This is a genomic window from Kribbella sp. ALI-6-A (genome assembly GCF_001984195.1).
GTDB lineage: Bacteria > Actinomycetota > Actinomycetes > Propionibacteriales > Kribbellaceae > Kribbella.
In genome coordinates this window covers 452,772-507,615 of the sequence record NZ_MTQN01000012.1, presented here as the reverse complement: position 1 = coordinate 507,615, position 54,844 = coordinate 452,772, and the positions used below count along the sequence as shown (strand labels likewise).

Genomic DNA, 54,844 nt, shown 5'->3' with positions numbered 1-54,844 from the left:
AAACCCCGGACGGCCGACCCCGCGGACCTCGCCGCGATCTTCGACCTCTACCTACGCAACACCGAGCACGTGAACAACTGGGACCTGGTCGACTGCAGCGCACCCCAGATCGTCGGCGGCCACCTGCTCGACCGCCCCGGCGACGTGCTGCACACGCTGATCCGCTCACCCTTGATCTGGGACCGCCGGATCGCGCTGGTCGCCACCCACCGCTTCATCCGCGCCGGCGACAGCACCGACATCTACGCGCTCGCGCCGCAGGTCCTGGACGACCCGGAAGACCTGATCCACAAGGCCGCCGGCTGGATGCTCCGCGAGGCGGGCAAACGCGTTTCGCCGGACGAGTTGCTGGCTTTCCTCGACCAGTACGCGGCGAAGATGCCGCGCACGATGCTGCGCTACGCGCTCGAGCACTTCCCACCGGAGACGCGCAAGCACTACCTGATTTTGTGAAGGGTCTCGGCCGGAGAACTCCGGTGGTGACGCCAGTTTCGTGACAGCTTGAAGATGATTGCTGTCAGCAACAAATAGCCAGGGACAGCAGTGCGGCGTCCGGGGTGGTACGAGCGTACAGCACGAGTGTGTTAAACGGGATATGTCGACATGTCGGCTGTCCGGGCCGCGGTGGGGTCAGCGGCGCTTCGGCGCGGACGGGCTGTTCGAGAGCGGTGGCGATTCCAGGGGGCAATACCGGTGAGTGGTCACCGCGTCCGGCGTCGTCCGGCGGGAGCCCCGGTCGGCCAGGGTCGCAAACGCCAGTACGGCGCCCGCCACGGCCAGCACGGCTGAGATCACCATCGCCGTCATGAAGCTGTCCTGGAAGGCGGCGGGATCCCGGTAGGAGTCGCCGGTGATGCCGGCCGCCAGCGGGATCGCCGCGACCGCCATCAACTGGGCCGAGCGGGCGACAGCGTTGTTGACGCCGGAGGCGATGCCCGCGTGGTGGTCCTCGACCGAGTTGAGCACGGTCGAGGTCAGGGGAGCCACCGTGCAGACCAGGCCGATGCCCAGGACGACCACCGACGGCAGGATCACGGTGAAGTACCCGACGCCCGGCTCGATCTGCCGCATCAGCAGGAAGCCGCCGGCCATGAACAGCGGCCCGACGGTCATCGGGATGCGCGCGCCGATCCGCTCGGACAGGCTGCCCGCGTAGCCCGACAGGAACAGCATCAGCAGCGTCATCGGCAGCAGGGCGGCGCCGGCCGTCAGGGCGTCGTACCCGAGAACGGTCTGCAGATAGACGACGACCAAGAACGTGGCGGTACCGAGTGCGCCGTACACGACGACGGTGACCAGGTTGGCGCCGGTGAAGCGCACGTTGGCGAAGATCCCGGGCGGCAGCATCGGGTGCGAGCTGCGGCGCTCGACCTCGACGAACACGGCCAGGGCGACCACGCCGATCGCCAGCGCGGTGATCACCATCGAGTCGTCGAACCCTCGATCTCCGGCGCTGATCAGGCCGAAGGTCAGACCGGCCAGACCGACTGTCGCCAGGGTCGCGCCGGTGAGGTCGAGCTTGCCGGTCGCCTGCTCGTCGCGGCTCTCCGGAATGTGGCGAAGGGTGACCAGCACGGTGGCGGCGGCGAGCGGAAGGTTGAGCAGGAAGATCAGTCGCCACGAGCCGCTGTCGACCAGGGCGCCGCCGACGAACGGGCCGATGGCCGCCGCGACCGACGTGAGTCCCGACCAGGCGCCGACCGCTTTGCCGCGGTCGGAGGGCTGGAAGCTGGTCTGCAGGATGGCCAGGCTGCCCGGCGTGAGCAGAGCGCCGCCGATTCCCTGCAGCACGCGGCCGGCGATCATCACCTCGAGGTTCGGCGCCACCGCGCAGACGGCCGAGGCCACGGCGAACCAGACCACCCCGACCACGAACAGGCGGCGCCTGCCGAGCCGGTCACCCAGCGAGCCGCTCAGCAGGATCAGTGAGGCCAGCATCAGCATGTAGCCGTTGACGATCCACTGCAGTCCGGAGACTTCCGCGTTCAGGTCCTCGCCCATCGCCGGCAAAGCGACGTTCACAACCGTGCCGTCGAGGAAGGCCATGCTCGAGCCCAGGGCCGTGGCGGCGAGCACCCAGCGGGCCCGCGCCGTACCGAAGGCGATCCGGTCAGATGAGCCAGCCTGCGCGTCGACCATACGGAACAGGGTAGGCCCGGGGCCGTCGGTTCAGAGTGTCGTCACGGCTGCATCGGCAGGTCGAGCTGGAGTACGGCGAGGGCGCGCGCGGCTGGAAGGCCCGGCTGGATTCCGAGCCGTGGTGGCTGGCCGACAGCGCAGCGGGTCTCGGCCATCAGCGGGCAGGCCGCGTTCAGCAGGCCACCGCCCGAGACGGCCAGATGGGTGGGCAGTGTCCCGTCGGTCGCGGCGGTGAGCGGGCTGATCGCGGCCAGCGCGCGGCCGACGCGCGACGGCACGCTGCGCGCGGACGAACCGCTGAGCCGGTAGGTCAGCTCCAGCCGGGTGGCCGCCGGCTCCAGCGACAGTGTCCGGGACGGCTTCACCTCGGTGTCCGCCCCCAGCACCGGGCTGCCGTCGGCAACGATCCGCAGACCGGTCGCCTCGGGATCGGTGCGGGCCAGCATGCCCTGCAGGCGTTCTCCCGACTGCGGCACCCGCAACCGCAGCGTTCTGGTCGCACTGCGCAGCACGACTTCCTCGGTCACGTCGAAGCTGCCGTCACCCCGCGGTACGGCGGTCAGCCGGATCCCCGCCGCGGTCAGGCCCGTCCCCTGGATGGTCGGGGGCTGCACCCGCTCGCTGTCAGAGCCGGCCGCCAAGTGGCCAGGACTCGGCGGAGTCGGTCCGGCGAACTCGTCCGAGCACGCGGTGACCAGCCCCGCGATCAGCAGGGCCGCCGCGAGTCGTCGAATTCCGGACATCTGAATCGCCCCCACGGACCCGGCCACTTCCTCTGGTGGCCGGATCGACTTGCGCATACGATACGCCGGAATTGGACCGGTCAGGCAATTCCAGGGGTGGCGAATTCCGAGGGGGAGAAATGCGGAAGCGGAAAGTGGTCGGGCAATTCCGAACAGTTGCGGCGCCGCCTGAAAAGGCGGCGGGCAGAATTCCGAGAATTCGGGGTCCGCTGTCGAGGCCGATGTTTTCGCTGGTGCTCGCGCTGCTGGTCGCCGCGGTTCCGGCGGTGTTCGCCGCGCCGGCCGGTGCGGCCGCGGGCGGGGTCGTGTACGTCGTCCAGGGTCTGCCCGGACAGACCGTCGACGTCCGGGTGGACGGCAAGGTGGTGGCGCGTGGGGTCGCCGCGACGAAGGTCGTCGGGCCGTTCTCGGTGGCGGCCGGGCAGCGCCGGATCACCGCGGTGGCGGGCGGGAAGACGCTGGTCGACCGGCAGATCGCGGTCAAGGCCGGCAGTAACCAGGACGTGGTGATCCACCGGCCCGCCGCGCCGACGGCTCCGCCGGTGATCACCAGTTACCCGAACAAGCTGACCGCCGTACCGAAGGACAAGGCGGCGGTCCGGGTCGCGCACACGGCCGCGGTCGGACCGGCCGACATCCGGGTGAACGGGAAAGTGCTGTTCGCCAACGTGGCGAACGGAGAATCACTCGACGTAGTCGTTCCGGCCGGAACTTACACCGTCGACATCGTGCCGGCCGGAGCCAACGGACCGGTTGTTCTGGGCCCGGCGCAGTTGCCCGTCGAGGCCGGATATCTGACCCGGGTATTCGCGGTCGGGGAACCGAACTCGAAAACCATGGCCGTCGCGGTCGCGACCCTGCGGCTGCCGGGCACGGGAACGGACAAACCGGGAGTCGTCGACACCGGGACCGGCGGTCAGGCGGCGGCGATGACGCGGCAGGAGCCGTCGGTGGCGCCGCTGCTCGCCCTGGTCCTGCTGGGCGGTTGCGCGGTGCTGGTGACGGTCCGGAAGGCGGTCCGTCGCTGACCAAGATGCTGCTCGGTCTGCTTCTGGTTCTCAGCGTGGCCCTGGAGGGGTGTGCCGCGCAGATGGACGAAGCAGGCCCGGGCCGTGGAGCGGGCGGTGGCACGGTGTCGGTGCCGCCGCCCGTCGAGTCAGGGTCGGTGCCGCAGGCAAGGATCGGTACGCCGGCCGCGAGTCAGCGGATCCGGTTCGTGCCGACCGAGGTCGTGCTGCCCGGCGGCGCGGCGGCGACCGTTGAGCCGGCCGGCACGGTGGGAGGCCGCCTCGCCGTTCCGGACGCCGTACGCCGGGTGGGCTGGTGGGACGGTGGTGCGCAGGCGGGTGATCCGTTCGGGGCCGTCGTCCTGGCCGGACACGTCGACTCCCCGACCGAAGGGATCGGGTACTTCGCGCGGCTGCTCCGCATCCAGGTCGGTGAGACGGTCGAGCTGCGCGGGGACGGGCGCAGCGCGTCGTACCGGGTGAGCTCGGTGGTGGAGGTGCCGAAGGACGCGCTCGCGACGCGCAGCGGTGCCTTCGAGCAGACCGGCGACCACCAGCTGTCGCTGATCACCTGCACGGGCGCGTACGACGCGGCGCGGGGTAGCTACGCATCGAACCTGCTGGTCACGGCGGTCCCGCTCGGGTTGGCCAGATGACCTGTGGGCACAGGGAACCGGCCTTCACCGCGGCGCTGCGGCGGCTGGGAGTCAGGTGACTCACTGACCGCGCCCCGGAGTGGTCCCTGAAGTCGGGGAGCCGGTGTTCAGCTCGAGTCCCCGGCGGTGGATGATGTTGACATGACAAGTCCGACCGCACCCCCGGCCCCAGGAGACGAGCGCGCCGCTCGCCGGGCGCGCTGGCTGCTGGTCTTCGTACTCGGCTGCCTCGCGCTGACGATCTCCGTCATCACCTCACACCTGTGACCGCGGCTCCGGGTGCGTGCCACCCGGAGTAGCGGCCCGGACGCTAGGGTCTGGGTATGGCGAGGTATTTCGACGTGCATCCGGAGAATCCGCAGAAGCGGGCGATCGGTCAGGTGGTCGACCTGGTTCGTTCCGGCGGGCTGATCGCGTACCCGACGGACTCGTGCTTCGCGCTCGGATGCCAGCTCGGCAACCGGGACGGCATCGACCGGATCAAGTCGATCCGGCACCTGGACGACCGGCACCACTTCACGCTGGTCTGCCAGGACTTCGCCCAGCTGGGCCAGTTCGTGCACATCAGCAACGCGGTGTTCCGGTCGATCAAGGCGGCGACGCCGGGCAGCTACACGTTCATCCTGCCCGCGACCAAAGAGGTGCCGCGACGGCTGCTGCACCCGAAGAAGAAGACGGTCGGCGTGCGGATCCCCGACCACGTCGTCGCGCAGGCGCTGGTCGCCGAGCTGGGCGAGCCGCTGTTGTCGAGCACCTTGCTGCTGCCCGACCACGAGGAGCCGATGACCCAGGGCTGGGAGATCAAGGAAGAGCTCGACAACCAGCTCGACGCGGTGATCGACTCCGGCGAGGCCGGCACCGAGCCGACCACGGTGATCGACTTCTCCGACGACGTCCCGGAAATCGTCCGCGTCGGCGCGGGCGACCCGAGCCCGTTCGAGTAGCCGAGCGGCGCCTTCGCATCCTGACAAACTGACCGGGTGAACACACTCGACCTCAGCCCCGACGAACTGCTCACCACCACCAGGACCGTGCGCAAGCGGCTGGATCTGGACAAGCCGGTGCCGATGGCACTGATCCGTGAGTGCATCGAGATCGCGCTGCAGGCGCCTTCGGGCAGCAATCGGCAGACCTGGCACTGGCTGGTGGTCACGGACGCCGGCAAGCGGGCGCAGATCGGTGAGTACTACCGGCGTGCGGTCGCGGCGTACCTGGAGTCCTCCGGTGCGGCCGGACGCTTGTACGCCGACGACCCGGAGCGGGCGCCTGTTCAGCAGCGGGTCGGATCGAGCGTGGCCTATCTGGGCGAGCGGATGGGACAGGTGCCGGTGCTGGTGATTCCGTGCCTGACGGCGAAGAACCTTCCGGCCGGGAACCAGGCCGGACTGTGGGGGTCGATCCTGCCGGCCGCGTGGAGCTACATGCTGGCGGCGCGGGCTCGTGGTCTCGGTACGGCGTGGACGACGTTGCACCTGAACTACGAGGCCGAGGTGTCGGAGCTGCTCGGGCTGCCTGAGGAGGTGCGCCAGTCGGTGCTGATTCCGACGGCGTACTCGATCGGCACGGACTTCAAGCCTGCCGCGCGGCAGCCGCTCGACGAGGTGCTGCACCTCGACAGCTGGTGACTAACGGGCAAAATGCGTATAGCTTGTTAGAGTGCGATTCGAACCGGAGCTGGTCGGCGGGCACGTGGTGCTCGATCTGCTCAACACGGTCGCGTGGCGGTTGGACCCCGACCGGTGGGTGGACCGGATCGCCGAGCCCGGCGCGCGCGACGACTGGTTGCGGGCCGTCGGGCTGACGCCGGCGCCGAGCGACCTCACGGTCCTGCGCGAAACGGCGTACCGGGTGCTCCAGCCAGTCGCCGTCGGCGCGAAGCCCGAGGGCGTCGACGAGTTGCGGGAGCTGATGGTCGCGGCCGTCGGCAAGGCCCGGATCGCGCAGCTCAACCCCCTGCGCTGGCAGGCCGACGACCCCGTGACCGAGCTGACGCTCGCCACCTGGCGGCTGCTGGAGGACGAAGACCTCGGCCGGCTCAGGCAGTGCCAGGACGACGACTGCGGCTGGCTGTTCCTCGACCGCAGCAAGAACGGCTCGAGACGCTGGTGCAGTTCGGCCGACTGCGGCAACCGCGCCCGTGCCAAACGCCACTACCGCAGGACCCACCCATGAACACCAAGGCGTTCGCCGAAGGAGTGCGGCTCGGAGTCGGCCCGGGCGCGGCGGCTTTCGTGCTGGCGTTGAGCTTCGGGGCCGAGGCGGAAGCCCGCGGCTGGGGATTCGGGCTCCCGGTGCTGTTCTCGGCGCTGGCGTTCTCCGGCTCGGCCCAGTTCACCCTGCTCACCGCCCTGGCCGGCGGCTCAGCGCTCGCGGCGATCACCTCGTCGGTGCTGATCAACGCGCGCTACCTCGTGATGAGCGTCGCCCTCAACGACAGTCTCGAAGGCGGCCGTCTCCGGCGGGCGGTCCAGGCCCTGGCGCTCGCCGACGCGTCCTTCGTCGCCGCGCACCGCGACGACGGCCGGTACGACGCCGCGCGGTTGATCGGCGCGAGCGTGCCGCAGTGGATCTTCTGGGTCAGCGGTACGGCGATCGGCGCGCTCACGTCCCCGTCGTCCGAGCTGATGCACACCCTGGGCCTCGACGTCGCGTTCCCGGCGTTCTTCCTGATTCTCGCGCTCGACGAGCTCAGGAGATCGCGCCGGGCGTTCGCGGCCGCGCTGTTCGGCGCGGCGATCGCCGCGCTGCTGCTCCTGGTCACCAGCCCGGGCTACGCGCTGCTCGGCGCGACGGCGGGCGCGCTGATCGGCGTACTGCCCGAGAAGGAGGACACCGCATGAGGATCTGGCTGTCCGTACTGGCCGTGACCGTGCTGAGTTGGTTGCTCAAGGCAAGCGCTCCGCTGATCGTCGCGCATCACAAGCTGCCTGCGAGCGTGATCAGGATGACGGCGCTGACGGCACCGGTGCTGCTCGCCGGGCTGATCGTGACCGAGCTCGGTGGCCAGGAGATCGACTGGACCCAGCTGGCCGGCGTCGGCGTGGCCGGCTCGCTGGGCGTGCTCAAGGTGCCGATGCTGGTCGCCGTCGCGGGCGGCATCGTGGCGACCGCGCTGATCAGGCTGTCGGTCGGGTAGCTGCCAGCTCGTCGATGGTGAGGCCGCTGAGAATCGAGCGCGGTTCGGAGACGGTCAGGTCGAGCATCGGATCGGCGGACTCGTCGCGCACCTTGACCAGCAACCAGTCACTGTCGGTGCGGGTGAAGGCCCACGTCCCGTTCAGCTTGACGCCGCGCAGGTGGACCTTCAGATGCCCGCGCTCGATCGCTTCACCCGCCGGGATCGGCCGGCGTTGCTTGTCGCGGGTGAGATTGGTGTAGACGCCGGCGTCCCAGACGATCACCGCGCCGCTGCCGTACTTGGCCTCGGCGTGCACGCCCTCGTACGTCGCGTACTCCAGGTCGTGGTCGGTGGTGAACACCGCGAGCCGCTTGACCGCCGGGTCGAGGGACGGCCCGAGCGGCACGGCCCACGACTTCAGGACGCCGTCGGCCTCGAGCCGGACGTCGTAGTGCCGGCGCCGCGCGTCGTGCAGTTGCACCACGAACACCGGAGCACCGGCAGCATCAGTTGCCTCAGGCATCGATTCCTCCGCGGGTGGTCCGCCGTAGGTGGAGTCTACGGCGGACCACGACGCAGGAATCAGGCGGCGCTGGTGGCCGGCGCCTCGATCTGGTCGCGCAGCTTGTCGAGAATGCCGCGCAGCAGGCGGGAGACCTGCATCTGGCTGACGCCGATCTCGGCGCCGATGTCGGCCTGGGTGTGACCCTCGATGAAGCGCAGTTCGAGGATCTTGCGTTCGCGCGGCGTGAGGTCGTTCAGCACCGGTTCGAGCACGGCGACGGCTTCGGTGCGCTCGAACGAGGTGTCCTCCTCGTCCGCGATCGTGTCGGCCAGGTTGGCGGTCGACTCACCGTCGACCGGGCGATCCAGCGACAGTACGGAGAAACAGCCGTCGGCGGCGATCGCGGCCTCGATCTCGGCGACGTCGGTGCCGATCTCGGCGGCCAGCTCCTCCAGGGTCGGATCGCGCTGCAGATCCTGGACGAGTTGCGGGCGTACGTTCGCGATCGACCCCTGCAGTTCCTGCAGCCGCCGCGGGATCCGCACCGTCCACGAGCAGTCGCGGAAGTAGCGCTTCACCTCGCCACGGATGGTCGGTACGGCGTACGCGAGAAACGGTGTCCCGGTGTCGGGACGGTAGCTGCGGGCCGCCTTGAGCAGCCCGAGGTAGGCGACCTGATCCAGGTCGTCGGCCTCGACACCGCGGCCGCGGAACCGGCTCGCGATGCTGTGGGCGATTCCCAGGTTCAGTTCGATGGCTTGCTCCAGCAGGGACTGCTGAAGTTTTTCGTCGGTGCTGGCGGCCCGGCGGGCAAGAAGTTCCCGGGTGGCCAGATCTCGGCGCTGCTTCGGATCGGAGGGCAGCTGCTCTTCGACGGTGGTGCCGGCAAGTACGGTGACCATGATTCTTGACCTCGCGACTGTTGAGTCACGGCGCGGCACATGTCTGGACCGCGGTCAATATCTGTGGAGTCATTCCTACCCCATGATCGTCGAAGTTATGCATCCGACCCCGAACTCTCATGAAGTCGTTGGATCGAGATCGGGCTGAAACACAGCTCCCACCAGACAATGTCGCGGTGCGTGACCGCGCAGAACGGGTCATCATCTGTGGAGCTCTGGTCAGTCCAGTGACCGCAGGACCGCCAGCGCGGCCGTCGGCGGATGCCCGGAGTCACGCCATCGCAACGTCCAGGTGTACGGCGGTACGCCGGCCGCCAGCGGCTTGACCACGACTCCCTCGGGCGCCGGGGTCGACAGCAGCCCGAGCGCGACGCACTCGCCGGCCCGGACGAGTTCGAGCGCCGAACTCGTCCCGTCGGTGCTGGCCGGGTGCCGGCGCGGCTGGAACCCCGCCGTCCGGAAGCAGCCGAGCACGAAGTCGTTCCACTCCGGCGCGAAGTCGTCGCGGGGCAGGTAGTGCACCTCGCCGGCCAGTTCACGGACCGCGACCGCGTCGGCGCGCGTGAGCGGATGGTCGGTCGGCAGCGCGATGCCGAGCGCTTCGCGGCGCATCACTCGCTGAACCAGTCCGTCGGCGAGACGTGCCGTGGACCCGCACAGAGCCAGATCGAGTTCGCCGTTGAGCAGCCGCTGCTCCTGCTCGCGACTGCCGCGGCTGCTGACCTCGAGCCGCAGCGTCGGAAGTCGCTCGCGCAGCCGGGCCAGGACCGCGCGCGGCGTGACCAGGTCGGTCTGCAGGACGTCGATCCGCAGAACCTGGTCGCGTCCGGCGGCGGCGGTCGCTTCGGCGACGCCGGAACGGATGGCGGCGAGCGCACTCTGCGCATGCGGCAGAAAGGCCTCGCCGGCCGCGGTCAGCGTCACCCCGCGCGGCGACCGCTCGAACAGCTGGGCCCCGAGCTGGGCCTCCAGCCGGCGGATCTGATTGCTGAGGGCCGGCTGGGACACGTACAACCGGCGGGCGGCAGCGGTGAAGTGCAACTCCTCTGCCATCACCAGGAAGTACCGCACCAGCCGTAGATCGACGTCCATGAACTTCCTCACCTGCAGTGATAACCAGAAGCTGTGACGTTAGTGCTCTTGCGTCTTGGACGTCGAGGCCTGACGGCGCTCACCGTGGAGGTCATGACGACACAGCGTGAGAAGCTGCGCAGCAGCTGGGAAGTTCAGCAAGCGGGTCACGCACCGGATCGCGAACTCCGGTTCCGGTTGATCCTGGACTACGTCGAGGCGCTGGCCGGCCCGCCGCGGCGGGTGCTCGACCTGTGCTGCGGTCCGGGTTCGCTGACTCGCCGTGTCCTGGAACGGTTTCCCGAGGCAGAGGTCGTCGCGGTTGACGTCGACCCGGTGCTGCTCGATCTGGCCCGCGACGCCTTCGCCGGCGACGACCGGGTCTCGGTGATCGCCCGGCAGTTGGCCGCGCCCGGCTGGTACGAAGGGCTGCCGGGCACGTTCGACGCGGTGGTGACCGCGACGGCGATGCACTGGTTCCCGGCGGACGCGCTCGCCGGCGTGTACGCGGGCGTCGCGCGGGTGCTGCGCTCGGGCGGCGTGTTCGCGAACGCTGACCACATCCCGATTGCGGAGCCCGTACTGCGGTCAGCGGCGGACCGGCTGCACGCCGAGCACCTGCGGACGACGTTCGCCAACGCGGAGGACTGCGACGGCTGGTACGAGCGTGCGTACAGCGATCCCCGGTACGCCGGGCTGCGGGCCGAACGGGAGAAGGTGTTCGCGCACTGGTCGGGCGATCTGCTCGAGCGCGATGGCTGGCACGTCGACCTGCTGCGCCGGACCGGTTTCGAACGCGCCGGCGCGGTCTGGCGGCGGGGCAACGACGCACTGGTGGTGGCGATCCGCGGGTGAGCGTCAGGGCGCGCATGGCCTGGCGCGGGCCGGGTACTGGTCGGCGTCCGACTGGGAAGGGGAGACAGCCATGACCGAACGGCCCGAAGAGCTGGTCGACGACCTGATCGACGAGACCCGGGGTCCGGAAGAGGATCCGCCGAAGGACACGACCATCGACGACGCCGCGGAGGACGTTCCGGCGCCCGGTGGCCGGGAAAAGGGTGGTGACGGCGTACCGGTCACTCCCGAGCCGCCGGACTGACTGCCGGGTGGCGGCCCCGGCGCTGTCTGCTCAACGCCGGGGCCTTGGGCAACCAGTACTTGCATCCTCCTGGTGCCCAGCAAGCCTTGATCCATTCGTCTTTACGGAGGTAGCCGTCGATGAGACTGGGATTCAAGCTGATCGCGGAGGCGTACTCGCCGACCGAGATCGTCGACCAGGCGGTCCGCGCCGAGCAGGCCGGATTCGACTTCGTCGAGGTCAGCGATCACTTCCATCCGTGGGTGTCCGAGCACGAGCACTCCGGTTTCGCCTTCTCGATGCTCGCCGCGGCCGCGGCACGGACCACGGCGATCGAACTCGCGACCGGCGTGACGTGCCCGTTCATCCGGTACCACCCGGCCGTGGTGGCGCAGATGGCGGCGACCACCGCGCTGCTGTCCGGTGGGCGGTTCACGCTCGGTGTCGGCGCGGGTGAGCGGCTCAATGAGCACGTGGTCGGCAAGGGCTGGCCGGCGGTGTCGCAACGGCACGAGATGCTGCGCGAGTCGCTGGAGATCATCCGGTTGCTGTGGAGCGGCGGCTACCAGTCCTACGAGGGCAAGCACCTGCAGCTCGAGGACGCGCGGGTCTTCGACCTGCCCGACGAGCTGCCGCGGATCGCCGTCGCCGCGGGTGGCCCCGAAGCGGCCCGGCTCGCGGCCGAGCTGGGCGATGCGCTGTTCACCACCGAACCCCGTGACGACCTCGTCGCGGCGTACCAGGAGGCCGGTGGCGACGGACCCCGGTACGCCGAGGTGCCGCTGGCCTGGGCGTCGTCGGAGGACGACGCGGCCGAGTCGGCGCGACGGTTGTTCCGATTCGGCGTGACCGGGTGGAAGGTGCAGGCCGAGTTGCCGAACCCGGTCAACTTCGACGCCGCGACCAAGCTCGTGACGGCCGACCACATGAAGGAGGAGTTCGGCTGCGGGCCGGACATCGCCCGGCACGTCGAGGTGGCCAAGCCGTTCGTCGAGGCGGGATACGACCAGTTGGCGCTGATCAACGCGGGCCCGGACATGGACGGGTTCTTCGACTTCTTCACCAAGGAGCTCGGGCCGGCACTGCGCGAGTTGTAGAGGTGAACGAACGACCGCGGGGCCCCACTCGTCGAGAGTGAGGCCCCGCGGTCTGTGGAGATCGATCAGTCGCCCGGCCATTCGCCGGTCCAGCGCTCGAACGCCTTCGCGCCGCCCCGGTCGATGACCGCCTTGACCACGGCGTAAAGGGCGCCCTGCAGTGCGGCGGCCAGCAGGAGCTGCCGCCACGGGTACTCCGACTGCAGCGCGTCCGGGGCGTCGTCCTCGTCGGCGATCCGCTTCCAGACCTGCTTGAAGATCGCGCCGGCGACCATACCGCCGGCGATCCCGGACAGCAGACCGAACGGCCGATAGGCCAGCTTCACGGCTTTTGTGCTCACCGGCTCCGCCCCACGATCCAGGCGGCGGCACCGACGCCGAGCGCGACCGCGCCGCCGACGGCTGCGGTGGCCTTCGGGTGCCTGCGACTCAGCTCGGGAACCTGCCTGGCCTTGGCCGGCAGGTTCTTCGCCTGCGCGGGAACCGTCTTCATCCGCTCCGGCACGTTCAGGTGCTTGGCCCGCTCACCCATCCCGGCCGCGGTGATCTTCGCCTTGTGGCCGGCCTGGCCCGCAGCCTGTACGGCGCGATGGCCGGCCTCGGCGGCCGACTCCTTGATCCGGCGCGGCACGTTCAGCTGGCGGGTCAGTTCCTGGACCGTGTCGGCCAGGTGCTGCCGGGTCATCTCCAGATCGGCGCGCAGCGCCTCGGCCTCGGTCATGTGCTCGGTGGCCATGGGCCGGGGAGCGGCGGCAGGCCGCGGTTTGGTCTGGCGCGTGGTGCTCATACGTTCCTTCCTAACGGCTGGTGGCCCTTCAGTGCTTCGAGGTCCTCGTGCACGCCATCGACGGCGCGCTGAGGAACGGGCGGGGTGGCCCGGCTGACGTGCCGCTTGCCCAGCAGGGCCGCGACACCGGCGACGGCGAACAGCACCAGCGCCACGATCAACGCCGCCAGCCACGCCGGTACGACGTACGCGAGGCCGAGGATGGCGGTGGTCACCAGCGCGCCCAGGCCGTAGAAGGCGAACGCGCCCGCGCCGCCGAACAGCCCGACGCCGAGACCGGCCTCCTTGCCCTTGTCCTTGAGCTCGATCTTGGCCAGCTGCAGCTCGTCGCGGACCAGGCGACTCACGTCGCTGGTCAACTCGGCCACCAGCGCACCCACTTGCCCGTCCGGTGCGGTCCGTCGGCCGTCCTCGTGGACGGCCGGTGCCTGCGTCGCCATGGTTACCTCCGTCGGATCGGCTCGACGACCTGGTACCCAGGGCGGTTCCCGGCAACCAAACGCACAAATTCTGACCCGGGCCGGCCGGTAAGTTGCCTGGTCAGGGATTCGAGCACGAGGAGGGGAACCGGGATGGACTGGAAACTCGAGCTGGTGTCGGTACCGGTGGCCGACGTCGACCGGGCGAAGGCCTTCTACACCGACAAGATCGGCTTCGTCGCCGATCACGACCACAAGATCAGCGACGAGCTGCGGTTCGTCCAGCTGACCCCGCCGGGATCGGCCTGTTCGATCGCGATCGGCACCGGCCTGACGCAGGCCGAGCCGGGATCGGTGCAGGGACTGCAGATCGTCGTCGCGGACGTGGCCGCGGCCCGTGACGAGCTGGCCGGGCGGGGCGTCGAGGTGAGCGAGGTGCAGGAGTTTCCGTGGGGGCGCTTCGTGTTCTTCGCCGACCCGGACGGAAACTCCTGGGCCGTGCAGCAGCTTCCCGCGTGGTCCTGATTGCCCTGGACACGACAATCGGCAGCCGTTCACCGGCTGCCGATTGTCGCGGAAAGTCAATTCCGCGGTAGTTGTTCGTTCGGGTCCTCGTCGGGGTCCACGCCCGGGTCCGGGAAGTCCGGAGTGTCCGGATCGTTGGGATCGAGGACCGGATCGACCAGATCGGGGTTCTGGTCGGGCTCGCTGCCGGGACCGGTCGGCACGATCGGGGGAATGGGATTGCTGGTGGACATGATGGACCTCCTTGGTCGCGTCCTTCCGGTGCCCACAACCGCTCCGGGTAATTCCTGAGGGTCTTTGTGTTAAAGGCAATTCGGGATACCGCTAGGGATGGTTCACTCACCGGTTGTAGGGTGTCCTTTGGTTGAGCAGCCAGCCGACGTGAGATGCGCCGACGACTGCGGTCCCTCCCGAGGACGAAAATGCCCGACCTCCAGCGCCACCCCCGGTCCAGACGACACCTTCCCGTCGCCGCCCCTGTTCAGAAGTCAGGTCCCATGCCTGTTGCCAGCCCGGTAGCCCCTCCCTCCACGCGGCCCGAGTCGGTCCATGTCCGGATCGGCGGCCGGTGGATCGCCGGCCAGGCCCTGTCCCGCCGGACCGCCCCGACCGGCGCCCGCGAGATCCTGATCAGCCACCACGGTCACCTCGTCTGGGTCGACCAGGACCAGGTCCGTACGCCGTAACCCCGCGCAGCGCCGGCGAGCTGCCAGACTCTGGCTGTGGAGCTTCGGCAGCTGGAGTACTTCGTGGCGGTGGCGCACGAGCGCAGCTTCACGCTCGCCGCGCGCCGGCTGCACGTCGTCCAGAGTGCGGTGAGTGCGGCGATCGCGTCGCTGGAACGCGATCTGAAGGTCACTTTGTTCGAGCGGTCGGCGCAGCGCGTCGTACTGACCGAGGCCGGTACGGCGTTGCTGCCGGAGGCGCTCGCGGTGATGGACGCGGTCCAGGGCGCGCGGGACGTCGTCGACGAGCTCGGCGCCGGGATGCGTGGATCGGTCCGGGTCGGGCTGCTGCCCGGCCTCGGCCTGATCGACCTGCCGGCGGCCGCGGGCGAGTTCCGGCGACGCCACCAGAACGTCGAGCTGCAGCTCCGGGTCGAGCCCGAGGGGTCGGCCGGCGTCATCGCCGGGCTGCGCAACGGTGACATCGACGTCGGCTTCCTGGGGGTCGGCGCGGGCAGCGTTCCGCGCGAGTTGACGGCCTGGGAGTTGCTGCGGGTGCCGCAGGTGCTCGCCGTGCCCACCGGCCACCGGCTGGCCCGGCGGCGATCGGTGGAGCTGGCGGACCTGGCCGACGAGGCGTTCGTGGACTTCCCGCCCGGCTTCGGGACCCGGACGATGATCGACCAGACCTTCGAGGCGGCCGGAATCGGCCGGCACGTCGCCGTCGAGGCGCTCGGCATCGACAACGGCGTCCAGTTCGTCCGGCACGGGGTCGGGCTCGGCATCCTGCCCGGCTACGCGATCGCGGGGGAGGAGGCGATCCGGGCGGTGCCGATCAAGGACCAGGACTTCCAGTGGTCGCTCTACATGGCGACGCTGCGCAAGCGGAAGCCGTCGGTGGCACTGCGAGCCCTGCTCGGGCTGGTCGTCTCCCATCTGCAGCACCCACCCGGTACGACGCCGGGCGCCGACCTGATGGATCAACGGAATTGATCCACCCATCGAGTTGAGTCGTTGGACTTGATCCATCCAGCGCGCGAAGCTTTTGGTGTCAGCACGAAACACCAGAACTTCGAAGGAGCAGGACGATGACCGAGAACAGCAACCGGGTGGCGATCGTGACCGGCGGATCGCGCGGGATCGGCCGGGAGACCGCGGCCCGGCTGGGCCGCGACCACTTCGACGTGGTGGTCGCTTACGGCGGCGGCAAGGCCGACGCCGAGGAAGCGGTCAAGGAGGTCGAGCAGGCCGGCGGCCGGGCGATCGCGGTCCAGGCCGACGTCGCCGACGAGCAGGCGGTCAGCGCGCTGTTCGACGCGGCCGAGCAGGCCTTCGGCGGGGTCGACGTGGTCGTGCACGCGGCCGGCATCATGAAGCTGTCCCCGCTGGCCGACCTGGACCTGGCCCAGCTCGACGAGCACCTGCGGGTGAATGTCCGCGGCACGTTCGTGGTCGACCAGCAGGCCGCCCGCCGGCTGCGCAACGGTGGCGCGATCATCAACTTCTCCAGCTCACTGACCCTGCTGTCCCGGCCCGGCTACTCGGCGTACGCCGCGACCAAGGGCGCGGTCAACACGATCAGCCTGATCCTGGCCCGCGAGCTGCGCGGCCGCGACATCACCGTCAACGCGGTGGCGCCCGGCCCGACGGCGACCGCTCTGTTCCTGGACGGCAAGCCGCAGGAGCTGATCGACCGGATCGCCGCCGAGCCGCCGCTGGAGCGCCTCGGACAGCCCGAGGACATCGCCGAGCTGGTCGCCTTCCTGGCCGGTCCCGGTCGCTGGGTCAACGGCCAGACCATCTACGCCAACGGCGGCTCCGCGGCCTGACCCCCGCGGGCGCCTGCCCCGCGGCGCCCGCCTCGCATTTCCCCCTCTGTCTTCACCCAGGTGACGAGCCTGCTGCTCCGCCTGCCCGAAACCAGCCTCGAAAGGATCACGACCATGTCCAAGACCATCCTGATCAGCGGCGCGTCGAGCGGATTCGGCGCCCTGACCGCCCGCGCCCTGGCCGACGCCGGCCACACCGTGTACGCCGGGATGCGCGACCTCGCCGCCCGCAACGCGACCGCCGCGGCCGACGCCGCGCAGTACGCCAAGGACAACGGCGTCGATCTCCGCACGGTCGAGCTGGACGTCAGCTCCGACGAGTCGGCCCGCCAGGCCGTGCAGACGGTGCTCACCGAGCAGGGCAAGCTCGACGTACTGATCCACAACGCCGGCCACATGGTGACCGGCCCGGCCGAGGCCTTCACCCCGGAGCAGCTGGCCGCGCTCTACGACACCAACGTGCTGGGCACCCAGCGGCTCAACCGGGCGGCTCTGCCGCACCTGCGCGAGCAGCAGGACGGTCTGCTGCTCTGGATCGGCAGCTCGAGCTCACGCGGCGGCACGCCTCCGTACCTGGCGCCGTACTTCGCCGCGAAGGCCGCGATGGACGCGCTTGCCACCAGCTACGCGCTGGAGGTCGCCCGATTCGGCATCGAGTCGACGATCATCGTGCCGGGCTCCTTCACCCACGGCACCAACCACTTCGCGCACAGCGGCACCCCGGCCGACACCGACGTCGTCGCCGCCTACGAGACCCGGTACGCCGGGCTGATGGACCAGGTCAGCCAGAAGCTCCGTGAGCTGGAGCCGGAGTGGGCCGACGTCGCGGAGGTCGCCCGGGCGATCGTCACCGTGGTCGGCACCGAGAAGGGCCGCCGGCCGTTCCGGGTCCACATCGACCCCTCCGACGACGGCGCCGCCGTGGTCAACGCGGTCGCCGACCGGGTCCGCGCGGAGTTCCTGCGCCGGGTCGGCCTGGACGACCTGCTGCACCCGACCGCCGCGTGACCCGCGCTGACCGCAGTTCGCCCTGGCGAGGACGATCGTCCTCGCCACGCGCTCCCCGGAGGTGACGACAGATGAACGGCCTGATCGACGTGCACGCACACTTCCTGCTGCCGGACTACGTCACGGCGGCCGAGCGGGCCGGGCACCTGCGGCCGGACGGGATGCCGGCCTGGCCGGTGTGGAACGCGGCCAAGCACCTGCAGCTGATGGACCGGACGGGGATCGCCAAGTCGATCCTGTCGGTGTCGTCGCCCGGTGTGCACTTCGGTGACGACTTCCGCGCCCAGGTGCTGGCCCGCCGGATGAACGAGGCCGCGGCCGAGCTGGGCAAGGACCACCCGGGCCGGTTCGGGTTCTTCGCCAGTCTGCCGTTGCCGGACGTCGCGGGGGCGCTGGTCGAGCTCGACCACGCGTACGACGTACTGGGTGCGGACGGGATCATCCTGAACAGCAACGCCGGCGGGCAGTACCCGGGAGACCCGTCGTGGGAGCAGCTGTGGCGTGCGCTGGACGAGCGGGCGGCGGTGGTGTTCCTGCACCCGACCTCGCCGCCGCAGTGGCGACAGGTGTCGCTGGACCGGCCGCGGCCGATGATCGAGTTCCTGTTCGACAGCGCCCGCGCGGTGACCGACCTGGTCCTCACCGGGATCCTGACCCGCTACCCGCGGATCCGGTTCGTCGTCACCCACGCCGGCGGAGTCATCCCGCTGCTGGGCGACCGGCTCGACCTGTACCGGGACACCTTCAGCCCGACCAGCGGCCTGCCCAGCGTCACAGACCAGCTCAAGCACCTCTGGTACGACGTCGCCGGTACGCCGGTGCCGAACCAGCTGCCGGCCCTCCAGGCAGTAGCCGGCGCCGACCACCTGCTCTACGGCAGCGACCACTGCTTCACCCCGTCGGAAGCCGTTGCCGGGCAGATCGCCGCACTGGACGAAGCGACCGTGGCCGAGGGCTGGCGGCCGCGCACCACGGCCAACGCCGTACGGCTGCTGGCTCCGGCGTCCTGACTCCGCGGCCAGGTGCATGCGACCTGGAGGTCGGGGTACCGGGCCGGTAATCGAGCTGGTGTTCGAACGGTGGAGGAGGAGCGATGACTCAGGACGTACATCCGGTGCCCGACAAGGATCCGGAGGACTGGACGACCGGGGACGAGCCGATGACCGGGCCGCAGGAGTCGTACCTGAACACGCTCGCGCAGGAGGCCGGTGAGCAGGTTCCGGAGGGGCTGAGCAAGGCGGACGCGTCGCGGCTGATCGACGAGCTGCAGGCGCGGACCGGGCGCGGCGCGGAGAGTTGAGCGGAAGAAAGCCTCGGCGGGCCCTGACAGCTCCGCCGAGGCTTTCGGCTGTTGATCGCTCAACAGCCACGGGATGTTACGCGGATCCCGCGAGCCGGCAACAGGCTCGCGATCACAGCGATCACAGCGATCACTGACCCGGCACGGAGCGCCGTGCGGGATGGCTTATCGTTTCCTATTGCAACCAAATAGGCCTGGGTGAGGACCTGGAGGCCGTACTCCGCCCCGGAGCAGCCCGACCGGCTGCTCCGGCCGAACGACTGCGTGAGGACGGATCCACCCCGATGTCTGCCACCGAGACGACGGCCCCCGCGAGCACCGAGCTCCCCGCGTCACCGGCCGGAGCCCCGGCCGATCCGGGGCTGACCCATCGGGAGATTCTGGAAATCCTGGTCGGCCTGCTCGCGGCGCTGTTCACCGCGATGCTCAGCTCGACCATCGTCAGCAACGCGCTGCCGACGATCATCGCCGATCTCGAAGGTACCCAGACCCAGTACACCTGGGTGATCACCGCGAGCCTGCTCGCCACCACCGTGTCCACGCCGGTCTGGGGCAAGCTGTCCGACCTGGTCAGCAAGAAGCTGCTCGTCCAGCTGGCGATCGTCTTGTTCGTGGTCGGTTCGGCCCTGGCCGGGATGGCGCACAACGTGCCGTTCCTGATCGGCGCCCGGGTCCTGCAGGGCCTCGCGATGGGCGGCCTGCTGGCGCTGGCGCAGGCGATCATCGGCGCCGCGATCCCACCCCGCGACCGGGGACGCTACTCCGGCTACATGGGCGCGGTCGTCGCGGTCGCGACGGTCAGCGGCCCACTGCTCGGCGGCGTCATCGTCGACACCAGCTGGCTCGGCTGGCGCTGGTGCTTCTACGTCTGCGTGCCGCTGGCGGTGATCAGCCTGGTCATGCTCCAGCGGTACCTGCATCTGCCGCTGCTGAAGCGCAAGGTCCGGATGGACTACCTCGGGGCGATCCTGATCAGCGGCGCCGCGAGCCTGCCGCTGGTCTGGGTCTCGTTCGCCGGCACCCACTTCCCCTGGTGGTCCCGCGAGACCGCCTACTACCTCGGCGGTACGGCGCTGCTCGCGATTCTCGCGGTGATCGTCGAGACCCGCGCGAAGGAGCCGCTCGTCCCGCTGAGCGTCGTCCGGGAGCGGACCACGGCGCTGGCGATCGTGGCCAGCCTGGCGGTCGGGCTCGCGATGTTCGGCAGCGCGGTGTTCCTCGGGCAGTACTTCCAGGTCGCCCGCGGCTACAGCGCGACCGAGTCCGGCCTGCTCACGGTCCCGATGATGCTGGGCTCGTTCGTCGGTTCGGTCGGCGCCGGCCAGATGATCACCCGGTACGGCAAGTGGAAGCGCTATCTGGTGCTCGGTGGGCTGCTGCTGATCGCCGGGCTCGCACTGCTGGGCACGATCGACCACGTCACGCCGTACTGGTATCTGGCGGTCGGCATGGGCGCGATGGGCATCGGCATGGGCATGCTGATGCAGAACCTGGTGCTCGCCGTACAGAACACGGTCGACGTCAGCCAGGTCGGCGCCGCGAGCGCGTCCGTCACGTTCTTCCGCAGCCTCGGCGGTGCGGTCGGGGTGTCGGTGCTGGGCGCCGTACTGGCCAACCGGGTGACCGAGCTGATCACCAGCAACCTGCGGGCGCTCGGGCCGGACGGCGTCGCCGCGGGCCGCGCGCTGGAGGACGGCTCCGGCGGGAGCCTGCTGGACGTCGGGGCGTTGCCGCCGCAGCTGGCGGAGGTCGTACGGCATGCGTACGGCGACGCGACCGGTCGCATCTTCCTGATCGCGGCCGGAGCCGGAGTGGTGAGTCTGCTGGCGGTGCTGTTCATCCGCGAGGTGCCGCTGCGGCGCACGGTCTCGATGAGCGCGGGCTCGGCTGACGAAGGCGCTCCGGCGGACCTGGCTGCAGCCGCCGCGCCCGGTGCGGCGTCGACGGGCGTGCTGCCGGAGCCGGCCGACGACGCCGAGCGCGACGCGGCCGTGGCGCTCGGTGTGATCACCTCGGCCGAGCGGACCGCGCTGGAGCGCGAGCGGGAGGCCAACGAACGGGTCGCGGCCGCGGCGAACGTGATCCGCCAGATGCGGACCGATGTGGCCGACCTGTTCACGCGGGTCGACCAGCAGATCGCTGACCTCGAGCGAACGCTGCCAGGAGTCGACAGCGAGCACCCGATGGCGCCGGTGCTGGCCGCCCAGCCGCAGGACGGCGCGTGGGTGGACGAGCTGCGGCGGTACGAGCTCAGCGTGCTGAGCGCGAGCCAGCGGACGGCGGACCACCTGCGGGAGACGGCGAAGGCCGAGGCCGACGAGATCGTCTCGGCCGCGAAGGCCGAGGAGGAGGCGATCCGGCGGCGGATCGCGGAGCTGGAAGCGGTCGAGCAGCGGCTGCTGGGCGCCGTACGGGACGGGCTGTCGGAGACTCCCGCGCCGCCGGCCGCGCCGCCGCCCTCGGTCAACGGGCACCGGACGGGCAACGGGTACCCGAGCCACTACGAGTCCGAGCAGGAGGCCTTCGGCTGAGCTGTCCGTTGCGGATGGCATGCTCTCGTCTTGTCGGCGGTGGGTGAGAGCAGGGAGCGTCGTGGGGCCTTGGGATGAGGAGCAGGTGCTCGCTCTGGCGCCTGATCCTGCCTCCGCCAAAGCAGGGCAGGCCCAGGCGCGGGTGACCAAGTGGTCCGGCGCGGGGAGCTCCGAGCACGCGCTGTGGGGGTACTGCCAGGGCAGCGGCAAGCAGCCGTACCAGACGACGGTCGACCTGAGCGGTCCGGCTTTTCGGTGCTCTTGCCCGAGCCGCAAATTTCCGTGCAAGCACGCGCTGGGGCTGATGCTGCTCTGGGCTGCCGGAGGGTTGCCCACGGCGGACGAGCCCGAGTGGGTCGACAAGTGGCTGGCCGAGCGGAGCACGCGGGCCGAGCGGGCGGCTGAGCGGGCCGAGAAGAAGCCGGGCGAGGTCGCTGATCCGCTGGCTGCGCAGGCACGTGCGTCGCGCCGGGCCGATCGGGTGTCGGCGGGGATGGCCGAGCTGGAGGCCTGGCTGGACGATCAGGTACGCCGGGGGCTCAGTGGGTTCGAGCAGAGGGGATACGAGGAGCTGAGCCGACTGGCCGCGCGGATGGTCGACGCGCAGGCGCCAGGCGTCGCGGGCGCCGTACGGCGTGCTGCTGGGGTGGTCGGCCGGGGACACGGGTGGCCTGGGGAGCTGCTGGAGGAGCTGGCGCTGATCCACCTGACCGTGTCGGCACACAGCCGGCTGGCCGAGCTGCCGCCGTCGATGGCCGACACCGTGCAGACGCGGATCGGGTGGACGGTCGAGACGGCCCGGGTCCAGGCCGACGGCGAGAAGGTCGAGGACGACTGGCTGGTGCTCGGCCGGGTCGTCGAGCCGGACGACCGGCTCACCGTGCGCCGCTTGTGGTTGCGTGGGGCAACGACTGGCCGGCTGGCGCTGATCCTCGCGTTCGCGCCCGGCGGCCGTCGCCTGGATCCGTTGCCGGCCCGACCCGGTGAGTTGCTCCCTGCTGTCTTGTCCTTCTATCCCGGTGCTCTGCCCCTCCGGGCCCTGCTCACCCAGACGGCTCCACGTCTGCCCGGTTCGCGGCCCGCCGGTCTGACCGCTCGCCAGGCGCTGGCCTCGTACGTGGACTCGCTGTCCGCGGATCCGTGGAACGAGCGGTGGCCTCTGGTCCTGCAGGACGTCCGTCCGGCCCGCAACGGCGCGAACTGGGCTCTGGTGGACGCAGCGGGAGACGCCTTGGAGTTGCTCCCGGTGGATCCCTGGAAGCTCCTCGCCGTCTCCGCGGGCGGTCCGCTCACCGTTGCCGGTGAGTGGAACCGGGCCGGCTTCCGACCGATGACCGTCTGGGACGGCGACCGAGCGGTGATCCTGTGAGGGGCTGGGACGGTCTGGTGTCCTCGGCGCTGCTCGGCACCGACCGTCGGCCCCCGACCTTCGACGACCTTCCGCCGGCCGTCCGTGAGCAACTGTCGGACGAGGCCGGCCTGCTGGACGCGGCCGCGTTGGCGACGCTCTACAAACGGGCGGGACGCCTTCCGCTGCGAGGGATCGAGCCGTTGCCCGTCGCCGAGGGCGAGGACCGTCCGTTGCCTCGGCCGAACGCGATTCGGCGACTGACGGCGATGGTGGCCGGGTTCCAGACCGCCGCGCTCGGGGAGTGGTTGCGTGTCGCGGAGGCGAAGGGCTGGGGGATTCCACCCGAGCACCTGCCGGCGTTGGCGGACTACGCGCGCGGACGAGCGGAGTACCGGCCGCTGGTGATCGCAGCTGCCGGGCGGCGAGCTGCCTGGCTGGCCGAGCTGAATCCCGAGTGGCGGTTCCTGCACGAGGCTGTGAGCGACGATCCCGAGCTGTGGACCCACGGAAACTCGCTGCAGCGGCGCGCGTGGTTCAGGCGGTTGCGCGAGCGGGATCCGGCCGCTGCGTTGGAGGCGCTGCGGGAGGTGTGGCCGACCGAGAGCGCTGCGACGCGGTTGGAGTTCCTGGGTGCGCTCAAGGCCGGTCTGAGCGGAGCGGACGAAGAGTTCTTGGAGTCGGCGCTCGACGACAGGTCCAAGGACGTCCGCCGCCTGGCGGCTGACCTCCTGGCGCGCATCGAAGGCTCGCAGTACGGCGTACGGATGGCTGAGCGGGTAGCGGCGCACCTGACCGAGTCGCAGGGAGTGCTGGCCGTGACTCTGCCGCAGCGCGTCACCAAGGCGATGGAGCGGGACGGCATCGATCCGCAGGCACACCCAGGGCTCGGTCGGAGGGCCTGGTGGCTCAAGCAGTTGGTGGCGGCGGCTCCACTGCCGGCTCCGGATGTCCTCCAGTTGCCGGTGGAAGGCGTAGCTGCCGAGGTGCTGCAGGCCGCGTGGGCGGAAGCGGCAGTCCGGGAGCAGAACGCCGAGTGGGCCCGTGCCCTGCTGCGCAGCGATGCCTCCACCGACGGCCGGACGTCCGAGCTGCTCAGGGTGCTGCCTGAGGAGGAATGGCCCGCCGCCCTCGAGCACTTGCGCACGACCACCGACCTGTCCGAGCTGGTGGGCGGACTGCCCGTCCCCTGGCCGGTGCCGCTCGCCGTACTGGTGCTGGACCTGCTCAGCAAGGCCGGCACCGCCAGGAGCTGGGCGCGTCTGGCCAGCATCGCCGCTCGCGCCGTACCGCCTGAGGCCCTGCACCATCCGATCACCCGCGAGCCGACCGGCGAGGAAGACACCTGGCGCCTGCGGCTGGTGGAGACCTTGAACTTCCGTCGCGAGATGTACGAGGAGCTGTCATGAGCACAACCGCCGTGATGCGGCCGCACGCCGAGGACGAGTACGCCGGTGAGTTGGCCGCTCTGGCGGCGACGGACGATCGAGTCCGGCCACCGGCGTGGCAGCTGTCACCCGCGGCCGTCGTCACCTACCTGCTCGGCGGCAAGGCCGGCGACACCGAGATCTCGCCCAAGTACGTCGGCCCGCGCCGCCTGATCGAGGTGGCCGTCGCGACGCTGGCGACCGACCGGGCCCTGCTCCTGCTCGGCGTCCCCGGTACGGCGAAGACGTGGGTCAGCGAGCACCTGGCCGCGGCGATCTGCGGCGACTCGACGCTGCTCGTCCAGGGCACCGCCGGTACGGCGGAGGAAGCGATCCGCTACGGCTGGAACTACGCCCAGCTGATCGCGCAGGGACCGAGCGAGGCCGCGCTGGTCCCGAGCCCGGTCCAGCGCGCGATGGCCGAGGCGAAGATCGCCCGGATCGAGGAGCTGACCCGGATGCCGTCCGACGTCCAGGACGCGCTGATCACGATCCTGTCGGAGAAGTCGCTGCCGATCCCGGAGCTGGCCGGCGAGATCCAGGCCCGCAAGGGTTTCAACGTGATCGCCACCGCGAACGACCGCGACAAGGGCGTCAACGAGCTGTCCAGCGCGCTGCGGCGCCGGTTCAACACCGTCGTGCTGCCGCTGCCGGACTCCGCCGACGACGAGGTCGAGATCGTCTCCCGCCGGGTCGCCCAGCTCGGCGCCTCGCTGGAGCTGCCGCCGCAGGACAGCGCGCTGGACGAGATCCGCCGCGTGGTCACGGTCTTCCGCGAACTGCGTTCGGGCCGGACCGAGGACGGCCGGACCGCGGTCAAGTCGCCGTCCGGCACGCTGTCCACCGCCGAGGCGATCAGCGTGGTCACCGGCGGTCTCGCGCTGGCCGCCCACTTCGGCGACGGCGTGCTGCGCTCGTACGACGTGGCCGGCGGCATTCTCGGCGCGGTCGTCAAGGACCCGTCGGCCGACCGGGTGGTCTGGTCGGAGTACCTGGAGACCGTGGTCCGCGAACGCGACGGCTGGTCGGACTTCTACCGGGCGTGCCGGGACCTGAGCTGATGTCCGTCCACCTGTTCGGGATCAGGCACCACGGACCGGGTTCGGCCCGGGCGCTGGTGGCCGCCCTGGCGGACCTGCAACCGGACATCGTGCTGATCGAGGGACCGCCGGAGGCCGACAAGGTGGTCGAGCTGGCCGCCGATCCCGAGATGGTGCCGCCGGTCGCCTTGCTGGCGTACGCCGTGGACGACTCGACGCGCGCGGCGTTCTGGCCGTTCGCGGTGTTCAGCCCGGAGTGGCAGGCGATCCGCTTCGCGCTGGCCGGCGGCGTACCGGTGCGGTTCTGCGATCTGCCGGCCGCGCTGCAGTTCGCGTCGTCGCAGCGGGAGCGGGGATCCTCGATCGATCCGCTCGCGACACTCGCGGCGGCCGGCGGGTACGACGATCCGGAGCGCTGGTGGGACGACGTGATCGAGCACCGGCGCGACGGCGCCGAGCCGTTCACGGTGATCGCGGAGGCGATGGGCGAACTGCGCCGCGACGAGCAGGCGACCGGTCGGGAGGCACAGCGCGAGGCGTACATGCGGCAGACGTTGCGCAAGGCGATCAAGGAGGGCTTCGAGCGGATCGCGGTGGTCTGCGGCGCCTGGCACGTTCCGGCGCTGACCGCACCGTTGCCCCCGGCAACACACGACCAGCGGATCCTGAAGGGACTGCCGAAGCGCAAGGTCGCCTGCACCTGGGTGCCGTGGACGCACAGCCGGCTGGCCAACGCGAGCGGGTACGGCGCGGGCGTGACCTCGCCGGGCTGGTACCACCATCTGTTCACCGCGCCCGACCAGATCACCACCCGCTGGCTGACCAAGGTCGCGCGCGTCCTGCGCGACGAGGACCTGCCGGTGTCGAGCGCGCACGTGATCGAAGCGGTGCGGCTGGCCGAAACCCTTGCTGCGTTGCGGGAAAGGCCACTCGCCGGGCTCAGCGAAATGACGGAGGCGACCCGCGCCGTACTGTGTGGCGGGAACGACGTACTGCTGGATTTGGTCACACGGGAAGCGGTCGTCGGTGAGCTGCTCGGGACCGTGCCGGGTGACACCCCGCAGGCTCCGGTGGCCGCGGACCTGGCCGCGCAAGCACGCCGGCTGCGGCTCAAACGCGACCCGGCCGAGCGCGTGATCGACCTGGATCTGCGCAAGGACAACGACCGGGACAAGTCGCAGCTGCTGCACCGATTGAGGATTCTCGGCATCGACTGGGGAGTGCCGACCGCGGACGACCGGCGGTCGCAGGGCACCTTCCGGGAGATGTGGAAACTGGCCTGGGATCCGGGACTCGAGGTCGATCTGGTCGCCGCGGGCGCCCACGGTACGACGGTGCTCGGCGCGGCGACGACCAAGATGCTCGCGGCCGCGGCGGAGTCGTCCACGCTGGCCGACGTGACGTCGGCGCTCGAGCGGTCCCTGCTCGCGAACCTGGCCGACGCCCTGCCGGCGTTGCTCGCGGGCGTCGACACCCGGGCGGCGAAGGACGCGGACGTCGGGCACCTGATGGCCGCGCTACCGGCGTTGGCGCGCTCGGCGCGGTACGGCGACGTCCGGGGTAGCGACACCGCCGGACTGTCGGCCGTTGCCGAGCGGATGGTGGCCCGGGTCTGCGCCGGGCTCGGACGGACGGTGCACGGGCTGGATCCGGACGCGGCGGCGTCGGTGCTGGAGCTGATCGACGGCGTACAGGATGCCACGGCGTTGCTGTCGGAGGAGTCGCGCGAGATGTGGCTGCGCACGTTGGAGGGGCTGAGCGACCGGACGTCGGTGCCGCCGTTGATCGCGGGACGGTTGACGCGGCTGATGCTCGACACGTCACGAGTGCAGTCCGGGGAGGTCGCGCTGCGGCTCGGGCGCGCGTTGTCGCCGGGGACGCCGACGGTCGAGGCGGCGGGCTATGTCGAGGGGTTCCTGGCCGGCGGCGGGTTGCTGCTGGTGCACGACGAGCGGTTGCTCGCCCTGGTGGACGGATGGCTGGCGGGGATTCCCGACGAGGCGTTCCTGGAGGTGCTGCCCTTGCTGCGCAGGACTTTCGGGACCTTCGCGAAGCCGGAACGGCGATCGATCGGTGACCGGGCGCGGGCGCTGGGCGGCGTGACCCAAGTAGTTGCCGAAGACAATGACCTGGACGCGGAGCTGGCGGCGTCGGTGCTGCCGACCGTTGCCCGGCTGCTGGGTCGATCGACACTGGTGGAGGTCTGATGCCCGACGACGAACGGCTGCGGCGCTGGCGGATGGTCCTGGGCAGCGAAGCGGATCCCGAGACCGGCACCTCGTTGTCGAAGACCGACCAGTCCGTCGACGCGGCGCTGGCTGCCCTGTACGACGCGGAGCGCGGTGAGCCCGGGACCAAGCGCTCGGCCGGGCTCGGGTCGTCGGCGCCGCGCGTCGCGCGGTGGCTGGGCGACATCCGCGGGTACTTCCCGAGTTCGGTCGTGCAGGTGATGCAGCGCGACGCCGTCGAGCGGCTCGGCATCACCCGGATGCTGATGGAGCCCGAACTGCTGAACGCGGTCGAGCCCGACGTCCACCTGGTCAGCACGTTGCTCGCGCTGAACGAGGTGATGCCCGAGGAGACCAAGCAGACCGCGCGCGAAGTGGTCGGCCGGGTGGTCGCCGACCTGGAGAAGCGCCTGGCCGAACGGACCCGCGCGGCCGTCACCGGCGCGCTCGACCGGGCCGGACGAACCGCTCGGCCGCGGCACTCCGACATCGACTGGGACCGGACGATCCGGATCAACCTCAAGCACTTCTCGCCGGCGCTCGGCACGATCGTCCCGGACCGCCTGGTTGGCTACGCCCGGCGCAACCACAGCGTCCAGCGCGACATCGTGCTGGCGATCGACCAGTCCGGCTCGATGGCCGAGTCGGTCGTCTACGCGAGCGTGTTCGGCGCCGTGCTCGGATCGCTGCGCACGGTGCGGACCAGCCTGGTCGTCTTCGACACCGCGGTCGTCGATCTGACCGACCAGCTCGAGGATCCCGTCGACGTCCTGTTCGGCACGCAGCTCGGCGGCGGCACGGACATCAACCGCGCGCTCGCGTACTGCGAGACGCTCGTCGCGCGTCCCGCCGAAACCGTCCTGGTCCTGATCAGCGACCTGTACGAGGGCGGCAATCGCGAGGACCTGCTGCGCCGTACCCGCTCGCTGGTCGAATCCGGAGTCCAGGTCGTCGCCCTGCTGGCGTTGGCGGACTCCGGCGCCCCGTCGTACGACGCCGACAACGCCGCCGCCTTCGCGGACCTCGGCGTCCCGACGTTCGCCTGCACCCCGGACCTGTTCCCCGACCTGATGGCCACCGCCATCCGCCGCGAGGACATCGGTCAGTGGGCCGCGACGAACCTGTCGGATTGAATGGGCCGATGAAGATCACCGGCATCCATCCCGACGAGTACGCCGAGGCGACGCGGATCTGGGAGTCGTCGGTCCGCGCGACCCACGACTTCGTCACCGAGGCCGACCTGGACGTGCTCCGCCCGCTGGTCGCCGCGGCGTTCGGGCAGCTCGAGCACCTGGCCGGCCTGCGGGACGACGACGGCCGGTTGCTCGGGTTCGCCGGAGCCGCCGCGGGCAAGCTGGAAATGCTGTTCCTGGCTCCGGACGCGCGCGGGCTGGGCGGTGGGACGCTGCTGCTGGACCATGCGCGCCGGGTCTTCGGCGTGACAGCGGTCGACGTGAACGAGCAGAACCCGCAGGCGGTCGGCTTCTACCTGCACCACGGGTTCACGGTCGCCGGCCGGTCGGAGCGAGACGGCACCGGCAAGCCGTACCCGCTGCTGCACCTGACCCTTTAGTTGCACCCGGCAATGACGATGCCGGCCTGGAGATCGCCGCGCGGGCGTGATTCACTATAGTCACCAATAATGACTATCAAGGACTGTGACCATGACTGCTGTCGAACTGACTCGCTTCACGGTTTCCGCCGGCAAGACCGCCGAGCTGCTGGCCGCCCGCCCCGCCATGCTGGCCGACTTCGCCGCCGACCGGGCGGGTTTCCTGTCGGCCCGACTCGTCCAGCTGCCGGACGGTGAGTGGCTCGACATCGTCGAGTGGGCGACCAGTGAGGACTACGCCGCCAGCCGCGCCAAGGGGCCGAACCTGCCGGGCATCGCCCGTTTCTTCGCCGCGATCGACGCGCTGGTCACCGCCGAGGAAGGCGTGCTCGCCGAATCCGAGTGAGCCGACGGCCGGCCCGGGTCAGTCGGCGAGTTGCAGGATGTCGATCTCGGTGCCGGGGTCGACCTCGGCGAAGCGGAGCGCCCACTGGACGGCCTCGTCGCGGGAGTTGACGCGGATGATCGACAGGCCGGCGATCAGTTCCTTCGTCTCGGTGAACGGGCCGTCGAGCACCCGGGGTGAGCCGTCGGCGAACGCGATGCGGGCGCCGTGGGCGCTGGGCAGCAGACCGTCGGCGCTGAGCAGCACGCCCGCCTGGCGCATCTCCTCCAGCACCTCGTCGGCGCGCGCGAGCATCTCCGGGTCCGGCGCCTGGCCGGCCTCCAGTGCGTCGTTGGTCTTGTGCAGCAGCGCGAAGCGCATCGGTGCCTCCTCAGCTCGACCGTAGCGGGATCAGCCCGGCCTTTTCCAGCGCCCGCCAGTACGCCGGGGGAATGGCCTGGTCGAGATACCCGGCCACCTCGGTGATCTCCGCGGGCGTCCGCGCCCCGACGACCACCGCCGGAATGTCCGGATGCGCCAGCGGGAACTGCAGCGCGGCGGCCGGCAGCGGTACGTCGTACTGGTCGCTGATCGCGCGGAGCTGGTCGAGGCGCGCGGCCGCTTCGGGTGCCAGTGGGGGATAGCCGACCGACGGCCGGGACGCCGCGAGCGGTCCGCCCTGGAAGACTCCGGCGCCGATGATCGAGACGCCGAGCTGGTGAGCCAGTGGCAGCAGCTCGACGGTGGCCGACTGGTCGAGCAGGCTGTAGCGCCCGGCCAAGAGGACGCAGTCGGGCGTCGTCGCCGCCTCGCGCAGGAAGCGTGCCGCGACGTCGGCGTGGTTGATGCCGAGCGAGAGCGCCCGGATCGTGCCCCGGTCGCGCAGCTCGACCAACGCCCGCAGCGCCGACGTCGAGGCGGCCGCGAAGTCGAGCTCCGGGTCGTGGATGTGCAGGATGTCGACCCGGTCGATGCCCATCCGCTGCAGACTGTCCTCGAACGAGCGCATCACCGCGTCGTACGAGTAGTCCAGGCGCGGCCCGAGGCCGGCCGGTGGCTCGACCCAGATCGGCTGCAGGTCGGTCCCGCCTGGTTCGAGCAGGCGGCCGACCTTCGTGCAGAGCACGTACTCGTCGCGCGGCCGCCCGCGCAGGCCGAGGCCCGCTCGCTGCTCGGACAATCCGTATCCGTAGACGGGCGCGGTGTCGAACAACCGGATCCCCAGCTCCCAGGCCCGGTCGATGGTCGCCACCGCCTGCGACTCCGGCACCGGGGCGAACATTCCCGCCAGCGACGCCAGTCCCAGTCCCAGCCGGCTGACCTTCAGTCCACTTCGACCAAGCTCGACCATCCGCATGGCACCGACGATAAAAGCCCCCACCGACACTCCGGAGGAGTCTCGATGGGGGTGGAGCACGCCGGCCACGCATCCGCGGCGGACGTACGCCTCAGCCGGGCACGCTGGTCACCACCACGTACCGGCACAGCCGGGCGCGCCGGTCACCACCGCGCGCCGGCACACTCAGCGCGGGACGTCGCCCCGCCACGCTCCGGTCTCGCTGCCGCGGGACTCGATGAACGACTTGAACCGCTGCAGGTCGCCCTTGACCCGGCCCTCGACGACGCCGAGCTTGTCGCCGACCTTCTCCAGGAAGCCCTCGGGGTCGATGTCGATCTGAGCGGTCACCCGGGTCTTGGCCGGCTCGAGCTGGTGGAAGGTGATCACACCGGCGTGCTGCGGCCCTGAGTCGGACTTCCAGGCGACCCGCTCGTCGGGGTGCTGCTCGGTGATCGTGGCGTCGAACTCGCGGGTCTGGCCGCCGACCTTCGTCACCCAGTGGGTGTGGGTGTTGTCGAGCTGCCGGACCTGCTCGACCCCTTCCATGAACTCCGGGAAGGACTCGAACTGCGTCCACTGGTTGTACGCCGTCGTGACCGGGACGTCGACGTCCACCGACTGCGTGATGCCACTCATCACTGACCTCCTCGTTGCTGTCCGAGTTCTCCCGGTACCCGGATTGTCACGGCCTAGACCATTTGATTCAGCTCGTGGCGGTGGCAGGGTGGGCGAATGGAGGAGATCGCCGACCGCTACCGCCGGCGCGCCGCGGAGTTCGAGCGCAGGATCGCCGCCGTACCGCCGGACGCCTGGTCCAACCAGTCACCGTGCGCGCGGTGGACCGCCCGGGACGTCGTCGATCACATCGTCGGGATGCACGGCTACATGCTGGGCCCTGGTGGTCGCGCGTTCGGTACGCAGGTGAACGACGACCCGCTGCGCGCGTTCCAGGAGGCGCGGGCGGCGGTGCAGGAAGTGCTCGACAACCCCGAGCTGGCCGGTCAGGAAGTCGACACCCCGATCGGCAGGATGACCGCCGAGCAGCACGTCGACCAAGTGGTCAGCGACGACCTGGTCCTGCACGGCTGGGACCTGGCCCGCGCGACCGGCCAGGACGAGACGATGAACCCGGACGACGTCGAGCGCCTCTGGCGCAGTACGACGTCCATCCCGGTCGACCTGATGAAGCGCTACCGGACTCCCGGTGCCTTCGGCCCCGGTGTCGAGGTGTTCGGCCCGGAGGTCCCGGTCCCGGCCGACGCGCCGCTGCAGGACCGCCTGCTCGGCCTTATCGGGAGGGATCCTTCAGTACGGCGCTGAGCTGGTCGGCCGCGTAGTACACCGAGCTGTCGGCACACACCGGCGCCTCGTCGAGCCGGGCGGCCAGCGTCGCCGCGTCAGGAGCCAGGAGGGCGTCGCCGAGCTCGACGACAGGCTGCAGGTACTCGTGTCCCGGCAGCTCGGCCACCGCCGTACGGCAGCCCAGTGCCATGCCCTCGAACAGCGCGGTCGTCGAGACACCCACCTGGTACGCCGCCGCCCGCTGCAGCTCGACGGTCGACTCCGCCGATCCCGCCGACAGCCGGACCTTGCTGTCCGGTGGCACCCGGTAGTCCGTCAGGTGCTCGCTCGGGTGCAGCCGGAACACGACGTCCAGCTCCGGGCGGGCCGCCGCGAACGCGACCGCGAAGTCCAGCAGCTCCGGCCCGATCGTGCCCTGCGACAGGAACAGGACCTGCTCGCCGATCTTCAGGGCCGGATCGGCCGGCGGCAGGAACGGCGCCCCGATCACCGCGGTCGACATCCCCGCGGGCAGCTCCGCGACCGTCGTCCAGTACGAGCCGAAGCACCACAGCTCGTCCGGCTGGTCGGGCACCACCGGGCTGCCGGGGTAGCTGTAGCCGAGGTGGTACGGGCTGATCGCGCCGTGCTGCAGCTCGACCACCGGTACGCCGAGGTCGCGGGCCGCGCCGGTGATGTGCTGGTGGAAGTACGACACCACGGAGTACACGGTCTTGATCCGGTGCCGGCGCAGCAGCGCGCGGTAGAGCGTGCGCAGCCGCAGGTGCTTGGGGATCTCCCGCGCGACCAGCGCGCCGATCGGCACCTTGACGCCGGTCAGCGCCTCGAGCGCGTTGGCGATCGTGGTGGCCCGGGCGTCGACCGAGCGGCTGCGGACCGCGCCGGCGGCGGAGGTGAAGAAGTCCAGGTTGCGGCTGCCGGCCAGCGGGGTCCCGTTGATGCCGGAGTCCAGCACCAGCGCCGACGACCCGAGCTCGGCCCGCAGCTTGTCGGTGTAGATCTCGATGCCGCCGGGCTTGCGCGGGTGCGGCACCACCAGCGCGTCGTACGCGCCGGAGGTCAGGAACGGGTTCTTGCCGACCACGCCGGCGACGTGCTTGCCGACCAGCCGGGCCTTGTCCGAGCGGGTCCGGCGGACCGGGTGCGGCTCGCCGTGGATGCCGGCGCGCTTGGTCAGCTCATGGAAGACGCGCATCCGGATGATCGGCCACGGGTGGGCGCCCTGGATCCGCCAGCTCAGCAGATCCAGCTCCTTCTCCAGCTGCCAGATCGCGTGGCACAGCGTCGCCACCGTCGGTGTGGTGCCGTTCCCGGTACTCGTCATGGTTGATCCCTACTATGCCCGCGAGGCTGCCGATGCCCGAGAAGAACCGGCGAACGGCCTTCAGCAGATAGGTCTTGCGTACGAGCACCAGACCGGCCAGGCCGTAGCCGAAGGCCGAGCCGATCCGCGCCAGAGCATAGGCCAGCGCCGTCAGCATGCTGGCCACGCCCGGCCGGATCAGCACCCGGGAGATGCTGTCGCCGCTGCCGGACCGGAAGGCGCGCCGGACCAGCCAGCGCAGCGTCGTCCGGGAGGCCGGCACGTCCTCGGTGATCCGGGCCTCCTCGCACCACACGATCCGGAACCCGGCCTGGTGCACGCGCAGGAAGAAGTGCAGGTCGCTCGACCCGGTGAACCGGAACGCCGGGTGGAAGGCCGGCGTGACCTGGTGGTACACCTGCTGCGCGACCAGCGTGTTGTTCGTGTAGGCCTTGTTCAGCACGTCGCCGGTCTTGTGCTTGCCGGTCGAGTCGTGCACGTCGCTGTAGCGGTTCCAGGCCGGGGCGTCCGGCGGGAGGGTGCCCTGGACGGGGCCGGTGACGACGTCCGCGCCGGTGCTCTCCCAGGCGCCGAGCAGCGTCGCCAGCCAGCCCGGGGGCGCGACCTCGTCGTCGTCGACGAAGATCAGCGCGTCGTCGTTCCAGCACAGCTGCACCGACTTCTCGCGGGCGAAGGGGATCCCCGGCTCCGGTTCGATCGCGGACTCCACCGGGTACGGGCCGGTCGCTGCCGCGGCAGCGATCACCTCACCCGCCGAACCGGCCGCGTCGTTGTCCACCACGACGATCCGGACGGCGTAGTCGCTGTCCGCGGGCAGCTCCTGGGCCTGCAGACTGTCCAGCAGATCCTTCAGCAGCTCGGGTCGCCGGAAGGTGATCACGGCGATCGCGACGGAGGTGCTCATGCCGACCGAGACTAGCGCTCGCCGTACCGCCGAGGCCATTCCGGCTGTACCTCTGAGTACAGTGGATCGGGTGGAGACAGTGGAGCGGTTGATCCGGAGCACGCAGCAGCTGCTCTGGGAGCGAGGTTACGTCGGCACCAGCCCGAAGGCGATCCAGGCCGCGGCCGAGGCCGGCCAGGGCAGCATGTACCACCACTTCACCGGCAAGGCCGAGCTGGCCAAGGCGGCGATCGAGCGGTCCGCCGCCGAGCTCACCGCGGCCGCCGAGGAACAGCTGTCCGGTCCCGGTACGGCGGTCGAGCGCATCACCCGGTACCTGCGCCGCGACCGCGACGTCCTCAGGGGCTGCCAGATCGGCCGCCTCACCGCCGACCCGGACGTGATGGCCGACCCCGCCCTGCGCGCCCCCGTCGAAGCCACCCTGGGCCGGATCCGCGAGCGCCTCGCCGAGATCCTTGCTGAAGGCAAACAGTCCGGCGAGTTCCCGCCGGCCCTGGACCCGGTCGCCACCGCCACCACGATCGCCGCCGTGCTGCAAGGCGGCTACGTGCTCGCCCGGGCCGCCGACGACGACGAACCGTTCGAGCAGGCGGTGCAAGGAATCGTCCAACTACTGCGAGGAGTAGCGCTGTGAGGATCGGTGCCGTCTTTCCCCAGCTCGAGATCGGTAGTGACCCGGCGGTGGTGCGGTCCTGGGCGGAGACCGTCGAGTCGGCCGGATACACGCACGCGCTGGCCTACGACCATGTGCTCGGCGCGAGTCCGGAGCATCGGCCGGGCTGGACGGGGTACACCGACAAGTCCTTGTTCCACGAGGTTTTTGTGCTGTTCGGCTATCTGGCGGCGGTGACCACCGAGCTCGAACTGGTCACCGGGGTGGTGATCCTGCCGCAGCGGCAGACCGCTCTGGTCGCCAAGCAGGCGGCGGAGGTCGACGTGCTCAGCGGCGGCCGGCTGCGGCTCGGCGTCGGCATCGGCTGGAACCAGGTCGAGTACGACGCCCTCGGCGTGCCCTTCAAGCAGCGGGGCGCCAAGCTCGAGGAGCAGGTCGACCTGCTGCGCAAGCTCTGGGCCGACCCGGTGATCTCGTACGACGGGAAGTTCCACCAGGTCGAGGAGGCCGGCCTCAACCCGTTGCCGGGTCGCCGGATCCCGATCTGGTTCGGCGGTTCGGCGGAGGCCGTGCTGCGCCGGACCGGGGAGATCGGCGACGGCTGGATGCCGCAGAGCGCGCCCGACGACGAGGCCCGTGCCTGCGTCGAGCGAATCCGCCAGTACGCCGTGGAGGCGGGCCGCGACCCGGCGGAGATCGGCTTCGAGGCGCGACTCAGCCTCGGCCGCCTGCCCGAGGCGGACTGGCCGGCGTTCGTGCGGGGCTGGCGGGAGATCGGCGCGACGCATCTCGGCGTCAACACGATGGGCATGGGCCTGAAGTCGCCGGCCGACCACGCCGCCGTGCTGCGCGACGTCCTGCCGTTGCTGCGGGAGAGTTGAGCCCGCGGGCGAACAAACCGCCGCCGGGCGGCGTCGTAGTCCGACGTGGAGGAGGCGCGCGTGGTGACCAGGTACCGGCTGCTGGTCGTGAGCGTGGCCTCTGTCGCGGTGATCGCCGTGGCTGTCGGCGCGCTGCTCGCCACCCAGGTGTCTCCCAGCCCGCAGGACGCGACCGCCGCCCCGCTGGGCGCGGCGGTACCCACAATCTCTTCACCAGTGACTGTGACTCCAGCAGCGGTGAACGCCGCGAAGCTGCCCACCGGCGCCGCACCGCAACTCACCTACGTCCGCGCCCGCACCGTGCATTCCGCCGTCGGCGGCCCGATCACCGTCCCCGGCTCGGCCGAGATCGTCGCCGCCGCCCGCCTCTGGGACACCACCTTCACCCTCCAGCGACAGCCCGACAACACCACCGCCCTGATCGTCCTGGACGCCGAAGCCCGCCAGGTCAACCGCATCCCCGGCGTGGACTCCCTCGCGACCAGCATCGACGGCCAGTCCGCCGCGTACGCCGCCGGCAACCTGACCGAGTGGCGCCCAGGCGGCAAGCTCTGGTTCCAAGGCCCCGGCAGTGAGCCCACCGCGACCCTCGCCCGTAAGGACGGCTACGGCCTCGAGGTGCTCCGCGTCGCCGGACGGAAGGTCTACTTCCGCTCCGCAGCCACAGCAGAAGCTCAGCCCAGTCTTTACCGCTGGGACATCGACGGCACCGTGCACCTGCTCGGCAAGGCGGTCCAGCCCGCCGCCGTGTCCGCGGACGGTTCGCAGTCGGCCAACCTGGTGGTCCGCACCGACAGCGGCACCTGTACGGCACTGACCGACACCGCCACCGGACGCCAACGCTGGCTGACCTGCGAGCGTACGGTCACCGGCTTCAGCCCCACGGGCGCCTACGCCATCGGAACTCCACCCGGCGACTTCCCGTTCGGACCGGAGCGGGTCTTCCCGCTGGACCCGACAACCGGCAAGCCACTCAGATCCTGGACCGCCCCGGCCTTCCAGGACCTGCGTGCCGAGGACGACGACCACCTGCTGCTCGCCTGGCACGACCGCGCGAGCCCGGGCAGCCGATCCACCCTGGTCCGCTGCGCGATCAGCACCGGCCGGTGCGAGCGGACCCTGCCGCTTTCGACCGAACCACTTCTGCTCGGCTCATGACCCCGCGGGCCGCGCTCAGGGCTCCGAGGCCCACCCAACAGGTGTGTTGGCGGTTGAGCCACGAACGGCCAGGGGACAGGGCAGCGTGACGATCTCGGTCGGGCGCTCCGGCTCGGCGATCCGGCGGCGGAGCAGCTCGATCCCGGTCGCGACGATCCCGGGTACCGGCTGCTCGACCGACGTCAGGTCGAACGCTTCCCACCCGGCCAGCTCGGTGTTGTCGTAGCCGATCACCCAGAGGTCGTCCGGCACCCGGACGCCGAGCGCCCGCGCGCCGTCGAGAATCCCGAACCCGAGCAAGTCGGTCAGCGTGAACAGCGCGGTCGGCGGTTTACGGGCCGACAGCAACTTCCGGGCGGCCGCGTGACCGGCGGCGTGCGACACCCCGGTGGTGACCACGTTGCGATCTCTGAGCGGTACGCCGGCGTCGGCGAGCGCGGCGCGGAATCCGCGCTCCCGGTCGCGCGAGGTGTTGCCGGTGTGTTCGAGCCGCACCAGCCCGATCTCGGTGTGCCCGGCTTCGACCAGGTACCGGCCGGCGTCGTACGCGCCCTGCCGGTCGTCACCGACGACCTGGTCGCAGTCCAGCCCGTCGATGCCGCGGTGCAGCAGGATCGTCGGCGTGCCGGAGTCGAGCGCCATCGTGTGTAACGGTGAGGCGTACGACGCCGACGTCACCATGAAGCCGTCGACCAGGCGCTGCTGCAGGATCGTGCCGAGCGACTCAGGCTGCTCGTGCTCGATGTTCCACAGGATCATGTGCAGGCCGGCCGCGCTGAGCCCCCGGCCGATCTCGTCCAGCAGCTGGGCGTGGAACGGGCTGGTCACCCGGGTCACGAACACCCCGATCGTGCCGGTCCGGCCGGTCTTCATCGCGCGGGCCAGCGCATTCGGCGTGTAGTTGGCCTCCTCGAGTACCCGCAGCACCCGGGCCCGGGTCTGCGGGGTGACCTTCGGGCTGTTGGTCAGGACCCGTGAGACGGTCGCCTGCGACACCCCGGCCAGCCGCGCCAGGTCCTTGCTGGTGAGCGGACGACTCATCCCCGTCTCCCCTCGTCGTCGGACCCGAACCCTACTGAACGGTTCGGTCCGTCGCCGCCGAGCAGCCGTCGGAAGTTGTGCACTACGGTCGAGATGAACCGGATCACCGGTCACGCAGTGACCGGCGTCGAGGAGAGGAGCTGTTGTGGCAGTCGAGGTCACCGGACCGAAACACGAGCGGTACGACGAGATCCTCAGCGAGCGAGCGCTCGAGTTGATCGAGCGGCTGCACCGCGCGCTGAACCCACGCCGCCTGGAGCTGCTGGAACGGCGCCGGGCGCGGGTCGAGGAGATCGCCGCGGGTGGGTCGCTCGGTTTCCTGGCCGAGACCGCCGCGGTACGCGAGGACCCGGACTGGCGGGTGGCCGACCCGGCGCCCGGGCTGGTCGACCGCCGGGTCGAGATCACCGGCCCGACCGACCGGAAGATGACGATCAACGCGCTGAACTCCGGCGCTAAGGTCTGGCTGGCCGACCACGAGGACGCGAACACCCCGCTGTGGGAGAACGTGATCGGCGGCCAGCTCAACCTGCTCGACGCGATCACCCGGAAGATCGACTTCACCAGCGAGGCCGGCAAGTCGTACGCGCTGAAGCCGGACGACGAGCTGGCCACGATCGTGGTCCGGCCGCGGGGCTGGCACCTGCCGGAGAAGCACCTGCTGGTCGACGGGGAGCGCACGTCGGGATCCCTGGTCGACTTCGCGCTCTACCTGACCGCGTGCGGGCAGCTCCAGCTCGACCGCGGGCAGGGGCCGTACTTCTACCTGCCGAAGATGGAGTCGCACCTCGAGGCGCGGCTGTGGAACGACGCGTTCATGCTGGCCCAGGAGTTCCTCGGCATCCCGCGCGGCACGATCCGGGCGACGGTGCTGATCGAGACGTTCCCGGCGGCGTTCGAGATGGAGGAGATCCTGTACGAGCTGCGCGAGCACTCGGCCGGACTCAACGCGGGACGCTGGGACTTCATGTTCAGCGTGATCAAGACCTACCGCGACCGGGGTGCCGACTTCCAGCTGCCGGACCGCAACTCGGTCACGATGACGGTGCCGTTCATGCGGGCCTACACCGAGCTCCTGGTCCGCACCTGCCACAAGCGCGGCGCGCACGCGATCGGCGGGATGGCGGCGTTCATTCCGAGCAAGGACCCGGCGGTCAACGAGCAGGCCTTCGCCAAGGTCGAGGCGGACAAGAAGCGCGAGGCCGCCGACGGCTTCGACGGCTCGTGGGTCGCGCACCCGGGCATGGTGCAGACCTGCCGGGCGGCCTTCGACGAGGTGCTCGGGTCCGCGCCCAACCAGCTGAGCAAGCTGCGCGAGGACGTCGAGGTCACCGCCGACCAGCTGCTCGACGTCGCCGCGACGCCGGGCGAGGTGACCGAGGCCGGACTGCGCAACAACGTCAGCGTCGCGATCCAGTACCTGGCCGCCTGGCTGCGCGGGACCGGTGCCGTCGGCATCTTCAACCTGATGGAGGACGCCGCCACCGCCGAGATCTCGCGTTCACAGATCTGGCAGTGGCGGCGCAACGGCGTCGTGCTGGACACCGGCGCCACGGTCACCACGGAACTCGTCACAACCATCGCCGACGAGGAGATCGCCAAGCTGGGCGACGATCCCACCGCCTACGCCGAGGCCCGGCAGACCTTCCTGGACGTCGCCACGGCCGAGGAGTACGTCGATTTCCTCACCCTCCCGGCCTACGAGCGCATGCCGTAGGCGGCGTCGACCTCCACCTCGACCAGCCAGCCGCCGACCGGCAGGTTCTCGATCTCGAGGGCGAAGCGGGACGGGCGTGCCTTGTTGACCACGAAGGGTTTGGCGGGCGCGGCCGTCCCGAGCGGGACGGGGACGAACTTGCCGGTGGTCAGGTCGGTGTTGGCGAAGTACTGGCGGTAGGCGCGGTTCCAGCCGGCGAAGTCGGCCGTGGTCGCGCCGGCCGGGTTCTGCAGGAAGACCCGCATCGTGTAGACGTCGTCGTAGGACAGGCCGGCCGCTTGCAGGTTCTCCCCGATCCGGCGCAGCACGTTGATGCCCTGCGCTTCGGTGATCGTGACTCCGGCCGGCAGCGTGCCGCCGGGGAAGACCGCAGTGTCGATGTAGGACGCCTCGCTGCCCGCCGGGGCTGCGGTGTTCAGCGCCGACGGGCCGAGGCCGGACGTCTTGTAGATGGCGGTGTTCGCCCCGATGCCGACGCCGCTGGCGATCATCGGGTTGGCCTGACCGGCCGGCAGCGCCGGGACGACGGTGCCGGGGCGTGGCGGTTTCGGCCGGTCCCACCAGCCGGCGGCGGTGGACGCGCCCGCGGTGAACGTGAGGGCGACGACGGCGAACCCGGCGAGCAGCTTGTGTTTCATCGGCTGGTCACTCTCGTGTGCAGGGCGGTCACGGTCGCCCGGGCCGACACCATCGCGCCGTGCTGCCAGGCGATGGCGTGGCTGAGGTGGTCACCGGCGAAGTAGATGTTGCCGGTGGCATCGAGCAGGTCGGCGTACGTGCCGTCGGTCTGCGACGTCCAGCCGACCCAGGCGCCGCGGGAGTACTCGGTCCCGGCCCAGTCGACCGAGAACGACGCCTTCACCTGTTGGCGGTACACGTCGCCGTGGATCTTGGCGCCCTGGCTCAGTGCGCGATCGAGCCGCGCGGCCGGGCTCAGCGCGCCGTACGCCGTGGCGTTGGCGCCGGTGTTGTAGTAGCCGATCACCGTGCCGCGCTCACCGTGGAAGCCGCTGGACGGATACCAGGTGTTGACCAGGTCGAGATTGCTGTTGGTGATGCCCCCGTAGATCCGGTGGTCCTGCTCCCACCAGCGCCGGGAGTACTCGATGCCGATCTTGCCCGCGTTCGTCGGCCGCGCGTAGCGCAGCGCGGCGAGCACGTTCGCCGGCAGGTTGGACGGAACGGTCGCGGCGATGTGCGGCGGCAGCGCGCAGATCGCGAAGTCGGCCTTCAGTTCCCGTGGCCGGGACCCGGTGCTGTAGACGACGGTGACGCCCTCGGTGGTGTTGCGCAGCCCGAGCACCTGGGCGCCGTAGACGAACTTCTCCCGGCCGATCGCCCGCTCGAACGCGTACGGGATCCGATCCATCCCGCCGACCGGCTGGAACATCATCATCGCCTGGTCCCAGCCGAACTCGAACGAGAAGTAGTTGCCGACCCCACTGGCCAGCACGTCACTGAGCCCGTACGGCGCGGCGGTGGTGCCGCCCTCGAGTCCGGCGCCGGGCTCGACGACGTACCCGCGCCGGCCGTCGGTCCCGGTGTAGGCGAACCCGTCGGCCTTCGCGCCGATCGCGCCGAAGCTACGCAGGAAGCTGATCAGCGCGTCCTTGTCGGTCGCGGTCAAGGCGGAGTCGAGCGCGCCTTGGTCGGTGGCCTTGGCGAGCAGTTCGGAGACGTAGCCGTAGACGTCCGCCTTGGCGGTGCGGTGCCGGATCGGCTTGTTGGACAGGGCCGTGGTGCCTTCGCGGTACAGGTAGGCATCGGCGTTCTGGTTGACGAACGGCTCGATCGCGACGCCGAGCTCGCGGCAGTAGTCGAGCGTCACGTGGTGCTGAGGGATCCGGCCGGGGCCGGCGTTCATGTACTGCCCGGAGGAGAAGCGGGCTCGCTGGGTGTGGCCGTGCAGGTCCTTCTCCTCGGTCCCGTTGCGCACCGTCCAGTTCCGGCCACCGGGCCGTTTGCGGGCCTCGAGCAACGTCACCTGGTACCCGGCCTTGCCGAGCTCGTACGCCGCGGTCAGGCCGGCGATTCCCGCACCGAGGATCACCACGTGCTTGCGGCCGCGGCCGTCCAGTTCGATCCGCGCCGGGGCGGCGTACGCGGGGGTCTCGGCGGTGCCGGCCAGGCCGAGCGCACCCATCGCGGAGTACATCACGCCGGCGCCGCCGGTGACACCGACTTGCTGGAGGAACTGCCTCCTGGTCTGGGCCATACCGTCTCCTCACTGAGCAGCTCTGGAAGTAGCTGCTCAGGAAGGTAGTCAGTGGCCGTTTCGCCGCTATATCGGTTCAGTGACCGGCCCGGATCGGACCGGTCAGTATTGTTACCGGCTGACGAACCTGTTATGAATCACTTGCCGAACTGGGCTTTCAGTGCTGCGGCGGCCGAAGCGACCTCGGCGTAGACGCCGGGGTAGCCGGCCTCGGCGCAGCCCTTGCCCCAGGAGACGGTGCCGAGCAGGCGGCCGTTGAGCACCAGTGGGCCACCGGAGTCGCCCTGGCAGGCGTCCTTGCCGCCCTTCAGGTAGCCGGCGCAGACGTTGCTCGCGGCGGCGTACCCGTTGCCGACGTACTCCTCGTTGGCCAGGCAGGTGGCGTCGCCGAGGTCCGGCACGGCCAGCTTGTGGAAGGTGGCGTCGGGCCCGGTGTCCCGCGTGTCGCCCCAGCCGAACACGGTCGGTACGACGCCTCGGCGGTCGGCCTTCGGGTTGGTCTCCAGCGCGATCAGCGGGACGCCGGTGATCGGGGTGCTCAACGTGAGCACGGCGAAGTCGTAGCGGTTGAGCTTGGTGTCGTAGCCGGGGTGGATCCACACCTTGCTGACCTTCGAGATGCGGCCCGCCGAGCGGTCCCGCAGCTCGGCTCGGCCCTGGACAACGGTGTAGGTCCCGATCGGCTTGGTCATGCAGTGCGCCGCGGTCAGCACCTTGTTCGGCCGGACCAGCGCGCCGCCGCACCAGCGGCCGCTGGAGTGCGACGACCGCGAGTTGGTGACGGCAACCGTCCAGGGGGCCTCCGACAGTGCCGCGAGCGTGCCACCGACGATCAGACTGCGGTCCGTGCTCTCCTGCCCCGGCTGGTGCGTCGCTGCGGTCGCCACTCCCGAGATCGTGAGGACCAGTACGCCGGCGATCGCCACGGCTCGCTTCATCATGCGAAGAACCTACTCTCCGTATGCGTTCGATCGCGAACCGCAACGCCTCAGCTGGCGACCTGTCCTTCCTGCTCGACACCCCACGCGGCCAGCAGGTGCTCGGCGACCAGGTTGTCCAGCGCCAGGCAGCAGCTCGCCCCGAACAGGATGTCGCCGACCGCCTCCGGGTGCTGCTCGGCGTACTTGCCGCACAGGTCGTGGGCGGCGATCTGCTCGTGGACGGCGTCCGCCTCGACGTGCTCGGTGAAGTAGCGGGCCTGCTCCTCGGTCGCACCCAGGCGGACGGCGCCGCTGGCATACCGGCGGTTCGGCGTCGTGGAGGTCATCTCCAGGGCCGCCAGATGGCCGAGCAGCGCGCCGGTCCAGCGGCGGTGCAACGCGAACAGCGACATCGCGTTGGACAGCGCCAGCGTGACGCCGGGCACCTCCGGCACGTAATGGCCGTAGGTGTCGTTCAAGCCGAGCCAGCGCATCGTCGTACGGAACAGTTCGGCGTGCATGCGTTCGGGCCGGCCGCCGCCGTACTCGTCGGCCTGGATCTCCACCAGCGCGGCCTTCACGGCGCCGTCCAGGCGGGGAATGCCGTAGCTGTGCGGGTCGGCCTCCTTGAGCTGGTAGACCGAGCGGTTGAGCACGAACTCGCGGAACTGCTCGAGCGTCGCGTGCCGGTGCAGGTACGCCGCCAGCGAGGGGCCGTCGTCGGCGTCGATCAGGGCGCGCAGCTGGGTCGCGACCGGTTCGGTTGCCGAGGGCTCCGGTGCGCACAGCGCCTGCAGCCACTCGGTCCACACCTGCTCGAGCTCGGCCCGGAAGGTGAGGAGTTCGGTGTCCCACTCGGCGTCCGGCGGGGCTTCGGCGAATCCGCGGTAATGCAGCTCGTAGCAGCACCACAGCGCGAGCTGGAAGTCGTCGTCGGTCGGGCTGCCAAGGGTCCGCGGGGCCGGACCGCTGCCGCCGCGTAGGTGATCAATCACCCATCCGCTGAGTGGCCCGCGAGGGGGTGGAAGCTGCATTCAGTGCTCCTTTGAACTGGCTGCCAGTCCAGTACCCCGGTTCATGCCGATGGGTACCGGGGCCGCATGGACGACTCCGAGACCGTGATCCGCGCCTATCCGGACGGCCCGCTGCTGGTACGCGGCGACTTCGCCCTGCTGGACGAGGAGGGCCGGGAGATCACGCCCGAGCGCGGCACCATCGCTCTGTGCCGGTGCGGTCGCTCCGCGCTCAAGCCGCTGTGCGACGGCAGTCACACCCTCGCCCGCCGCGGGCCCCGCCCCGGCAGCTGAGCTGCGGCCGAACTCGGCTTTTTCCGGCCGCGTGCTGCACACTTGCGAGGTAGGCCGACCGCTGGGGGGCTCGGCGTCTTCGCGAGGAGGTCCACGATGGAGTCGGTTCCACTACAGGCAGAGCGGCCCGCGCCACCGCCGCTGCAGCAGTTGGCCGACGTGATGGCCGACGTCGCTTCGTCGATGCAGGCGCCGATGGACCTGGACGAGACGCTGCAGGTGATCACCCGTGGCGCCGCCGAGACAGTGCCCGGCATCGTCGAGGCGAGCATCTCGCTGACCCGCAAGGACGGCCGGATCGAGACCCTCGCGCCGACCGGCCCGCTGGCGATCCGCGCCGACCACCTGCAGTACGAGCTGCACGAAGGACCCTGCCTGGACGCCGCGCTGGGCGAGCCGGTCGTGATGGTCGCTGACCTGGCCACCGACCCCCGCTGGCCCGACTTCGGCCCGAAGGCCGCGGCCCTCGGTCTGGGCGCCCACCTGGCCTTCCAGTTCAGCGCCGAGCCGCACGCCCGCGGCGCGCTCAACCTGTACTGCACCGAGCCCTACGGCATCGACGACGACTCGGTGTATCTGGCCAGCCTGTTCGCCGGCCAGCTCGCGGTGGCGATGGGCTGGGCCAAGCAGGACGAGACGATGTCGCAGGCGCTGGCCACCCGCAACGTGATCGGTCAGGCGGTCGGCATCGTGATGGAGCGGTACACGCTCGACGCGGACCGCGCCTTCGCCTTCCTGGCCCGCCTGTCGCAGTCCGGCAACGTCAAGCTTCGTGAGGTCGCGAGCAGCCTGGTCGAGTCCGCCAACGCGAAGTCACAGCGCCACCTGCACCACGGCGCCGGAAAGCCCTAGCCACTGCGGTCTGCTCGGCCCCTGCAGGATGGTGAGGCACCCGCCGGTGGGGTGAAAACCGCCCGGAGGGGTGTGGCGCGGCGGTGCGGCGGGCACGGAGACGGGTATGACTGTCTACGGCTTTCACGCCTCGCACGAACAGGTCCCGCCCGCCGGCCTGCTGGACGCGGTGGTGCGGGCGGAACAAGCCGGCTTCACCGCGGCGATGTGTTCGGACCACTTCAGCCCGTGGAGCGCGCGGCAGGGCGAGTCGGGCTTCGCCTGGTCCTGGCTCGGCGCCGCGCTGCAGGCCACCGGGCTGACCTTCGGTGTGGTGAACGCACCCGGCCAGCGCTACCACCCGGCGATCATCGCCCAGGCGATCGGCACGCTCGGGTCGATGTACCCGGGACGGTTCTGGGCCGCGCTCGGCACCGGGGAGGCCAGCAACGAGCACATCACCGGCGACCCCTGGCCCCGCAAGGAGCAGCGGACCCAACGGCTGGAGCAGTCGGTCGACGTGATCCGCCGACTGCTGCAGGGCGAAGAGGTCAGCAGTGACGGCCTGGTCACCGTCGACCGGGCGAAGCTCTGGACCCGCCCGGACGAACCACCCGCACTGCTCGGTGCGGCCGTGTCGGAAGCCACGGCGCGGTGGTGCGCCGGGTGGGCCGACGGCCTGATCACCGTCAACGCCGAGCACGACCACCTGCGCCGGCTGATCACGGCGTACAAGGAGGCGGGTGGGCGCGGCAAGGTCTGCCTGCAGGTGCATCTGAGCTACGCCTCCACCGACGAGGAGGCGCTGGCGCTGGCCCACGACCAGTGGCGGAGCAACGTCTTCCCGCCGCCGTTCTGCTGGGACGTCGACACGGCCGACTCGTTCGACCTGGCCGCCGAGCACGTCCCGCCGGAGGCGATGCACAAGACCGTGCACATCTCCTCGGACCCGGGCCGGCACGCGGAGTGGCTGAACCAGTACGCCGGCCTCGGCTTCGACGCGATCTACCTGCACCACGTCGGCCAGGAGCAGTCCGAGTTCGTCGACGTGTTCGGCACCAAGGTGCTGCCGCAACTGGAGGTGACCCGCCCGTGAGACTGACCCGGACCGCCGACGTCTGGTGGAAGAACGCCGTCGTCTACTGCCTGGACATCGAGACCTTCTTCGACACCGACGGCGACGGCCGCGGCGACATCCGCGGCCTGTCGCAGCGCATCGACCACCTGGCCGAGCTGGGCGTCACCTGCCTGTGGCTGATGCCGTTCTACCCGACGCCGGACCGCGACGACGGCTACGACATCACCGACTTCTACGGCGTCGACAAGCGGCTCGGCACGCACGGTGACCTGGTCGAACTGATCACGCTGGCGCAGGACCGGGGAATGCGGGTGATCGCCGACCTGGTGGTCAACCACACCTCCGACCAGCACCCGTGGTTCCAGAGCGCCCGGGCCTCCCGCGAGTCGCCGTACCGGGACTGGTACGTCTGGCGCGACGAGCCGCCGGCGAACGCCTCGGAGGGGGTCGTCTTCCCCGACCAGGAGGACAGCCTGTGGCAGTACGACGAGCAGGCCGGGCAGTACTACCTGCACCAGTTCTACAAGCACCAGCCGGACCTGGACATCGCCAACCCGGAGGTGCGGGACGAGATCATCCGGGTGATCGGCTTCTGGCTGCGGCTGGGGATCTCCGGCTTCCGGGTGGACGCGGTGCCGTTCCTGATCGACACCGCCGGCTCGACGGACGCCGCCAACCTGCCCGACCCGCACGACTACCTGCGTGACCTGCGGGCCTTCCTGAGCCGGCGCAACGGGCAGGCGGTGCTGCTCGGCGAGGTCAACCTGCCGTACAAGGAGACTCGTCAGTTCTTCGGGGACGAGGACGGCGACGAGCTGACCATGTGCTTCGACTTCATCGGCATGCAGAAGATGTACCTGTCGCTGGCGCGGCAGGACCCGGCCGAGCTGGTCAAGGCGCTGCGTGAGCGGCCCGCTCCGCCGGAGGAGGCGCAGTGGGGCACGTTCGTGCGCAACCACGACGAGCTGACCCTGGACAAGCTCACCGACGACGAGCGCAACGAGGTGTTCGCCGCCTTCGGCCCGGACGAGAACATGCAGCTGTACGGCCGGGGTCTGCGCCGCCGGCTGCCACCGATGCTCGGCAACGACCTGCGCCGGCTCAAGATGGTCTACAGCCTGCTTTTCTCCCTGCCGGGCACCCCGGTGCTCTTCTACGGCGAGGAGATCGGCATGGGCGAGAACCTGGACGCCGAGGGACGCAACGCCGTCCGGACGGTGATGCAGTGGACGGACGGGCCCACCGGCGGGTTCTCGACCGCGGACCCGGCCGACCTGGCCGGCCTGGTCGTCGAGGGGGAGCTGTCGCCGGAGCACGTCAACGTCGCGGCGCAGCGCAAGGACCCGGACTCGCTGCTGAACTGGATCAAGCTGCTGATCCAGCGCTACCGGGAGACGCCCGAGCTGTCCTGGGGTGACTGCACGGTGCTGGAGCACGAGTCGCCGTCGGTCTTCGCGCACCGCACGGAGTGTGAGGGCGGAACCGTCGTCACCGTGCACAACTTCGCCGACGAGCCGGCCACGGTCACGCTCGCGGTGGCCGGTACCGGGGTCGGCGTACGGGCGGTGGATCTGCTGCAGTCGAACGCTGCCGAGGTCGCCGAGGACGGAACGGTTCAGCTGGAGCTGGAGCCTTACGGCTGCCGCTGGTTCCGCATCCTTCAGCCGGGGGACCGCTACATCCTCTGAGCAGCACAGCACCGGCCCCGCGCGTCTCGCGCGGGGCCGGTGTCAGCTGCGGCTGTCAGGCGCGGTACGCCGTCCACATGTTGCTGATCCGGGTGCTCTGGTCCGGGGAGAACTGGTTGTAGCAGGAGTCGTAGGAGTAGTCCATGTAGTTGTGGATCGGGTCCAGGCCGGGCAGCGAGCAGGAGTCGCGGCCGATCGGGCAGCCGTTGGTCGGGCTGCTCTGCGCCGGGGTGTCGGCCACCTCGTCGTTCGTGGTCGTGCAGCCGCCCTGGAAGGTGTGGTAGAGCCCGAACCAGTGGCCGGCCTCGTGGGTCGCGGTCTCACCGAGGTTGTAGTTCGGCTCCGAGCCGCCCGGCAGCGAGGTGTACTGCACGCGGATGCCGTCGATGCCCGGCTGCCTCTTGTAGTCCCACGGGAACGTGGCGATGCCGAGGTAGCCGAAGTCGACCAGCCAGATGTTCAGCGCGTTCGCGCCGCCCTTGCGGGTCTGCTTGCGGTAGGTGCTGCTCTGCTTGTCCTGGTGCCACTGGGTGTTGTTGTAGCGGAACGTGCCGGCCAGGTTGAAGGTGAAGCCGGTGTTCGCCGCGGCCGACGACTCGCCACCGGCGAAGGTGTTGTTGAGCACGTTGATCTGCTGCGCGATCTGGCTGTCGGTGACGTCGCCGTTGCCGGCCGCGTCGCGCATCACGTGGAAGTAGACCGGGACCGTCGCGGCCGCCAGCGCACCCTGCGGTACGCCGATGCCACGCTCGGCCTTGGCCTTGAGCAGCTGGGCCGTGCGAGCCTCGATCTGCCGCTGCTCGGCCGGACTGACGTCGCGGGTGTCGGCGCCACGACCGCCCTTGGCCGAGGACTCGGCCGGGGTGAAGCACGGGTTGCTCAGGCCTTCGGCCGGCAGCTGCGCGGTCGCCTGGCCGCCGAGCGGGCTGAACGTGAGGGCTGTGCCGGCCAGCAGGACGGCCAGGACACGGGGACGAGTGATTCGCATCGCTGCGCTCCTCGGGGATCGGGCCGCGAGGCGGGCGGCCGGGTGCCGGAATATTGCGCGTTTCCGCGCCGATCCGGAAGCGATCGGATCCGGACGGTGGCCGGTCGAGGGAAAACCTTCGGACTGTGAAGAGTCGCTGCAACAAGGAGAAATACTCACCCGCTGCGCCAAGCGAACTGGAATACTCACGCTCGGCCGCTTCGGCATTGTGAGGAGATTCCGCGTGAGGTTCTGGAAAGTTGCTGTTCCCGTAGCGGTTATTGCGTCGGGCATCAGCCCGGCGTACGCCGTGAGTGATCAGGTGATCTCGTACCATGGTTACGAGGTCACCGTGCCGGCCGACTGGCCGGTGGTCGACCTGTCGACCGATCCGACCGCCTGCGTGCGGCTCGACCGCCCGGCCGTGTATCTCGGCCGCAGCACCGCGCAGAGCGACTGCCCCGCGCACCTGGCCGGCCGCAGCCAGGGCCTGATCCTGGAGCCGCTGACCAAGACGGCCCGATCCACCGACGGCGAGCTTCAGCGGGCCGTGCAGGACGCCGGCGTCCTCGCCACGGCGTACTACGCGCCGGGTGGGGCCGCGGCCGCGCGGGACGTGCTCGACACCGGGCGGGTCACCGCCAAGGCGACGCGGCTCGCCCAGCCGCGCGCTGCCGCCGTCACACCGTCCATTGTTGCCACCGGCAACTTGCAGGGCGGCTTCGCGTTCGACACCTGTACGGCGCCCAGCCAGGCCGCGATGGACGGCTGGCTGTACCCGAACTCCGGCTACAAGGCCGTCGGCATCTACATCAGCGGCGGGCTGCGCGCCTGCAACCAGCCGAACCTGACCCCCGCCTGGGTCGCCGCGAACGCCGCCAAGGGCTGGCAGTTCCTGCTGATCGACGTCGGCATGCAGGCGCCCTGCACCAACTTCTCGAGTCGCATGTCGACAGACCCGGCGACGGCCCGGGCCCAGGGCCGCACCGCCGCAGCCAATGCGGTCGCGTCCGCCCAGGCACTCGGATTCGCCCAGCGCAGCGCGATCTACAGCGACCTCGAGAACTACGCCGCCGGGTGGACGGCCGCCTGCAAGGCGTCGGTCCTGTCCTACGTCAGCGGGTGGACCACCGAGCTGAATACCCGCGGCTATGTCAGCGGCGTCTACGTCGGCGCGGCCTCGGGTGGTGTCGACCTGTCCGCCGAGTACTACAACCCGGCGTACACACGGCCGGACAACCTCTGGTTCGCCCGGTGGAACAACGTCACCAACACCACCGACGACAAGTACATCCCGGCCTCGCTGTGGACCAACCGGCAGCGTGTCCACCAGTACGACGGCCCGCACGACGAGACGCACGGCGGCGTCAAGATCAGCGTCGACAGCAACGCGGTGAACCTGACCGCACCGCCCGCGCCGGTGACCGGCTTCGACGCCACCGGCGCCTACTCCACGGCGAGCCTGAAGTGGACCGTCCCGGCCGGCCATCAGGTCATCGTGCGCCGCAACACCGGCACGACGCCGCCGCCGCTGCCGAACGTCGGTACGGCGGTCTACACGGGCACCGCGAGCTCCACGACGGCGACCGGCCTGGCCAACGCCACCAGTTACGCGTTCCGCGCGTGGGTGAAGGACAGCACCGGCAAGATCGGTCCCGGCGTCGACACCGTGCTGATCGGCACCGGCGCCACCGTCGCGGCGAGCGCTCCGGCGATCAACTACGGCGGCTCGGTCTCGCTCTACACCCGCGCCACCCGCAAGGACACCGGCGCGTCACTCGTCGGCGTACCGCTGTCGCTGTACGCGCGGGCGAAGAACAGCTCCACCTGGCGTGAGGTCGCCCGGGTCACCTCGGACGGCACCGGCCAGGCGTCGTCGGTGCAGAAGCCGACGGTCTCCACGGTCTACGCGTGGGGCTACAACGGTTCGCCGGACCTGCTCGGCTCCCGCAGCGGCAACGCCACGATCGAGGTCAAGCCGACCATCACGATCAACCTGGCCGCGTCGATCAAGCTCGGCACGACCACCCCGGTCTACGGCTACCTGCGCCCGCAGCACCCCGGTACGACGGCGTACCTGCAGCGCCTGACCGGTACGAGCTGGCCGACGGTCACCACGACCAAGCTGAACACCACCGGCAACTACGGCTTCAACATCAAGCCGACGGCCCGCGGTACGTCGTACTACCGGGTGGTGTGGCTGGCTGACGCCGACCACGCCACCACGGTCAGTGCGACCAAGGCAGTGACGGTCAGCTGATTCCCCCGGACGACCTGGTCAGCGCGCTGCGCCGGCCAGGTCGTCCGCTGGTCCGGGTGGAGTACTGAGACTTCCGTAGCGCTCCATCCGCTGCCAGCGCAGCCGGTTGCCCGCCAGGGCGGTGAAGACCGACTGGATGACCACCAGGTACATGAGCTGGCGGTAGACGAACTGCTGCAGCGGCAGGCTCCACAGCGGTCCAGGGCGCTCGTTGTCGAGCCGGAACGCGTACAGACCCATCGCCAGCTGCAGCGCGACGAAGCCCGCCCAGACGCCGAGCACACGCCACGGGTTGAGGAACACCAGCCCGTACAGGGCGAACACGTCGACCACCGGTGCGAGCAGCGGCAACAGCACCTGGAACAGCAACAGGTACGTCAGTCCGCGCCGGCCCAGCTTGCCCGACTGACCGCCCTGGAGCCAGGCGCCGCGGTGCTTCCACATCGCCTGCAGCGTCCCGTAGCACCAGCGGTAGCGCTGCCGCCAGAGCGCACCGAGTGAAGCCGGCGCCTCGGTCCAGGCGACCGCCCGCTCCTCGTAGACCACCCGCCAGCCGTCCCGGCACAACGCCATCGTGAGGTCGGTGTCCTCGGCGAGCGTCACGTCGCTCAGCCCGCCGATGCGTTGCAGCGCGCTGCGCCGGAACGCGCCGACGGCGCCCGGCACCGTCGGCATGCACTCGGCCAGGTCGAACAGCCGCCGGTCGAGGTTGAAGCCGACGACGTACTCGATGTGCTGCCAGCGACCGAGCAGGCCACGGCGGTTGCCCACCTTGGCGTTGCCGGACACCGCGCCGACGGCCGGGTCGGCGAACGGCTGGACCAGCCAGCGCACCGCGTCCGGTTCGAACACGGTGTCGCCGTCGACCATCACGACAAGCTCGTACGACGCGGCCAGCAGGCCGGTGTTGAGCGCGGCCGGTTTGCCCGCGTTGCGCTGCCGGATCACCCGGACGCCGGGCAGCCGCAGCGACTCGACCAGGTCGGCCGTGCCGTCGGTCGAGCCGTCGTCGACCACGATCACCTCGACCGGATGGTCGGAGGCGACCAGCGAACGCACCGCCGCCTCGATCCCCGCCGACTCGTTGTACGCCGGGACGATCACCGTCACCGGCTCGGTCACCGGCGTACCGTCGCCCCAGGTCCAGAAGCGCTCGCGCGCGTGCCGCTTGGCCGCGATCACGGTGGTCAGGGCGCGCAGGACACTCAGCGCGCCCGCGGCGTACAGGAGCCAGGTGATGACGGCCAGCACGCCGTCGCTCAGCTTGATCGCGGTGATCACTGCCAGGCCTCGGAGCCGGTCGGCCGTCGACGCCTTGTGCACCGGTGCCGGGAGAGCGACCGCGTCGCTGACGGTGGTGAACCGGAAGCCGCGTGCCTTGGCGGCCGGGACGAGTTCGCTCAGCGCGGCAAGGGTTTGGCTGCGATCGCCGCCGGAGTCGTGCATCAGCAGGATCTGCCCGGCGGTGCCCTTCGGCGTCGAGTTCGCCACGATCTCGGCCACGCCCGGCCGCCGCCAGTCCTCGCTGTCGAGTGTGCTGAGCACCGTGAGGTAACCGGCCTCGCGAGTGGCGCGAATCGCGGCCCACTCGGCGTCGGTGATCGCCGAGGCCTCCGACGAGTACGGCGGCCGCAGCAGCGGCGTACTGATGCCGGTGGCGCCGGCCAGGATCAGTTCGGTCTGGCGCAGCTCGAGCGACCGCCGCCAGCGGGACGTGGTGGCGAGATCAGCGTGGGTGAGCGTGTGCACGCCGATTTGGTGGCCCTCGGCAACTATGCGGCGGGTGAGCTCGGGATGCTCGGCGACCTGGGTGCCGACGACAAAAAACGTCGCCTTGACGTCGAGACGGCGGAGCAGGTCCAGCACCTTCGGGGTCCACTCCGGGTCCGGCCCGTCGTCGAAGGTGATCGCGATCGTCCTGCCCTTCGGCCGGACCGACCGGTCACCGGCCGGCGCAGCGTCGATCACCGGCCCGCCCGCGGTGATCGCCGCCGGCACGGTCGAGTGGCCACCGGTGGCCTGACGTTCGCCGTCCGGTGCGTGGCCGAAGAGGTGATTGGTGTAGCCGTGCAGCGCGAGTGCTCCGGTCAGACCAGTTGGTGCGGTTCGACCTGGAGGGGCGCGGCCTCACGCTCGGCGCGACCGGCACCGCCGCGCCGGCTCCGTCCGTGGCCGGGGACACCGTCACCTATCCCGACCTGTTCGGCGACGCCGACCTCGTCTACCAGGTCGGGCCGGACCAGCTGAAGGAAAGCATCGTGCTGGAGTCGGCGCCCGCCGACCCGACGTACACGTTCAGCCTCAAGCTGGCCGGGGTGCAGGCGAAGCCGCAGGCGGACGGCTCGATCGCGTTCTACCGGCAGAGCGGCGTCGGTGGACCGTTGTTCCGGATGCCGCGGCCGTACATGACCGACGCCCGCGACGACGCGGCATCGCCGTACGGCAAGGCGTTCAGCGACAAGGTGACCCAGACCGTCACCCAGCGCGGCGCGACCATCGACATCACCGTCCGGGCCGACGCCGAGTGGCTGAAGAGCGCCGACCGGCAGTACCCGGTGGTGATCGACCCGACCATCGCGATCGAGCCGGCTCCCGACCAGGCCCAGGACGCCATGGTCGACTCCGCGGCGGCGACCACCAACTACGGCGGCATCACCGGCCTGTACGCCGGAACGACGGGCTCGGCCAAGCGCCGCAGCCTGCTCAAGTTCGACCTGTCCAGGGTCCCGGCCGGGACCCAGATCGACGCGGCGCAGCTCAAGCTGTACTTCGACCAGACCTTCGAGACCAACGCCAACGCCGTCCAGCTCGAGGCGCGCCAGGCGACGTCGGCGTGGTCGGAGTCGACGGTGAACTGGAACTCGGCGGCCAACACCACGCTCGGCAGCGTCGGGTACAACATGTCGTACATCGACGACAGCCACACCGGCAGCACGTCGATGGTGGGTGCCTGGCTTCCGGGCACGGCCGCGATCGCCGACGGCGGCGGCTACAAGTACCAGAACGACGCCGCCACCGGTTCGTCGTTCAGCTGGTACCCCGACATCACCGAGACGGGCAACTACGAGGTCTCGGCGGGCTACCTCCAAGGCGCCGACCGGGCCACCAACACGCCGTACTCGGTCGTGCACGGCAGCGGCACCACCGCGTACCTGGTGAACCAGACGCTGGGGACCGGCAACGTGATCAAGCCGCTCGCCACCCTGCCGTTCACCGCCGGCGGCACCTACCGGGCCTCGATGGGCGACGTCGCGGGCAAGACGACGACCGCGGACACGATGCGGTTCATCAAGCGGGCCTACGACACCAAGGAGGCCGGCGAGAGCAGCACCTGGCACACGTTCAGCGTGCGGTCGATGGTGCAGTCGTGGCTGAACGGGACCGCGAACCACGGCATCGTGGTCAAGGCGACCGACGAGACGCTGGGCCGGGGCGGACCGGTCTACCAGGCCAGCGAGTACGCCTACAACGGGTCCGACCTGCACCGGCACGCGAACCGGCCCAAGCTGGTCCTGACCTACGGGCGCCCCGGCGTCACCCTCGCTCCGCCGACGACGATCGCCGCGACCGGGGCCACGCTGAGCTGGAGCGCGTACGCCGACCCGAGCACCAGCACCGCGGACGACCTGGTCGAGTACCAGGTGCACCGCAGCATCCAGCAGAACTTCGTCCCGACCGCTGACACGCTCGTCGCTCCGGTCGCGCCGGGCGCGACGACGTACACCGACACCAGCGCCGAACCGACTCCGGCCAGCGACACGTCCGACGAGGGCGACGGTTACTACTACATGGTCGCGGTCAAGACGAAGGACGGCGGGCTGACCGCCTCGGCGACCCAGCTGGCCCGGCTGCCCAAGGCCGGACAGGTGGTCAAGTACTTCCAGAACGCCGCTGACTCGACGCTGTCGAGCACGCTGTCCGCGACCAACCTGGACAAGG

The 54,844-nt window shown here is 70.4% G+C and carries 59 protein-coding genes (2 of these 59 only partly in view); 38 read left to right on the top strand and 21 right to left on the bottom strand.

All coding sequences use genetic code 11. The features are described 5' to 3' along the window. Nucleotides 1-453, top strand: the 3' portion of a protein-coding gene (locus BWI15_RS28965; protein ID WP_077017724.1) for a DNA alkylation repair protein. 273 nt of this gene lie to the left of the window's left edge; 453 of the gene's 726 nt are visible here — the last part of the coding sequence; its start codon lies off the left edge, out of view; it ends in the stop codon at nt 451-453. A gap of 177 nt (nt 454-630) precedes the next feature. Here BWI15_RS28965 and BWI15_RS28960 read toward each other — a convergent pair whose 3' ends face one another. Next, nucleotides 631-2,139, bottom strand: a complete 1,509-nt coding sequence (locus BWI15_RS28960) for a DHA2 family efflux MFS transporter permease subunit (RefSeq protein ID WP_077017723.1) — start codon at nt 2,137-2,139, stop codon at nt 631-633. A gap of 41 nt (nt 2,140-2,180) precedes the next feature. Beyond that, on the bottom strand, nt 2,181-2,882 hold the full coding sequence (locus BWI15_RS28955) for a hypothetical protein (RefSeq protein ID WP_077017722.1): 702 nt from the start codon (nt 2,880-2,882) through the stop codon (nt 2,181-2,183). A 221-nt stretch (nt 2,883-3,103) separates the two neighbouring features. Between BWI15_RS28955 and BWI15_RS28950 the strand changes: the two genes are divergently transcribed. The 8 genes from BWI15_RS28950 (at nt 3,104) to BWI15_RS28920 (ending at nt 7,681) form a co-directional block, all read left to right on the top strand. Then, complete coding sequence (locus BWI15_RS28950; RefSeq protein WP_237771507.1) at nt 3,104-3,910, top strand: DUF4397 domain-containing protein; 807 nt, start codon at nt 3,104-3,106, stop codon at nt 3,908-3,910. 62 nt (nt 3,911-3,972) lie between these two features. Continuing rightward, a complete protein-coding gene (locus BWI15_RS28945; RefSeq protein WP_237771506.1) occupies nt 3,973-4,545 on the top strand; it encodes a class F sortase in 573 nt (190 codons plus the stop codon). A gap of 141 nt (nt 4,546-4,686) precedes the next feature. Then, nucleotides 4,687-4,812: a hypothetical protein gene (locus tag BWI15_RS40500; RefSeq protein ID WP_269087195.1), complete on the top strand. Its 126-nt coding sequence runs from the start codon at nt 4,687-4,689 to the stop codon at nt 4,810-4,812. Between the two features lie 56 nt (nt 4,813-4,868). Beyond that, nucleotides 4,869-5,489 carry an L-threonylcarbamoyladenylate synthase gene (locus BWI15_RS28940; RefSeq protein ID WP_077017720.1) on the top strand — a complete coding sequence of 207 codons (621 nt, stop codon included), beginning with the start codon at nt 4,869-4,871 and terminating at the stop codon, nt 5,487-5,489. Between the two features lie 36 nt (nt 5,490-5,525). Next, entirely contained in the window at nt 5,526-6,170 is a 645-nt protein-coding gene (locus BWI15_RS28935; protein WP_077017719.1) for a nitroreductase family protein, read from the top strand. Between the two features lie 31 nt (nt 6,171-6,201). Further along, nucleotides 6,202-6,717, top strand: coding sequence for a CGNR zinc finger domain-containing protein (locus BWI15_RS28930; protein ID WP_077017718.1), 516 nt, complete (start codon nt 6,202-6,204; stop codon nt 6,715-6,717). After that, a complete protein-coding gene (locus BWI15_RS28925) occupies nt 6,714-7,385 on the top strand; it encodes an AzlC family ABC transporter permease (protein WP_077017717.1) in 672 nt (223 codons plus the stop codon). The genes BWI15_RS28930 and BWI15_RS28925 overlap by 4 nt, the downstream gene beginning before the upstream one ends. Next, nucleotides 7,382-7,681, top strand: coding sequence for an AzlD domain-containing protein (locus tag BWI15_RS28920; RefSeq protein WP_077017716.1), 300 nt, complete (start codon nt 7,382-7,384; stop codon nt 7,679-7,681). Before BWI15_RS28925 ends, BWI15_RS28920 begins: the two co-directional genes overlap by 4 nt. On the opposite strand, the gene BWI15_RS28915 is transcribed toward BWI15_RS28920, so the two are convergent. The 3 genes from BWI15_RS28915 to BWI15_RS28905 all read right to left on the bottom strand — a co-directional run bounded on the left by BWI15_RS28915 (nt 7,662) and on the right by BWI15_RS28905 (nt 10,162). Continuing rightward, nucleotides 7,662-8,186, bottom strand: coding sequence for a DNA polymerase ligase N-terminal domain-containing protein (locus BWI15_RS28915; RefSeq protein WP_077017715.1), 525 nt, complete (start codon nt 8,184-8,186; stop codon nt 7,662-7,664). The genes BWI15_RS28920 and BWI15_RS28915 overlap by 20 nt on opposite strands. A gap of 59 nt (nt 8,187-8,245) precedes the next feature. Beyond that, nucleotides 8,246-9,070, bottom strand: coding sequence for a SigB/SigF/SigG family RNA polymerase sigma factor (locus BWI15_RS28910; RefSeq protein ID WP_077017714.1), 825 nt, complete (start codon nt 9,068-9,070; stop codon nt 8,246-8,248). Nucleotides 9,071-9,289: 219 nt separating this feature from the next. Beyond that, nucleotides 9,290-10,162 carry a LysR family transcriptional regulator gene (locus BWI15_RS28905; RefSeq protein WP_077017713.1) on the bottom strand — a complete coding sequence of 291 codons (873 nt, stop codon included), beginning with the start codon at nt 10,160-10,162 and terminating at the stop codon, nt 9,290-9,292. Nucleotides 10,163-10,255: 93 nt separating this feature from the next. On the opposite strand from BWI15_RS28905, the gene BWI15_RS28900 reads away from it, so the two are divergent. The 3 genes from BWI15_RS28900 (at nt 10,256) to BWI15_RS28895 (ending at nt 12,316) form a co-directional block, all read left to right on the top strand. Beyond that, entirely contained in the window at nt 10,256-10,996 is a 741-nt protein-coding gene (locus BWI15_RS28900) for a class I SAM-dependent methyltransferase (protein WP_077017712.1), read from the top strand. Between the two features lie 70 nt (nt 10,997-11,066). After that, a complete protein-coding gene (locus BWI15_RS39560; protein ID WP_168197391.1) occupies nt 11,067-11,240 on the top strand; it encodes a hypothetical protein in 174 nt (57 codons plus the stop codon). A gap of 119 nt (nt 11,241-11,359) precedes the next feature. Beyond that, complete coding sequence (locus tag BWI15_RS28895; RefSeq protein ID WP_077017711.1) at nt 11,360-12,316, top strand: TIGR03557 family F420-dependent LLM class oxidoreductase; 957 nt, start codon at nt 11,360-11,362, stop codon at nt 12,314-12,316. A 65-nt stretch (nt 12,317-12,381) separates the two neighbouring features. Here the strand turns inward: BWI15_RS28895 and BWI15_RS28890 are convergent, their stop codons facing one another. Genes BWI15_RS28890 through BWI15_RS28880 form a run of 3 tightly spaced genes read right to left on the bottom strand, consistent with a single transcriptional unit; the run spans nt 12,382 to nt 13,543 of the window. Continuing rightward, complete coding sequence (locus BWI15_RS28890; RefSeq protein ID WP_083751084.1) at nt 12,382-12,657, bottom strand: DUF4235 domain-containing protein; 276 nt, start codon at nt 12,655-12,657, stop codon at nt 12,382-12,384. Continuing rightward, nucleotides 12,654-13,103, bottom strand: a complete 450-nt coding sequence (locus BWI15_RS28885; protein ID WP_077017709.1) for a DUF3618 domain-containing protein — start codon at nt 13,101-13,103, stop codon at nt 12,654-12,656. Before BWI15_RS28885 ends, BWI15_RS28890 begins: the two co-directional genes overlap by 4 nt. Beyond that, nucleotides 13,100-13,543, bottom strand: coding sequence for a phage holin family protein (locus tag BWI15_RS28880; protein WP_077017708.1), 444 nt, complete (start codon nt 13,541-13,543; stop codon nt 13,100-13,102). Before BWI15_RS28880 ends, BWI15_RS28885 begins: the two co-directional genes overlap by 4 nt. A 132-nt stretch (nt 13,544-13,675) precedes the next feature. On the opposite strand from BWI15_RS28880, the gene BWI15_RS28875 reads away from it, so the two are divergent. Next, the gene (locus BWI15_RS28875) at nt 13,676-14,047 is read left to right on the top strand and encodes a glyoxalase superfamily protein (RefSeq protein WP_077017707.1); all 372 of its coding nucleotides are present in this window, start codon (nt 13,676-13,678) and stop codon (nt 14,045-14,047) included. 56 nt (nt 14,048-14,103) lie between these two features. On the opposite strand, the gene BWI15_RS39555 is transcribed toward BWI15_RS28875, so the two are convergent. Then, a complete protein-coding gene (locus BWI15_RS39555) occupies nt 14,104-14,280 on the bottom strand; it encodes a hypothetical protein (RefSeq protein ID WP_168197390.1) in 177 nt (58 codons plus the stop codon). Between the two features lie 264 nt (nt 14,281-14,544). Between BWI15_RS39555 and BWI15_RS28870 the strand changes: the two genes are divergently transcribed. The 14 genes from BWI15_RS28870 to BWI15_RS28805 all read left to right on the top strand — a co-directional run bounded on the left by BWI15_RS28870 (nt 14,545) and on the right by BWI15_RS28805 (nt 29,381). Next, nucleotides 14,545-14,733, top strand: a complete 189-nt coding sequence (locus tag BWI15_RS28870) for a hypothetical protein (RefSeq protein WP_237771505.1) — start codon at nt 14,545-14,547, stop codon at nt 14,731-14,733. 36 nt (nt 14,734-14,769) lie between these two features. After that, nucleotides 14,770-15,705, top strand: coding sequence for a LysR family transcriptional regulator (locus BWI15_RS28865; protein ID WP_077017705.1), 936 nt, complete (start codon nt 14,770-14,772; stop codon nt 15,703-15,705). Nucleotides 15,706-15,800: 95 nt separating this feature from the next. Further along, nucleotides 15,801-16,541: an SDR family oxidoreductase gene (locus BWI15_RS28860; RefSeq protein WP_077017704.1), complete on the top strand. Its 741-nt coding sequence runs from the start codon at nt 15,801-15,803 to the stop codon at nt 16,539-16,541. 114 nt (nt 16,542-16,655) lie between these two features. Continuing rightward, nucleotides 16,656-17,549, top strand: a complete 894-nt coding sequence (locus BWI15_RS28855; protein WP_077017703.1) for an SDR family oxidoreductase — start codon at nt 16,656-16,658, stop codon at nt 17,547-17,549. 71 nt (nt 17,550-17,620) lie between these two features. Then, nucleotides 17,621-18,559 carry an amidohydrolase family protein gene (locus BWI15_RS28850; protein ID WP_077017702.1) on the top strand — a complete coding sequence of 313 codons (939 nt, stop codon included), beginning with the start codon at nt 17,621-17,623 and terminating at the stop codon, nt 18,557-18,559. Between the two features lie 83 nt (nt 18,560-18,642). Continuing rightward, nucleotides 18,643-18,849, top strand: a complete 207-nt coding sequence (locus tag BWI15_RS28845; RefSeq protein ID WP_077017701.1) for a DUF3072 domain-containing protein — start codon at nt 18,643-18,645, stop codon at nt 18,847-18,849. A gap of 284 nt (nt 18,850-19,133) precedes the next feature. Then, on the top strand, nt 19,134-21,380 hold the full coding sequence (locus BWI15_RS28840; RefSeq protein ID WP_077017700.1) for an MFS transporter: 2,247 nt from the start codon (nt 19,134-19,136) through the stop codon (nt 21,378-21,380). 61 nt (nt 21,381-21,441) lie between these two features. Beyond that, complete coding sequence (locus BWI15_RS28835) at nt 21,442-22,749, top strand: SWIM zinc finger family protein (RefSeq protein WP_143465937.1); 1,308 nt, start codon at nt 21,442-21,444, stop codon at nt 22,747-22,749. Beyond that, nucleotides 22,746-24,137, top strand: coding sequence for a DUF5691 domain-containing protein (locus BWI15_RS28830; protein WP_077017698.1), 1,392 nt, complete (start codon nt 22,746-22,748; stop codon nt 24,135-24,137). The genes BWI15_RS28835 and BWI15_RS28830 overlap by 4 nt, the downstream gene beginning before the upstream one ends. Further along, nucleotides 24,134-25,216 (top strand): ATP-binding protein, encoded by a 1,083-nt coding sequence (locus tag BWI15_RS28825; protein WP_077017697.1) that lies wholly within the window; start codon nt 24,134-24,136, stop codon nt 25,214-25,216. The genes BWI15_RS28830 and BWI15_RS28825 overlap by 4 nt, the downstream gene beginning before the upstream one ends. Then, the gene (locus BWI15_RS28820; RefSeq protein WP_077017696.1) at nt 25,216-27,402 is read left to right on the top strand and encodes a DUF5682 family protein; all 2,187 of its coding nucleotides are present in this window, start codon (nt 25,216-25,218) and stop codon (nt 27,400-27,402) included. Before BWI15_RS28825 ends, BWI15_RS28820 begins: the two co-directional genes overlap by 1 nt. After that, nucleotides 27,402-28,556: a VWA domain-containing protein gene (locus tag BWI15_RS28815; protein WP_077017695.1), complete on the top strand. Its 1,155-nt coding sequence runs from the start codon at nt 27,402-27,404 to the stop codon at nt 28,554-28,556. Before BWI15_RS28820 ends, BWI15_RS28815 begins: the two co-directional genes overlap by 1 nt. 8 nt (nt 28,557-28,564) lie before the next feature. Next, nucleotides 28,565-28,996 carry a GNAT family N-acetyltransferase gene (locus BWI15_RS28810; protein ID WP_077017694.1) on the top strand — a complete coding sequence of 144 codons (432 nt, stop codon included), beginning with the start codon at nt 28,565-28,567 and terminating at the stop codon, nt 28,994-28,996. Nucleotides 28,997-29,087: 91 nt separating this feature from the next. After that, nucleotides 29,088-29,381: an antibiotic biosynthesis monooxygenase gene (locus BWI15_RS28805; protein ID WP_077017693.1), complete on the top strand. Its 294-nt coding sequence runs from the start codon at nt 29,088-29,090 to the stop codon at nt 29,379-29,381. 18 nt (nt 29,382-29,399) lie between these two features. Here the strand turns inward: BWI15_RS28805 and BWI15_RS28800 are convergent, their stop codons facing one another. The 3 genes from BWI15_RS28800 to BWI15_RS28790 form a co-directional block, all read right to left on the bottom strand. After that, nucleotides 29,400-29,741 (bottom strand): YciI family protein, encoded by a 342-nt coding sequence (locus tag BWI15_RS28800; protein WP_077017692.1) that lies wholly within the window; start codon nt 29,739-29,741, stop codon nt 29,400-29,402. A gap of 10 nt (nt 29,742-29,751) precedes the next feature. Continuing rightward, nucleotides 29,752-30,717, bottom strand: coding sequence for an aldo/keto reductase (locus BWI15_RS28795; protein WP_077017691.1), 966 nt, complete (start codon nt 30,715-30,717; stop codon nt 29,752-29,754). Between the two features lie 165 nt (nt 30,718-30,882). Then, nucleotides 30,883-31,335 (bottom strand): SRPBCC family protein, encoded by a 453-nt coding sequence (locus BWI15_RS28790; RefSeq protein WP_077017690.1) that lies wholly within the window; start codon nt 31,333-31,335, stop codon nt 30,883-30,885. Between the two features lie 96 nt (nt 31,336-31,431). Between BWI15_RS28790 and BWI15_RS28785 the strand changes: the two genes are divergently transcribed. Beyond that, nucleotides 31,432-32,019 carry a TIGR03086 family metal-binding protein gene (locus BWI15_RS28785; protein WP_077017689.1) on the top strand — a complete coding sequence of 196 codons (588 nt, stop codon included), beginning with the start codon at nt 31,432-31,434 and terminating at the stop codon, nt 32,017-32,019. Here the strand turns inward: BWI15_RS28785 and BWI15_RS28780 are convergent. Next, nucleotides 31,988-33,196, bottom strand: a complete 1,209-nt coding sequence (locus BWI15_RS28780; RefSeq protein ID WP_077019368.1) for a hypothetical protein — start codon at nt 33,194-33,196, stop codon at nt 31,988-31,990. The genes BWI15_RS28785 and BWI15_RS28780 overlap by 32 nt on opposite strands. Next, nucleotides 33,180-34,229 carry a glycosyltransferase family 2 protein gene (locus BWI15_RS28775; RefSeq protein ID WP_077017688.1) on the bottom strand — a complete coding sequence of 350 codons (1,050 nt, stop codon included), beginning with the start codon at nt 34,227-34,229 and terminating at the stop codon, nt 33,180-33,182. Before BWI15_RS28775 ends, BWI15_RS28780 begins: the two co-directional genes overlap by 17 nt. Nucleotides 34,230-34,299: 70 nt before the next feature. Here BWI15_RS28775 and BWI15_RS28770 point away from each other — a divergent pair, with 70 nt between their 5' ends. From BWI15_RS28770 to BWI15_RS28760, 3 genes are read left to right on the top strand one after another with little or no spacing between them, the layout of a single operon-like run. Then, the gene (locus BWI15_RS28770) at nt 34,300-34,863 is read left to right on the top strand and encodes a TetR/AcrR family transcriptional regulator (protein WP_077017687.1); all 564 of its coding nucleotides are present in this window, start codon (nt 34,300-34,302) and stop codon (nt 34,861-34,863) included. Then, on the top strand, nt 34,860-35,723 hold the full coding sequence (locus BWI15_RS28765; RefSeq protein WP_077017686.1) for an LLM class F420-dependent oxidoreductase: 864 nt from the start codon (nt 34,860-34,862) through the stop codon (nt 35,721-35,723). Before BWI15_RS28770 ends, BWI15_RS28765 begins: the two co-directional genes overlap by 4 nt. A gap of 60 nt (nt 35,724-35,783) precedes the next feature. Further along, nucleotides 35,784-36,881, top strand: coding sequence for a hypothetical protein (locus tag BWI15_RS28760; RefSeq protein ID WP_077017685.1), 1,098 nt, complete (start codon nt 35,784-35,786; stop codon nt 36,879-36,881). Nucleotides 36,882-36,896: 15 nt separating this feature from the next. Here the strand turns inward: BWI15_RS28760 and BWI15_RS28755 are convergent, their stop codons facing one another. Further along, nucleotides 36,897-37,922 (bottom strand): LacI family DNA-binding transcriptional regulator, encoded by a 1,026-nt coding sequence (locus BWI15_RS28755; RefSeq protein ID WP_077017684.1) that lies wholly within the window; start codon nt 37,920-37,922, stop codon nt 36,897-36,899. A 145-nt stretch (nt 37,923-38,067) separates the two neighbouring features. On the opposite strand from BWI15_RS28755, the gene aceB reads away from it, so the two are divergent. Further along, the gene (gene aceB, locus BWI15_RS28750; RefSeq protein WP_077017683.1) at nt 38,068-39,639 is read left to right on the top strand and encodes a malate synthase A; all 1,572 of its coding nucleotides are present in this window, start codon (nt 38,068-38,070) and stop codon (nt 39,637-39,639) included. Here aceB and BWI15_RS28745 read toward each other — a convergent pair. The 4 genes from BWI15_RS28745 to BWI15_RS28730 form a co-directional block, all read right to left on the bottom strand. Next, entirely contained in the window at nt 39,621-40,277 is a 657-nt protein-coding gene (locus BWI15_RS28745; protein WP_077017682.1) for a Rid family hydrolase, read from the bottom strand. The genes aceB and BWI15_RS28745 overlap by 19 nt on opposite strands. Further along, nucleotides 40,274-41,854, bottom strand: a complete 1,581-nt coding sequence (locus tag BWI15_RS28740) for a flavin monoamine oxidase family protein (protein WP_077017681.1) — start codon at nt 41,852-41,854, stop codon at nt 40,274-40,276. The genes BWI15_RS28745 and BWI15_RS28740 overlap by 4 nt, the downstream gene beginning before the upstream one ends. 137 nt (nt 41,855-41,991) lie before the next feature. Further along, a complete protein-coding gene (locus BWI15_RS28735; protein WP_077017680.1) occupies nt 41,992-42,795 on the bottom strand; it encodes a S1 family peptidase in 804 nt (267 codons plus the stop codon). 47 nt (nt 42,796-42,842) lie between these two features. Continuing rightward, complete coding sequence (locus BWI15_RS28730) at nt 42,843-43,808, bottom strand: iron-containing redox enzyme family protein (RefSeq protein WP_077017679.1); 966 nt, start codon at nt 43,806-43,808, stop codon at nt 42,843-42,845. 66 nt (nt 43,809-43,874) lie between these two features. Here BWI15_RS28730 and BWI15_RS28725 point away from each other — a divergent pair, with 66 nt between their 5' ends. The 4 genes from BWI15_RS28725 (at nt 43,875) to BWI15_RS28710 (ending at nt 47,678) form a co-directional block, all read left to right on the top strand. Beyond that, nucleotides 43,875-44,081, top strand: coding sequence for a CDGSH iron-sulfur domain-containing protein (locus BWI15_RS28725; protein ID WP_077017678.1), 207 nt, complete (start codon nt 43,875-43,877; stop codon nt 44,079-44,081). A 96-nt stretch (nt 44,082-44,177) separates the two neighbouring features. Then, nucleotides 44,178-44,933 carry a GAF and ANTAR domain-containing protein gene (locus tag BWI15_RS28720; protein WP_077017677.1) on the top strand — a complete coding sequence of 252 codons (756 nt, stop codon included), beginning with the start codon at nt 44,178-44,180 and terminating at the stop codon, nt 44,931-44,933. A 106-nt stretch (nt 44,934-45,039) separates the two neighbouring features. After that, complete coding sequence (locus tag BWI15_RS28715) at nt 45,040-46,008, top strand: TIGR03885 family FMN-dependent LLM class oxidoreductase (protein ID WP_077017676.1); 969 nt, start codon at nt 45,040-45,042, stop codon at nt 46,006-46,008. Beyond that, complete coding sequence (locus tag BWI15_RS28710; RefSeq protein ID WP_077017675.1) at nt 46,005-47,678, top strand: alpha-amylase family protein; 1,674 nt, start codon at nt 46,005-46,007, stop codon at nt 47,676-47,678. The genes BWI15_RS28715 and BWI15_RS28710 overlap by 4 nt, the downstream gene beginning before the upstream one ends. Before the next feature lie 55 nt (nt 47,679-47,733). On the opposite strand, the gene BWI15_RS28705 is transcribed toward BWI15_RS28710, so the two are convergent. After that, nucleotides 47,734-48,666, bottom strand: a complete 933-nt coding sequence (locus BWI15_RS28705; RefSeq protein WP_077017674.1) for a zinc metalloprotease — start codon at nt 48,664-48,666, stop codon at nt 47,734-47,736. Nucleotides 48,667-48,955: 289 nt separating this feature from the next. Between BWI15_RS28705 and BWI15_RS28700 the strand changes: the two genes are divergently transcribed. After that, nucleotides 48,956-50,905, top strand: coding sequence for a DUF1906 domain-containing protein (locus tag BWI15_RS28700; protein WP_237771504.1), 1,950 nt, complete (start codon nt 48,956-48,958; stop codon nt 50,903-50,905). An 18-nt stretch (nt 50,906-50,923) separates the two neighbouring features. Here BWI15_RS28700 and BWI15_RS28695 read toward each other — a convergent pair whose 3' ends face one another. Beyond that, nucleotides 50,924-52,873, bottom strand: a complete 1,950-nt coding sequence (locus BWI15_RS28695; RefSeq protein WP_237771503.1) for a bifunctional polysaccharide deacetylase/glycosyltransferase family 2 protein — start codon at nt 52,871-52,873, stop codon at nt 50,924-50,926. Nucleotides 52,874-52,983: 110 nt separating this feature from the next. Here BWI15_RS28695 and BWI15_RS40250 point away from each other — a divergent pair, with 110 nt between their 5' ends. Further along, a protein-coding gene (locus BWI15_RS40250; RefSeq protein ID WP_237771502.1) for a DNRLRE domain-containing protein crosses the window boundary here: on the top strand, nt 52,984-54,844 show its 5' portion. It continues 1,181 nt past the right edge of the window; only the first 1,861 of its 3,042 coding nucleotides appear in the window; it begins with the start codon at nt 52,984-52,986; its stop codon lies off the right edge, out of view.

Bases quoted from the DNA above. Each gene is read 5' to 3' on its own strand.
- BWI15_RS28960 (WP_077017723.1), bottom strand. From the start codon at position 2,139: ATGGTCGACGCGCAGGCTGGCTCATCTGACCGGATCGCCTTCGGTACG.
- BWI15_RS28955 (WP_077017722.1), bottom strand. From the start codon at position 2,882: ATGTCCGGAATTCGACGACTCGCGGCGGCCCTGCTGATCGCGGGGCTG.
- BWI15_RS28950 (WP_237771507.1), top strand. From the start codon at position 3,104: ATGTTTTCGCTGGTGCTCGCGCTGCTGGTCGCCGCGGTTCCGGCGGTG.
- BWI15_RS28945 (WP_237771506.1), top strand. From the start codon at position 3,973: ATGGACGAAGCAGGCCCGGGCCGTGGAGCGGGCGGTGGCACGGTGTCG.
- BWI15_RS40500 (WP_269087195.1), top strand. From the start codon at position 4,687: ATGACAAGTCCGACCGCACCCCCGGCCCCAGGAGACGAGCGCGCCGCT.
- BWI15_RS28940 (WP_077017720.1), top strand. From the start codon at position 4,869: ATGGCGAGGTATTTCGACGTGCATCCGGAGAATCCGCAGAAGCGGGCG.
- BWI15_RS28925 (WP_077017717.1), top strand. From the start codon at position 6,714: ATGAACACCAAGGCGTTCGCCGAAGGAGTGCGGCTCGGAGTCGGCCCG.
- BWI15_RS28920 (WP_077017716.1), top strand. From the start codon at position 7,382: ATGAGGATCTGGCTGTCCGTACTGGCCGTGACCGTGCTGAGTTGGTTG.
- BWI15_RS28915 (WP_077017715.1), bottom strand. From the start codon at position 8,186: ATGCCTGAGGCAACTGATGCTGCCGGTGCTCCGGTGTTCGTGGTGCAA.
- BWI15_RS28910 (WP_077017714.1), bottom strand. From the start codon at position 9,070: ATGGTCACCGTACTTGCCGGCACCACCGTCGAAGAGCAGCTGCCCTCC.
- BWI15_RS28905 (WP_077017713.1), bottom strand. From the start codon at position 10,162: ATGGACGTCGATCTACGGCTGGTGCGGTACTTCCTGGTGATGGCAGAG.
- BWI15_RS28900 (WP_077017712.1), top strand. From the start codon at position 10,256: ATGACGACACAGCGTGAGAAGCTGCGCAGCAGCTGGGAAGTTCAGCAA.
- BWI15_RS39560 (WP_168197391.1), top strand. From the start codon at position 11,067: ATGACCGAACGGCCCGAAGAGCTGGTCGACGACCTGATCGACGAGACC.
- BWI15_RS28895 (WP_077017711.1), top strand. From the start codon at position 11,360: ATGAGACTGGGATTCAAGCTGATCGCGGAGGCGTACTCGCCGACCGAG.
- BWI15_RS28885 (WP_077017709.1), bottom strand. From the start codon at position 13,103: ATGAGCACCACGCGCCAGACCAAACCGCGGCCTGCCGCCGCTCCCCGG.
- BWI15_RS28880 (WP_077017708.1), bottom strand. From the start codon at position 13,543: ATGGCGACGCAGGCACCGGCCGTCCACGAGGACGGCCGACGGACCGCA.
- BWI15_RS28875 (WP_077017707.1), top strand. From the start codon at position 13,676: ATGGACTGGAAACTCGAGCTGGTGTCGGTACCGGTGGCCGACGTCGAC.
- BWI15_RS39555 (WP_168197390.1), bottom strand. From the start codon at position 14,280: ATGTCCACCAGCAATCCCATTCCCCCGATCGTGCCGACCGGTCCCGGC.
- BWI15_RS28870 (WP_237771505.1), top strand. From the start codon at position 14,545: ATGCCTGTTGCCAGCCCGGTAGCCCCTCCCTCCACGCGGCCCGAGTCG.
- BWI15_RS28860 (WP_077017704.1), top strand. From the start codon at position 15,801: ATGACCGAGAACAGCAACCGGGTGGCGATCGTGACCGGCGGATCGCGC.
- BWI15_RS28855 (WP_077017703.1), top strand. From the start codon at position 16,656: ATGTCCAAGACCATCCTGATCAGCGGCGCGTCGAGCGGATTCGGCGCC.
- BWI15_RS28850 (WP_077017702.1), top strand. From the start codon at position 17,621: ATGAACGGCCTGATCGACGTGCACGCACACTTCCTGCTGCCGGACTAC.
- BWI15_RS28845 (WP_077017701.1), top strand. From the start codon at position 18,643: ATGACTCAGGACGTACATCCGGTGCCCGACAAGGATCCGGAGGACTGG.
- BWI15_RS28840 (WP_077017700.1), top strand. From the start codon at position 19,134: ATGTCTGCCACCGAGACGACGGCCCCCGCGAGCACCGAGCTCCCCGCG.
- BWI15_RS28825 (WP_077017697.1), top strand. From the start codon at position 24,134: ATGAGCACAACCGCCGTGATGCGGCCGCACGCCGAGGACGAGTACGCC.
- BWI15_RS28820 (WP_077017696.1), top strand. From the start codon at position 25,216: ATGTCCGTCCACCTGTTCGGGATCAGGCACCACGGACCGGGTTCGGCC.
- BWI15_RS28815 (WP_077017695.1), top strand. From the start codon at position 27,402: ATGCCCGACGACGAACGGCTGCGGCGCTGGCGGATGGTCCTGGGCAGC.
- BWI15_RS28810 (WP_077017694.1), top strand. From the start codon at position 28,565: ATGAAGATCACCGGCATCCATCCCGACGAGTACGCCGAGGCGACGCGG.
- BWI15_RS28805 (WP_077017693.1), top strand. From the start codon at position 29,088: ATGACTGCTGTCGAACTGACTCGCTTCACGGTTTCCGCCGGCAAGACC.
- BWI15_RS28800 (WP_077017692.1), bottom strand. From the start codon at position 29,741: ATGCGCTTCGCGCTGCTGCACAAGACCAACGACGCACTGGAGGCCGGC.
- BWI15_RS28795 (WP_077017691.1), bottom strand. From the start codon at position 30,717: ATGCGGATGGTCGAGCTTGGTCGAAGTGGACTGAAGGTCAGCCGGCTG.
- BWI15_RS28790 (WP_077017690.1), bottom strand. From the start codon at position 31,335: ATGAGTGGCATCACGCAGTCGGTGGACGTCGACGTCCCGGTCACGACG.
- BWI15_RS28785 (WP_077017689.1), top strand. From the start codon at position 31,432: ATGGAGGAGATCGCCGACCGCTACCGCCGGCGCGCCGCGGAGTTCGAG.
- BWI15_RS28780 (WP_077019368.1), bottom strand. From the start codon at position 33,196: ATGCGCGTCTTCCATGAGCTGACCAAGCGCGCCGGCATCCACGGCGAG.
- BWI15_RS28775 (WP_077017688.1), bottom strand. From the start codon at position 34,229: ATGAGCACCTCCGTCGCGATCGCCGTGATCACCTTCCGGCGACCCGAG.
- BWI15_RS28755 (WP_077017684.1), bottom strand. From the start codon at position 37,922: ATGAGTCGTCCGCTCACCAGCAAGGACCTGGCGCGGCTGGCCGGGGTG.
- BWI15_RS28745 (WP_077017682.1), bottom strand. From the start codon at position 40,277: ATGAAACACAAGCTGCTCGCCGGGTTCGCCGTCGTCGCCCTCACGTTC.
- BWI15_RS28740 (WP_077017681.1), bottom strand. From the start codon at position 41,854: ATGGCCCAGACCAGGAGGCAGTTCCTCCAGCAAGTCGGTGTCACCGGC.
- BWI15_RS28735 (WP_077017680.1), bottom strand. From the start codon at position 42,795: ATGATGAAGCGAGCCGTGGCGATCGCCGGCGTACTGGTCCTCACGATC.
- BWI15_RS28730 (WP_077017679.1), bottom strand. From the start codon at position 43,808: ATGCAGCTTCCACCCCCTCGCGGGCCACTCAGCGGATGGGTGATTGAT.
- BWI15_RS28725 (WP_077017678.1), top strand. From the start codon at position 43,875: ATGGACGACTCCGAGACCGTGATCCGCGCCTATCCGGACGGCCCGCTG.
- BWI15_RS28720 (WP_077017677.1), top strand. From the start codon at position 44,178: ATGGAGTCGGTTCCACTACAGGCAGAGCGGCCCGCGCCACCGCCGCTG.
- BWI15_RS28715 (WP_077017676.1), top strand. From the start codon at position 45,040: ATGACTGTCTACGGCTTTCACGCCTCGCACGAACAGGTCCCGCCCGCC.
- BWI15_RS28705 (WP_077017674.1), bottom strand. From the start codon at position 48,666: ATGCGAATCACTCGTCCCCGTGTCCTGGCCGTCCTGCTGGCCGGCACA.